Here is a 57,671-nt window from a genome sequence, read left to right as displayed (position 1 = left end):
CGGAGCTCCACGACCTCGTCGACGTGCTCGAGCAGTTCGCGGTCGTGGCTCCCCACGACGAGGGTGCCGCGCCATGAGTCCACGAGGTCGAGCAGGGCCGCCCGCGCGCGCCGGTCCAGGTTGTTCGTCGGCTCGTCGAGGAACGCGATCGGCCGACCCCGGAGCCGGATGCCCGCGACCGCCACGAGCAGCGCCTGACCGCCGGAGAGGGTCTGCACCGGCCGGTCGAGGTCCGCGGCGCCGAGCGCTGCTCCGGACCCGAGGTCGAGCGCCGCCAGCGCTGCTCCGGCCCGTTCCTCGACGTCCCAGGCGTCGTCGACGGCCTCGAACTGCGCGGGTGTCGCGTCCCCGCCGAGGACCGCGCGGAGCGCCCGGACCTGCGGGCCGACCCCGAGCAGGTCCGCGACCGTGTCCGGGGTGGTGGGGCGTGCCTCCCGGCCGGCAGGTGGGTACGCGCCGGACGGGAGGCGCGGCACGGCCCCCTGGACGCGCTGCGGCAGGTGGTCCACCGGTCCCGTCGTCGTGACGGTGCCGCTCGTCGGCGTGAGTTCTCCGGTGACGAGACGGACGAGCGTCGACTTGCCGGCGCCGTTCCGGCCGACGAGCGCGGTTCGGCCGCGACCGAACGCGGTGCTGAGGTGGTCGAGCGCGACGGTGCCGTCGGGCCAGGCGAGGGAGACGTCGTGCAGGACGACGGCGGGGGAGACGGGCATGCGGATGCCTTCCGGTGGTCGTGCGGGCGCACGACACCGTCAGCCGCGAGGGCGGCGGTCCCACCGGTCGGCGGGCGAGGTCACGGTGTCAGCGCAGGGACAGCGGCTGCTGTGGCGCAGTGCCGGTGGTCTCGCGCAATGCCGGATCCGTTCCCGTCGGGAGGCCCCGTGGCCGCCACCCGTGCCGCCGGTCGGTCGTCCCGCACCGGGGCCCCGCAGTGACGACGGGGTACGCCTCACCGTACGACTGCGCAGTCGTGCCGCGCAAGGCCAGGGCCGATCAGGTGCTATGCTGAACTTCACATATCACATGGGAGAACCACGATGTCGAAGCGCGCACTGATCACGGGGATCACCGGCCAGGACGGCATGTACCTCGCTCGTCTGCTCGTGTCCAAGGGGTACGAGGTGTTCGGTCTCGTCCGCGGGCAGAACAACCCGAAGGTCCCGTTCGTCCGAGCCTGGGTGCCGGAGATCACCCTCATCACCGGCGACCTCCAGGACCAGTCCTCGCTCCTCCGAGCACTCGACCGATCGCAGCCGGACGAGGTCTACAACCTCGGCGCGATCTCGTTCGTCGCCTACTCGTGGGAGAACGCCCACCTCACCAGCCAGGTCACCGGCATGGGCGTGCTGAACCTGCTCGAAGCGATCCGCCTCCACGCGGGAGCCGACCCGTCGCGGGTGCGCTTCTACCAGGCGTCCAGCTCGGAGATGTTCGGCCGGGTGCAACAGGTCCCACAGCGCGAGGACACACTCCTGTGGCCTCGCTCGCCCTACGGCGTCGCGAAGGCGTTCGGGCACCACATGACGGTCAACTACCGCGAGTCCTACGGCATGCACGCGTCGAGCGGGATCCTCTTCAACCACGAGTCGCCCCTGCGCGGCCCCGAGTTCGTCACCCGGAAGATCTCGACCAGTGTCGCCCGGATCGCGCTCGGCCTGCAGGACGACCTCACGCTCGGCAACCTCGACGCGAAGCGCGACTGGGGGTTCGCAGGCGACTCGGTCGACGCCATGTGGCGGATGCTCCAGCAGGACGCTCCCGACGACTACGTCGTCTCCACGAACGAGACGCACTCGGTCCGCGAGTTCCTGCAGGTCGCCTTCGAGCACGTCGGCATCACGGACTGGGAGCACCACGTCCGGCAGGACCCGGAGTTCTTCCGCCCGGCAGAGGTCGACCTCCTCATCGGTGACTCGAGCAAGGCCCGGGACGTCCTCGGGTGGCAGCCGGAGGTCCAGTTCGCCGACCTGGTGCGGATGATGGTCGACAGCGACCTCGAGCAGCAGCGAACGGCCGCATGACCGCGGCACGCACGGCACTGGTCACCGGGGTCGCCGGGCAGACCGGCAGCTTCCTGGCCGAGGTCCTCCAGGCCACCGGATGGCGGGTGCACGGCATCCAGCCCGCGGGTTCCGGGGCCGCTCCCGCCGGTGTCGCGGTCCACCGCATCGACCTGCGGTGTCACGACGACGTCGCCACGGTTCTCCACCAGGTCCAGCCGGACGCCGTGGTCAACCTCGCGGCACTGAGTTCGGTCGCACGGTCGTGGCAGGAACCGGTCCTCACACACCAGGTCAACAGCGCGGCGGTCGCGAACCTCCTCGACGTCGTGCAGGAACTCCGTCGGGCGGACCCCGCGGTCCGCTTCGTCCAGGCATCGTCCGCCGAGGTCTTCGGCCGCTCCGCCGACACGCCGCAGACCGAGCGGTCACCCATCGCGCCGGTGAACCCCTACGGCGTCGCGAAGGCGAGTGCGCACCTGCTCACCCAGGCGTACCGACTGACCGGCATGCACGCTTCGAACGCGATCCTCTACAACCACGAGTCCGAGCGGCGGCCCGAGCACTTCGTCAGTCGGAAGATCACCCGGGCGGCAGCGAGGATCGCGGCCGGGGTGCAGGACGAACTCGTGCTCGGAGACCTCGACGTCCAGCGGGACTGGGGGTGGGCCCGGGACTACGCCGCGGCGCTCGCGCTGATCCTCCAGGCCGACGAGGGTGACGACTACGTCATCGCGACGGGGGAGACCCACAGCATCCGAGAGTTCGTCGAGGTCGCCTTCGCCGCCGTGGGGATCCACGACTGGCAGCGGTACGTCCGGTCCGACGCCGCGTTCCACCGTCCGAACGAGACCCACCGGATGGTCGGCGATCCGGGCAAGATCCGCCGGGTCCTGCACTGGGACCCCACGGTGAGCTTCGAGCAGATGGTGGTCGCCATGGTGCGCCACGACCAGCGTGCCCTCGACTGACGAGCTGCCGACGGGGTACGCCTCACCGGACGACCGCGCAGTCGTGCCGCGCAAGATGTCGGACATGGCTGACGACGAGAAGCAGACCCGGGACGACTTCGCCGACGCGGTGAACATGACCGCCTCGCAGCTGGAGGACTGGTTGGACTCCGACGAGTCGAAGGAGGTCGGCCAGAAGTCGTCCGGCGCCTCCGAGTCGACCGGGCACGAGTCCGGCCGGCACATCGTGCGGATCCTCCGGAAGAAGCAGGGCGACTACACCGACGACGACCACGCACACATGCGGAAGGTCGTCGGGTACGTGGCGCGGCACATCGAGCAGCGGCCATCCGGCGACGTCGAGGACACCCGGTGGCGGTACTCGCTGATGAACTGGGGACACGACCCGCTGAAGTGAGCAGTGTGCTCAAGTAGCGTGGCGGGCATGCCGGACAACCTGCTCCCGAACCCCTCGACCAACCCCGAGACGCTGCTGGCCGCCGAGCCCGAGGTGGACGCGGCCCTCGCGGCGGACGCTCCCATCGCCTCCGTGGTGGTGTCGTACCCGGCGTCGAGCCTGGCGTGGGCGCTGCTCGCCGACGAGGCCTGGGGGCGCGGTGCGACCGTCGAGTCCTACGCGTACGCCCGGGTCGGGTACCACCGCGGCCTCGACGCCCTGCGGAAGGCCGGGTGGCGCGGTGTCGGGCCGGTGCCGTGGTCGCACGAGCCGAACCGCGGCGTGCTCCGCTCCCTGTTCGCCCTGCGTCGCGCGGCCGAGGCGATCGAGGAGCCGGGCGAGGCCGAGCGGCTGACGCAGTTCCTCGACGGCGCGGACCCCGCCGCCGCCGAGGCGATCGCGCGCGGCTGACGCGCGGGCGCGCGCCGCGCCCCCGCGCCGCGCCGCCGCGCGCGGCGCGCTTCGGATGCGCACAACGGAAACCCGTCCGAACCAGGGGATCCCCTGGTTCGGACGGGTTTCTGTTGTGCGCCGCCGGCTGGCGCCAGGCGGCGGCGCCAGCCGCCACCCGCCCCCGCTACGCCAGCAGGACGCTCCAGCTCCGGGCACTCGGCCACAGCTGGTGCTCCGGCAGGACGTCGAGCCCGCAGGCCCGGCTGCCGAGGCCGTGCTGCGCGTCGTCGAGGTACAGGTAGAGCGCGTCCGGCACGGGTAGCTCGTGCGGGTGCCCGGCACGCCCGACCTGCTGCGCGGTCCACGGCGTCAGGGTGAACCCGGCCCGGTGCCCGGAGCCCGGCGTGGGCACGGTCGTGACCGTGAAGGGTCCCACCGACAGCGACCGCAGCGAGGGCCGGTGTCCGCTCTCCTGCGGCATCGAGTAGCGGGTGGTCATCGCCGACACCGGGGCCTCGAAGCGTCCGACCCGGGCCGCGTGCGACGAGTCCGCGTACGACTCGTCCGGCCCGGTGCCGAACCACGAGGCCGTCTCGGACAGCAGCGCGGCGGGCAGGTCGATCCGCACGCCGATCCTCGGCCAGGTGACGTCCCAGCCGCCGAACGGCACGGCGTCGGTCCGCAGCAGCAGTCCGGCGTCGGTCAGGGTCCAGCGATGCGTGACCTCGACCCCGGCAGCGCTGTTCGCCGCCCCGACCCGGACCCGCTGCACGAGTCCGTCGTCGGTCCGGTCCACGGACACCAGCCGGTGGGTCAGGCGGTCGAGGCCACGGGCCTCCCACCGCGACGCCGACGAGGGCGCCGTCGGGTCGCCGACACCGAGCGTCAGCACCGGGTCCGCGGTCTCGTACCCGCCCTGCGAGGCGCCACGGTCGTTGTCCGTCGGTGCCCGCCACAGCTCCAGGCGCGGTCCAGCCACCGGGTGGCCCTTGAGCGTCGCCAGGTCGCCGCGCGCCGTGAACGTCGCCTCCCCGAGACGGTCGCCCTGCCACCCCGCGCTGGGCCCACGCGAGCCGGTTCCGGCGCGCTGCGGAGCCTGCGGAGCGGCGTGACGGCCGAGCTCGTGGGGAGAGGCTCGTGGCGCGTCCGCCACCCGGCTCGCCACGAGCGTCTGGGTGCGTGCGACCACGTGCCCGGTGTCCGCCCATGCGGTGGGCCCGGCGAGCTCCGCGACGACGTCGAGCCACAGCTCGTCGCCCGGTGCCAGGGTGTCCGTGTCCGCCCGCGCTGCCGCGAGCACCTCGTCGGGCACCGGTACCGTGGCGGACTGCCGTGCCGCGACGATGCCGGGCGCGAACCGTCCGGAGGCCTCGACGACGCCGTTCCGGCTGAGGGTCCAGCAGAACCGCAGCCCCGCGGTCGAGGCCGAGTGGTACCGGTTCTCGACCAGGACGGTCCCACCGCCGGCGATGCTCGAGCCGCCGAGCGGTGAGACGGACAGGCGGACCGGGGCGACGACGGCGGCGAACTCGGCGAGCCCCGGGGTCGGGGTGTCGTCGGGCAGGACCAGGCCGTCCATCACGAAGTTGCCGTCGTGGACGACCTCGTGGAAGTCGCCGCCGTACGCGTAGTAGGGGGTGCCGTCGGGCGTGTGGGCGAGGAGTCCGTGGTCACGCCACTCCCACACGAAGCCGCCGTGCAGCCGGGGGTAGCGGTCGACCAGGGCCTCGTACTCGGCGATCTGCCCGGGGCCGTTGCCCATCGCGTGCACGTACTCGCAGTGGAGGAACGGCTTCGAGCGCTGCCGTGCCGCCTCGGCCGGCCCGCAGCCGAGCAGGGGGGTGGCCGGACCGCCCCCGATCGACTCGGTCTCCTGCAGAGTCGGGTACATCCGCGAGTAGACGTCGGTGTACTCGCCCGTGTAGTCGCCCTCGTAGTGGACCGGACGCTCGGGGTCACGGGCGTGCACCCACTGGGACATCGCCGCGAGGTTCCGCCCGGTGCCGGACTCGTTGCCGAGCGACCACAGCACGATCGAGGGGTGGTTCTTGTCCCGCTCGACGGTGCGGGCGATGCGGTCGAGGTAGGCGTCCTCCCACGCCGGGTCGTCGGAGGGGTTGCCCTGCCAGCCCTGGAACTCGAAGCCGTGCGTCTCGAGGTCGCACTCCAGGACGACCCAGAAGCCGAGTTCGTCGGCCAGGTCGAGCACGCGGGGGTGCGGCGGGTAGTGCGAGGTGCGGATCGCGTTGACGTTCGACCGCTTCATCAGCGCCATGTCCGCGCGGGCGTGGGCCTCGTCGAACACCCGGCCGCGGACCGGGTGCGTCTCGTGCCGGTTGACGCCGTGGAACACGACGCGCTCGCCGTTGACGAGGAACCGGTCGCCGACGACCTGGACGGTGCGGAACCCCAGGCGGAGCGAGACCGTCTCACCGTCCGAGGAGACCGTGGCGTCGTACAGCCGGGGGAGTTCGGCACTCCACGGCTCGACGCCCTCGACCGTGATCGGGGCGACGTCCTCCGCGGAGTCCCAGACCACGGACACGCCGAGCTCCGGGACCGCGAAGCGCACCGGGAACACCGCGTCGAGCGTCGGCACCGTGATCGTGCCCGTCCCGGTCGAGGGCCGACCGGACGCGGCGGTGCCGGCGGAGGCCGCGTCCCCGAGCGTCGCGGTCCACCCGGCCCGGACGAACACGTCGTCGATCGGTGCGGTGGGACGCGCGAGCAGGGTGACGTCGCGGAAGATGCCGGGCAGCCACCACTGGTCCTGGTCCTCCAGGTACGAGGCCGCTGACCACTGGTGCACGCGGACCCGCAGCTCGTTCGACCCCGGCCGGAGCAGCGGCGTCACGTCGAACTCCGTCGCCAGCCGCGAGCCGGTCGACCACCCGACGAGCTCGCCGTTCACCCACACCCGGTAGTGCGACTCCACCCCGTCGAAGCGCAGCAGGACCCGGGCGGCCCCGTCGAACGACTCCGGCAGCGTGAAGGTCCGGCGGTGGTCACCGGTCGGGTTCTCGTCCGGCGGGTGCGGCGGGTCGACCGGGAACGGGTACTGCACGTTGGTGTAGCTCGGCGCACCGTGGCCGTGCAGGACCCAGTGCGACGGCACCGGGAGCGACCCCCACCCGTCCGGGTCCTCGAACCCCGGAGCGTCCGCCACCGGTGACCACCGGAAGTCCCAGTCGCCGTTCAGTGACAGCGAGGGAGCGTCGGTGTGCAGCCACGCACGCGGTGCCCGGCGTGACGCGGATCCCGGTGTGGTCGAGTGCAGGTCGTCGAGTGCGGCAGAGGTCAACCCTTGACCGATCCTTCCGTGAGGCCCCCGCGCCAGAAGCGCTGCAGGACGATGATGGCGATGACGAGCGGGATGACCGAGACGAGCACCCCACCCGTGGTGAGCTGGTAGAACTCGGGCAACCGGTCCACCTGGGCTCGCCAGTTGTTCAGTCCCAGTGTGATCGGGTACAGCTTCTGGTCTGCCAGCATGATGAGCGGCAGGAAGAAGTTGTTCCAGATCCCGACCAGCTGGAACAGGAACACGGTGACGAGCGCGGGGGTCAGCTGGCGCAGCGCGATGGTGTGGAAGATCCGCAGTTCACTCGCCCCGTCGAGTCGTGCGGACTCCATCAGCGCGGTGTCGATCGACGCCGACGCGTAGACCCGGCACAGGAACAGGCCGAACGGCGAGACCAGGCTCGGGATGAGCACGCTCCAGTACGTGTCGGTCAGGCCCATCGTCGAGAACAGCAGGAACAGCGGCAGTGCGGTCGCGGTCCCCGGCACGAGGACGCCGCCGAGGATCGTGCCGAACACGAGCTGCCGGCCGCGGAACTCGTACTTCGCCAGGGCGTACCCGCCAGCCGCGGCGAAGTACGTCGCCAGGACCGCGCCGACGCCGGAGTACAGGACGCTGTTCGCGATCCACCGGACGAAGATGCCGCCGTCGTAGGTGAACACCGCCTGGATGTTGCTGAACAGGGCGAAGTCGCCGCCGAACCAGAACCCGTTCGTGGCGAACAGGGCGCCGGTCGTCTTCGTCGCGGCGATCACGACCCAGTACAGCGGCACCAGGAAGTACAGCGCGACGACGACCAGGATCCCGGTCACCACGATCTGGGAGCGTGGTGAGCGGTCGAGCTTGCGGCGCTGGTGCGCGGTGATCGACGTGGTGTCGACCGGCACCGCGGACTTCGCGGTGGCTGGCGCTTCGACGGCTTCGCTGGTCATCGGTCGGTCCCTTCCGTCGTCGCGACGCGACCGGCCGGGAGGCTGCGGTCGGCTCGTGTGGTGACCGTGCTGCCCGCCGCAGCGCGCGTCTGGAGCGCGCGCCGGGCCTCTAGACCGCCCTTGCGGGCGCGCTTGCGCTGGTCGCGCTCGCTCTTGGGCGGACGGTTCGTCAGCGCCAGGAAGGTGAAGGACAGGATGAACGCGGCCAAGGCGATGATCACGGCCTGCGCGCTCGCGACCCCGTACTCGTTGAAGGCGAACGCGTTCGTGTAGGCGGCGTAGTTCGGCGTGTACTCGGTGTCGATGGCGGGGGCGACCGTCGACAGGATCTGCGGCTCGGCGAAGAGCTGCAGCGTGCCGATGATCGAGAACACCGTCGTCAGCACCAGGGCCGGCGCGATGAGCGGGATCTGGATGCGCCACGCGACCTGGAACGGGCCGGCGCCGTCCATCTTGGCGGCCTCGTAGACCTCGCCGGGGATCGACTTCAGCTGCGCCACGATGATGAGCATGTTGTAGCCGGTGTAGGTCCACGTGACGATGTTCGCGATCGACCACAGCACGCTGTTCGCGCCGAGGAAGTCCGGCTGCAGCCCCATCGACTGCAGCAGCGACACGATCGGCGACAGCCCGGGCACGTACAGGAACGACCAGAGGATCGTCGCGATGACGCCGGGGACGCCGTACGGCATGAAGTAGATCGCCCGGAAGAAGCCCGGCCAGCGGGCGCTCGCCGACTCGAGCAGCAGCGCCAGGATCGTGCACGCGATGATCATCACCGGCACCTGGACGATGCCGAACAGCAGCATCCGACCGATCGAGGCGACGAAGCCGTTGTCGTTCAGTGCCGTGACGTAGTTGTCGAAGCCGGCGAACCGACCGGTGACGCCGTCCTCGCCGAACAGGCCCTTCCGGTCGACGGTGGTGAAGCTCTGGAACAGGGCGCTGATGATCGGGATGATGAACGTCAGGACGAAGAGCGCCAGGAACGGTGCGAGCAGCATCCACGGGGCACGCTTCTGCGCGCGGGTGGCCTTCGTGCTCGTGCGGAAGGCGGGGGGTGTCTGCTGCGTGGTCATCGTGCTGTCCTGACGCTGAGGCCCTTTTCCTTGAAGGACTGCACGATCTCGGCCTGGGCGAGCTCGACGGCGTCCGAGAGCTTCAGCTTGCCGGTGATCTTGCGGCGGAACTGGTCCTGCAGCGACGTGAAGGCCGACTGCGTCACCGGCGACCACGACCAGTCGATGTTCTGCTCCTTCGCGGCGGGGGCGAAGACCTCTTCGTTGTAGTTCTGGCCGGAGAACCACTCCGACGGCTGCTCGCGCTGGGCGCCGATGTAGTCCTTCGCGGGGGACCAGCCGATGCCGCAGTACTTGATCATCGCGTCCACACCTTCCTTCGAGGTGGTCATCCAGGTGATGAACTCGAGCGCTTCCGCGGGGTGCTTCGCGTTTGCCAGGACCGCGGCGCTGGACCCGCCGATCGCACTGGAGCCGAAGCCGGACGCGTCCCACTTCTGCATCGGCGCGACCTTCCACTTGCCCTTGCTGCCCTGGATCGACTCGATCAGCGCATCACCCCAGCTGGCGCTCGTCACCGCGGCGATCCGCCCGTCGGCGCAAGCCGCGTACCACCCGGGCGTGTAGGCGCTGGCGCTCGTGTCGACCAGGCCGTCGTCGATGCAGCCGTCGAAGAAGTCGGCGACCCGCATCGTGGCGTCGTCGGTCAGGTCGACGACCCACTCGTCACCGTCGACCTTGAACCAGCGGGCGCCGGCCTGCTGGGCGTACGCGGCGAAGGGGGAGGCGTCGGCGACCGGGAACACCTCGAGGAAGTTCCGCTTGCCGGTCTTCCGGACCTTGTCGGCGAGCACCTTCCACTCGTCCCACGTGGTCGGGGGTTCGCCGCCGGCCTGCTCGAGGATCGCGGTCTGGTAGTAGAAGCCCATCGGGCCGGTGTCCTGGGGGATGCCGTAGACGCCGTCGACGAACTCGACCTGGGCCCAGGCTGCCTCGTCGTACTTCGCCTCGTGCTCCTTCGCGCCGTAGCGGGCCAGGTCGACCAGGCCGTTCGCGAGCATGAACTCGGGGATCTGCCGGAGCTCGACCTGCCCGATGTCCGGCCCGCCGCCGGCTGCGAGCGCGGAGTACATCTTCTGGTACCCGCCGGCGATGCCGCCGGGGATCCAGTTCGCGGTGACCTGGATGTGCGGGTGCGATGCGTTCCACACGTCGCACACCTTCTGCAGGTCCTTGAGCCAGCCCCAGTAGGTGATCTGGACCGTCTCCCCGCGTGCGGCGGCCGGAACGAGCGCCGCTCGGTTCACGTTGGTCGAGCCCGGCACCGCGCACCCGGCGAGCAGACCTGCTGCCGCCGTGCCGATGCCGAATCCCAGCAGGGACCGTCTGGACAGGGGTGTTGGTGATGGCGTCATTGCCGTGCACCTCCGGTTCGTCGTCGGATCGGGGTTGCACGACACCCAACCACAGAACCGAGCGGCGGTGGGGATTCGTGCCGGATTCGTGACCGGACGGGAGGCGCGTGGCGGCGCCGCCACGCGCCTCCCGTCCGTCAGCGGGGTGCGTGGGCGACTCAGTCCTGCGAGCGGTCCGCCCGCGGCACGAGCGGCAGCGCCAGCACCGGCAGGACGGCGACGAGCAGGAACGACCCCGCGAACCCGACCAGCCCGACCAGGGCGCCGATCCCCGGACCGACGGCGCTCGCCGCGATGAACTGCCCGGTGTTCTGCGCACCCAGGGCGCGCCCGGCCCACGAGGGTCCGGCAGCCTCGGCGACCGAGGTGTACGCCAGGCCGTTGTCCGCGACCGTGACGCTCGTCGCCACGACGAGCACGACCGCGGCCGCCGGCAGGTGCGCGACGTCGACCAGGGCCAGCACCGCCATGACCGCGGCGGCCGACACGGCGACGACCCGCAGCGGCCCGACCCGGGAGCCGACGTGGTCGCTCCACGAACCGACCAGGATCCGGCCGATCGCGCCGACGAACTGGGCGGCCCCGACCAGCAGCCCGGCGGCGGACGTCGACCAGCCGAGGGTGACGAGCCACACCAGCCCGTAGGTGGAGAGCGTGAACTGCGGCACCACGAGCAGGATCGAGACCGCGTGGATCCGCCAGAGGAAGCCGGTGGCGCGGTAGGGGTTCGCCCCGGTGCCGACGGGGTGCGGGGCGCCGGCGGGCTTCCGTGGTGGACGTGGCGGGTCCGCGATCCCGGCCGCGCAGAGGACCGCGAGCACCGCGCACAGCAGCACCGGCAGGACCAGTGCGCTGCGGATGCCCGATGCCTCGGCGAGCTGCGGTACCGTCACCGCCGCCAGGGTCACCCCGAGCGGCTGCGACATCTGCCGGATCCCCATCGCCAGGCCGCGCCGCTCCTTCGGGAACCAGCCGACGACCACCCGGCCGCTCGCCGCGTTCGTCGAGGCGCTCGTCATGCCCGCCGCCAGGAACGCGACCCCGAGCAGCAGCGTGTCGTCACCGGCCAACCAGGCCCCGGCGACCGCGAGGGTGGTGAGCGCCAGGCCGCCGGCGATCACGACCCGCTCACCGATCCGGTCGGTCACCGCGCCCCACGCGATGAGCGTCAGCACCATGCCCGCGGTCGGGGCCGACGCGAGCAGCCCGGCCTGCGCGAGGGACAGGCCCTGCGCGTGCAGGTGCGGGATGAGCAGGGCCGGTGCGGTGACGACGAGCGTGCCGGCGGTCTGCGCCAGGACGCCCAGCGCGAGCACGACCCAGGCGCGGACGGGTGTCGGGACCATGCGCTCCCCGTCTCGACTCGGCTGGTGTACCGGAACGGTATACCAACATGCGTCGGACGGCACTACGCTGGATGCCCGTGACCGAACCGACCGACGCAACACCCGTGTCGCAGACGGCCCAGCTCTACGACAACCTCCGTGCCGCGATCCTGACGCTCGACATCGCACCCGGGGAACGCATCTCGGAGCGCGGGCTCGAAGCGCGCTTCCACGCCTCGCGCACCCCCGTCCGTGCCGCCCTGTCGCGCCTCGAACGCGAGGGACTCATCCTGCACGAGGGACGCTCGTGGACGGTCACCCCGATCGACCTCGACGAGATCGCCTCGCTCGCCGAACTCCGCGGTGTCCTCGAACCCGCGGCCGCCCGCCTCGCCGTCGCCCGCGCGCAGCCCGACGCGCTCGCCGAGGTCCGCGCGCACCTCGACGCCCTCCAGCCGACCCCGGACCAGCAGGCCGGCATCACGATGGGCTCGACGTTCCACCTGGACCTGGCGGCCCTCGGCGGGAACCGGTTCGTCACCGACGCCGTGGCCGACGCGCTGACCCGGCTCGAGCGCACCCGGTGGATCGAGGTCCGCACACCCGAGGCCCGCGACGCCGCGTGGCAGGAGCACAGCGACATCCTCGACGCCGTCCAGCAGGGCGACGCGGACCGCGCAGCGGAGCTGGTCGCCGCCCACGTCGCGGGCACGAACGACCGGCTGCTGAGCTTCATCGCCCAGGAGCGGCGTCGGCTCCGCGGCGCGGGCATGGCGATCGTCGGGGCGCCGGAGCGGCTGGCCGCCGGCGCCTGACCGCCGGCTGGCGTGCGGTCGCTACTCGACCAGGGGGCGTTCCTCCGTCCCGTCGAGCTGGGCGGTCACCCACGACAGGTGCCCGTCGTGGTCGTGGTCCAGGAGCGCGTCGCGCACCTCGGCCTCATCGGTGGAGAGCCGGTACGCGTCCCTGCGTCCGGACGGAGTCGACTGTGACATCTGATCGTCCTTCCCCTGCTGGTCGGGCTGCCCCTGCTGCGAGGGCGTGCCCTGCTGATCCGACTGGCCCGATCGCGCGGCCAGGCCGGGTTGGTCGGGCCAGTGTCGTCCTGCGTGCGCCGGTCCGCAAGACCCCGCCGTGGACCTGTGGAGAACCGAGGCTGCCTAGGATGGTCGGCGTCGCCGGGCAGGCTGCCCGCGGCTCCGACCGGGACGGGAGGCACGGCGTGACCACGCAGGGCACCGCACCTCCCACGGTCTACGACGTCGCCTCGGCCGCTGGGGTCTCGATCGCGACGGTCTCGCGGGTCCTCCGCACACCCGACGCCGTCCGCGAGGGCACCCGTGACCGCGTGCAGGCGGCGATCCGGTCTCTCGGCTACGTCCCCTCGGGGAACGCCCGGGCGCTGGCCGGCCGCCGGACCGGCGTGGTGGGTCTGCTGCTGCCGGGGTTCGACGTCGTGCCGGACGAACGGCCGGACGTCGTCACCGACGGTGGCGTCCGCATCGTCGACGACCGCCGACACCTGACCCAGCCGACGTCCTCGAACCTGTACTTCGACGAGGTCCTGCGCGGCGCCGAGACCGAGGCCTGGCAGCGCGGCCTCGCGCTCATGGTCGCGGCCGGCCGTGGTCCGTCGCGGGACGTCATCGTGAACGACGTCGCCGGCCGGGTCGACGGTCTGGCGGTCCTGGCGCAGACCGTGCCGGACGAGCTCCTCGAACACGTCGCCCGCCGCATCCCGGTGGTGGTGCTCGCCGACGACCGGCGCTCGCGCGGCTTCGACTCGATCAGCGTCGACAACGCCGCGGGCATGCGGACCCTCGCCGCGCACGTCATCGGTCGGCTCGGCATCCGGTCGATCGCCTACGTCGCCGGGCCGGTCGACTCCCCGGACGACCAGGAGCGCACCGCCGGGTTCAAGCGGGCGCTCGAGGACCACGGGCTCGCGCCGGCGGCGGTCCGCACCGTTCATGGTGACTTCGGCCGGGTGCGGGCCCGCGAGCTCGCCCGCACCCTGCTCGACGAGCGGGTGCCGCGGGCGATCGTCTGCTCGAACGACCAGTCGGCGCTCGGCGTGCTCGACGCGGTCCTGGCTCGGGGGCTCCGGGTGCCGGACGACGTCGTGGTGACCGGGTTCGACGGCATCGACGCCGGGCGCTACTCGGTGCCGCGTCTGACCACGGTGCACCAGCCGATGGGGGACCTGGGGCGGGCGGCGGTCCGGGCGATCGTCGACCGGCTGGACCGTCGGGAGGGGCCGCCGCGTGCGGTCCGGCTGCCGGTCGAGGTGCTCCTGCGTGAGAGCTGCCCGCCGTCGCTCTAGCTGTGATGTCCAGGGACGTTGTGTCGTCAGCCGGTCGTTGACGCGTTGATCGAAGAAGGCCTCCCGGTGGTGGAGTGGAGCTGTCTAAGGAACCGCTTCACCGACCAGGAGGCCTTCGTGTCCCACGCTAACGCTGCGCTGACCCCGCGTGCCCGTCTTCGCCTCGCGAAGCTGATCGTCGAGGGCAGTTGGCCCGCGACCATGGCGGCGAAACTGTTCATGGTGTCTCCAGTCACAGCCCGGAAATGGGCTGCCCGGTATCGAGCCGAGGGTGCTGCGGGAATGACGGATCGATCCAGCCGCCCGCACCGGATACCAGCGAAGACGCCGCCGGAACTGGTCAAGCAGATCGTGAAGGCGAGGTGGCGGCGCCGCCTCGGGCCGGTGCAGATCGGCGGTGAGCTGGGCCTGCCGGCGTCGACGGTGCATGCGGTCCTGGTGCGGTGCCGCATCAACCGGCTGTCACACATCGATCGGATCACCGGTGAGCCGATCCGCCGCTACGAACATGACAAGCCCGGTGCGATGATCCACGTGGACGTGACGAAGTTCGGCAACATCCCTGACGGTGGTGGCTGGCGGTTCGTTGGGCGGCAGCAGGGCGACCGGAACCGGGCAGCGACACCGGACAAACCACGATCAGCAACCAGAGGACCGTTGATCGGTCGGGCGTTCGTGCACACCGTCATCGACGACCACTCCCGCGTCGCCTACGCGGAGATCCACACCGACGAGAAAGCGATCACCGCGATCGGTGTCCTGCAACGAGCTGTTGCCTGGTTCACCGATCGCGGCGTCACGGTCGAGCGGGTGCTCTCCGACAACGGATCCGCCTACACGTCCCACGCCTGGGCCGACGCATGCTCCGTGCTCGGGATCACACCGAAGAAAACTCGCCCGTACCGGCCGCAGACGAACGGGAAGATCGAGCGGTTCCACCGCACCCTCGGCGAGGGCTGGGCATACGCCCGCTTCTACAGCTCAGAGACCGAACGCCGAGCGGCACTCCCCGGCTGGCTCCACTTCTACAATCACCACAGAACCCACTCCGCCATCGGAGCGCCACCCATCAGCAGACTCAACAACCTGCCTGGACACCACATCTAGCGTCGCCGACAGCCACGCCACCATGACTTGCGCACGGCGATGTAAGCGCATACATTGACCCTCGTACCCACTCGACACGGAGGTCGACCGAGCAATGACGCTTCCCCCACGGCGCACTCGCCGCGCTCGCCTCGCCGCTGCCCTCGCCGGCATCGCGGTCGTGGCCATCACGGCGACCGGCTGCAGCATCCAGGTCCGGTCCCAGCCGGACCCGAGCATCGGCAAGGACACGATGCTCATCAACGCGGACCACGGCAACCCGCTGTTCGACCGCAACTTCAACCCGTACATCACGAACGCCCGCACGGCATCGAAGTGGATGTACGAGCCCCTCATCGAGGTGAACCCCCTCGACGGCAAGCGGAACCCCTGGCTCGCCAGCTCGTGGGAGCAGCCGGACGCCCGCACGATCGACATGACGATCCGCCGGGGTGTCGAGTGGTCGAACGGTGACGCGTTCACCGCGAAGGACGTCGTCTTCACGTTCGACCTGCTGAAGAAGTTCCCGGCGATGGACGTCAAGGGTGCCTGGCAGCACATCGACACCATCGAGCAGCAGGGCGACCACGTCGTCTTCCACCTGAAGTCCGAGGACGTCCCGAGCCTGACGATCATCGGCCAGACGTACATCCTCGGCGAGCAGCACTGGGGGAAGGTCAAGGACCCGACGACGTGGCGGGACCCGAACCCGGTCGGCACCGGCCCGTTCGTCCTCGGCAACTACACCGACCAGCAGTACTCGATGGACAAGAACCGTCGGTACTGGCAGGCGGACAAGATCGCGATCAAGCACCTCATCCTGCCGGCGACGAACACGCAGCTCGACACCGTCACCCGCGGCTACGACTGGTCGTACTCGTTCATCTCCGACGTCAAGGGCACGTGGGGCGCCGCGTCCCGCACCAACACCTGGTGGTTCCCGCCGGGGGGCGTCATCGGTCTCATCCCGAACCTGACGAAGGCACCGTACGACGACGTCAACGTCCGCCGGGGCATCTCGCTCGCCCTCGACCGCGACGACATCGCCGAGACCGCCACCGAGGGCAACCTCACCGCCGCGGCCCAGACCGGCCTGATCCTGCCGAACCAAGAGCGGTACGCGAACCCGGACATCCCCGACAAGGGCATGGTGACGCAGGACGTCGCCGCTGCGAAGGCCGCGTTCGCGAAGTCCGGCTGGGTCGAGCAGGGCGGCAAGATCGTCAAGGACGGCAAGCAGCTCGCGATCACGATCACCACGGCGAACGGCTACGCGGACTGGCTCCGTGCCGCGCAGGAGGTCCGCCGCGACCTGACCGCCATCGGCGTCGCCGTGACCATCAAGGCACCGCAGCCCGCCGGCTACCAGCAGGCGATCAACAACGGCGACTTCGACATGGCGATGGGCGGCATGGGCAACGGCGACGTCTACCAGGCGTTCAACTCGCTGATGTCGACCGAGTTCTACCAGCCGGTCGGCAAGCCCACCGTGAACAACTACGAGCGGTACCGGGACCCGGCGACGCAACGCCTGCTCGACGAGTACAAGGCGACGACCGACACCGCGCGCCAGCAGCAGCTCCTCGACCAGCTGCAGACCATCGTCTACGAACAGCTGCCCGTGATCGGTATGTACCACGGCGGGCTCTGGGGCCTGTTCAACACCAGCAAGTTCGTCGGGTGGCCGAGCGCGAAGGACCCGTACATGGCCCCGCAGAACTACGACTCCGCGCCGCTGCTCATCTTCACCAAGCTCCGGCTGCGCGACAGCGCCGCGGGCCAGGCGATCCTCACGGCCGAAAGCGAGCAGAGCAAGTGAAGTACATCCTGCAGAAACTCCTGCTCTTCGTCCTGACGCTGTGGGCCGCGGTCACGCTGAACTTCGTGCTGCCGCGTCTCATGCCGGGCAGCCCGAGCGACGCGGCCCTGGCGAAGCTCAGCCAGAACGGCCCGGTCACCGACGCCACCCGCAAGGCCATCGAGGCGCAGCTCGGCGTCCCGACCGGCAACCTCTGGGACCAGTACGTCAGCTACCTGCACCAGGTCATCACCCTCGACTTCGGGACGAGCTACACGTTCTACCCGCAGCCCGTCGGCGACCTCGTCGGCAAGGCCCTGCCGTACACGCTGATCCTGGTGGGCGTGGTGACCATCCTGGCGTTCGTCCTCGGCACCCTGATCGGCATCGCTGCGGCCTGGAAGCGGGGGACCTGGCTCGACTCCCTCCCGACCCTGTCGGGGAGCTTCATGTCGACGTTCCCGTACTTCTGGACGGCCCTGCTCCTGCTGTTCTTCCTCGGCTACGTCCTGCACTGGTTCCCGACCACCGGCGCGTACTCGGCGACGACCACGCCCGGGCTGAACCTGGCGTTCACGACCGACGCGCTGCAGCACGCGGTCCTGCCGGCGGTCACGATCCTGGTGACGAGCCTCGGCGGCTGGATCATCGGCATGCGCAACGCGATGATCAACACGCTCGGCGACGACTACGTCACGTTCGCCGAGGCGAACGGCCTCCGCGGTCGTACCGTCGCGATCCGCTACGCCGCCCGCAACGCGATCCTGCCGAACCTGACCGGCTTCGGCCTGGCCCTCGGTGGTGTGGTCGGCGGCTCGGTGCTCGTCGAGCAGGTGTTCGGCTACCCGGGCATCGGCTACCTGCTGTTCAACGCCGTCATCGGGCAGGACTACCCGCTGATGCAGGCACTCTTCCTGATGATCACCGTGTCGGTGCTCATCGCCAACTTCATCGTGGACGTGCTGTACGGCGTCCTGGACCCGAGGACGCGCCGATGACCACGATCGCAGTACGCACGCAAGAACCCGAACAGCAGGCCCCGTCCAGGCTCCGGTCCGCCGGTCGCCAGTTCGGCGTCGTCTGGTCGAACACGAAGGCCCGGATCGGCATCGTCATCCTCGCCGTGTTCGTCCTCGTGGCGATCCTGGCTCCGCTCCTCGCCCCGTACGGCGCCAGCCAGAACGGCTTCGCCCGGTCCGCCGACGCGACACCTGACCACTGGATGGGCACCACCGCGGCCGGCGAGGACGTCCTGTCCCAGATCATCTACGGCGCCCGCATCTCGGTGATGGTCGGCGCGGTCGCGGGCATCCTGTCCACGCTCGTCGCCGTCGCGATCGGCCTCAGCTGGGGCTACGTCCGCGGCTGGATCGCCGAGGTCATCGGCTTCATCGTGAACCTGTTCCTGGTGATCCCGGGCCTGCCGCTCATGATCGTCATCGCGGCCTACCTGCAGAACGGCGGCATCGCGGTCATCATCGCGGTGATCGTCGTCACCGGCTGGGCCTGGGGTGCCCGCGTCCTGCGCAGCCAGACGCAGTCCCTCCGTGGTCGCGACTTCGTGACGGCCGCGCAGTTCTCCGGCGAGGGTGCCACCCGCATCGTCTTCCGCGAGATCCTGCCGAACATGACCAGCCTGATCGTCGGCAGCTTCTTCGGGGCCGCCACGAGCGCGATCCTGGCGGAGGCCGGCCTGGAGTTCCTGGGCCTCGGCGACTCCTCGATCGTCAGCTGGGGCACGATCCTCTACTGGGCGCAGAACTCCAACGCGCTGCTCACCGGCCAGTGGATCCTGCTGTTCGCCCCGGGTCTCTGCATCGCCCTCCTGGCGATGAGCCTGACCCTCATCAACTTCGGCGTCGACGCCGTGTCCAACCCGCGGCTGCGCGAGGGCGCGCGCCCGAAGCGCAAGGAGGCGACCGCATGAGCGGCTCACGTTCCGCACCCCAGGACGGACTGGAGGCGCGCACCGGCGCCGCCACGGTCCTCCCGTCCGACGGTCCCACCGGATCCGCGACCGACGTCCTGCTCGACGTCCGCGACCTGTCCGTCGTCTACGAGTCGTCGGGGCAGACCGCCGTCCAGGCGGTCGACCACGTGTCGTTCTCCCTGCGGAAGGGCGAGTTCGTCGGCCTGGTCGGCGAGTCCGGGTCCGGCAAGTCGACGCTCGGCTACGCGCTGACCCGGCTGCAGAAGCCGCCGGCGCGGACGAACGGCGGCAGCATCGTGTTCGCGGGGAAGGACATCCGCGACCTCGGCGACGAGGAGCTCCGGCAGCAGCGCCAGGGCGGCTTCGCGATGGTGCTGCAGTCGGGCATGAACGCGCTCAACCCCGTCCGGACGATCCGCAACCACTTCATCGACGTCTTCAAGGCCCACGGCCACGTGCCGCGCGAGCGGTGGGACAGCCGGATGCGGGAGCTCGTCGGCAAGGTGAAGCTGCCCGACTCGATGCTGGCGCGGTTCCCGGGCGAGCTGTCCGGCGGCATGCGGCAGCGCGTGTCGATCGCCCTGGCGCTGTCCCTCGAACCGCAGCTCATGGTGTTCGACGAGCCGACCACGGCGCTCGACGTCCTCGTGCAGCACGCGGTGATGGACACGATCATCGAGCTGCAGCGTGCCGAGGGCTTCACCGCGGTGCTCATCAGCCACGACCTCGGCATCGTGCTCGAGGCCACCGAGCGCGTCCTCGTGATGCACGAGGGCCGGATCGTCGAGGACGGCGGATCGCGCGAGATCCTGCGCGACCCGCAGGACGAGTACACGCAGATGCTGCTCTCGCACTACGCCGACCCGCGTGCGTCGGTCGTGTCGCTCCCCGGCTTCCCGGACCGCTCGCTCCGCGCCGAGGCCGGCGAGAAGCGACAGCAGGCGACCTCGTCGTTCAGCACGGTCGGCTCGCGGGAGCGCAGTGCCGCCCGCAACCCGATCGTCGTCGACCACCTCGTGAAGACGTACCCGGCGCCGCGTCGTGGCGAGGATCCAGTGCGGGCCGTCCGCGACGTGTCGTTCACCCTCGAGCCGGGGCAGTCCCTGGCGCTCGTCGGCCAGTCGGGCTCCGGCAAGTCGACCATCGCGAAGCTGCTCACCGGCGTCGAGAAGCCGAGCTCGGGCAGCGTCCGGTTCGGTGACCTCGACGTGGCGAAGCTCGGGCGCCGGGGCATGCGTGACCTGCGCTCCGAGGTGCAGATGGTGTTCCAGGACCCGTACTCGGCGCTCAACCCGTTGCACACGGTCGAGTACACGCTCACCCGTCCGGTCGTGAACTACACCGGGCTCCGCGGACGCGATGCCCGACGCCGTGTGCTCGAGCTCCTCGAGACCGTGGGCCTGACGCCCGTGGAGCAGTTCGCGCAGAAGCTCCCGCACCAGCTCTCCGGCGGGCAGCGGCAGCGCGTGGTGATCGCCCGGGCGCTCGCGAGCGATCCGCAGGTGATCATCGCCGACGAGCCGGTCTCGATGCTCGACGTGACGCTCCGTGCCGGGGTGCTCGCGCTCCTCGAGGACCTGCGCGAGCAGTGGGGCGTCTCGCTCCTCTACATCACGCACGACCTGTTGAGCGCCCGGCTCATCACCGACGACATCATGGTGCTCCACGACGGCGCCGTGGTGGAGCGCGGCCGGACCGCCGACGTGCTGCAGCACCCGCAGGACGACTACACGGTCGCGCTGCTGGACGCCGTGCCGAACCCCCGCAGGAGACTGTCGGCATGACGAACCTGCACGCGTTCCCCACCGTCCCGCCGTTCGGCCACCTGCCCACCCCCGAGGGCGTCGACGTCGTCGGCATCGACCTGCCCGTCGGCCGGCTCACGGCGTACCGCGTCGTCCCGTCGGGGCCGTCGAAGGGCACGGTCCTCGTCGTCCCCGGGTACACCGGCTCGAAGGAGGACTGGCGCACGTTCATGCCGCTCCTCCGGGACGCCGGCTGGACCGCGGTCGCGATCAGCCGTCGCGGCCAGGCCGACTCGGCGGCGCCGACCGAACCCCGGGACTACGCCTTGGAGGAAGAGGCCGCCGACGTCGTCCGGGTCGCCCGACTGCTCGACGACGGCGCTCCCGTGCACCTGGTCGGGCACTCGCTCGGTGGCGTGATCGTCCGCGCCGCCGCGATCCAGGACCCGACCGCGTTCCGTGACGTCGTGCAGTTCTGCTCCGGCCCGTACGGCTGGCCGTACCGCAAGGTCGCGGAGCTGACGATCATGCACGACACGGCGGGCAACAACCGCACGCTGTTCGACGCCACGAACCCGCTGTGGGCGTACCGCCCCGACGAGGAGCTCCCCGACGACGTCCGCATGGTCCGCGAGCGCTTCGACGCCACGAGCCCCCTGAGCATCGTCGCCGGCGGCCACATCCTCGAGGACCACACCGACAGCTCCGCCGAACTCCGCGCCACCGGGCTGCCCGTCCTCGTCACGCACGGGGAGTGGGACGGCGCCTGGCCGATCCCGTGGCAGCGGACCATGGCCGAGGACACCGGCGCCGAGTACGTCGTGATCCCGGAGAGCTGGCACGGCCCCCAGATCGAGAACCCGCAGGGGACCGTCGAGGTCTTCGACCGGTTCTTGAGCAAGCACTGACGCCAGCAAGCACTGACGCCAGCAAGCACTGACTCGTCCGCACACTGAAAGGCACCATCATCACTTCGCTGCACTTCCCCGACGGCTTCCTCTGGGGCGCCGCCACGGCCGCCCACCAGATCGAGGGCAACAACGTCAACAGCAACTGGTGGGTGCACGAGCACGAACCGGACACCACGATCGTCGAACCCTCCGGCGACGCGGCCGACAGCTACCACCGCTACCGCGAGGACATCCGGATCGCGGCCGACCTCGGGCTGAACTCCTACCGGTTCAGCATCGAGTGGTCCCGCATCGAGCCCGAGCGCGGGTTCGTCAGCCGCGCCGAGGTCGACCACTACCGCCGCATGGTCGAGGCCTGCCACGAGTTCGGCATCGAGCCGATCGTCACCCTCATGCACTTCACGGTGCCGCGCTGGTTCGAACGCGACGGCTTCTGGCGGGCACCCGACGCCGCCGACCTGTTCGCCCGCTACACCGAGGCCGCGCTCCCCGTCGTCCAGGACGGCGTCCGGTACGTGTGCACGATCAACGAGCCGAACATCGCGGCCATGCTCGCCGGTGGTGAGGACGCGGCGAACCTCGTCGCCTACGGCCTGCCGAACCCGGACCTGCAGGTCGCCGACGCCCTGCTGGCCAGCCACACGCGGTCGCGCGAGGTCCTGGGACAGGTGTCGGGCCTCCAGTCCGGGTGGACCATCGCGACCCAGGCGTTCAAGCCGACCGACCAGCCGGGCTCCGCCGAGATGCTCCGCGAGTACGGCTACCCGCGCGACGACTGGTACCTCGAGCAGTCCGCGGGCGACGACTTCGTCGGGGTCCAGGCCTACACGCGCACCTTCATCGGCACCGACGGCCCGCTGCCCGTCGCGGACGACGTCGAGACGACGCTCACCGGCTGGGAGTTCTACCCGGAGGCGGCGGCCGACGGCATCCGCAGCGCGTGGGAGCTGTCCGGCCACGTGCCGGTCATGGTCACCGAGAACGGCATCGCCACCGCCGATGACACCCGCCGGATCGCCTACACGCAGGGCGCGCTCGAGGGCATCCACCGCTGCATCGAGGACGGCATCGACGTCCTCGGCTACCAGCACTGGTCGCTGCTCGACAACTACGAGTGGGCCTCCGGTTTCCGGCCCACCTTCGGTCTCGTCGCGTGGGACCGCGAGACGTTCGAGCGCACGCCGAAGCCGTCGGCGCACTGGTACGGCTCGGTCGCGCGGGCGAACGCGCTCTGAGTCGCGGCGCTCCGGACGGGAGGCGCGCCCCACCACCGACACCCCGGTCACGTCGACGACGTGGCCGGGGTGTCGGCGTCTCAGCTGTCGGTGTCCCAGCTGTCAGCGTCTGGGCTGTCGTTGCCCGGGCTGTCCGAGTCCGGGCTGGCGGTGACCGGCGTGGCGGTGGCGGTGGTGGTGTCGCGTCGGTCGGGCTCGGGCGCGACGTCCCCCGGTACGTGGCGGACGCGTTCCGTCAGGAGGGTCGCCACGCGGACGGATCCGCGTTCGTGCGCCAGGTCGAGGGGTGTCCGTCCCTCGGCGTCCGGCAGGTCGGCCCACGCTCCGCGACTGAGGAGCAACTCGGCTGCGGCCGGCCGGTCGAACCACGCGGCGGCGTGCAGCGGTGCGAAGCCCCAGCGGGCGTCGATCTCGTCGACCCCGGCAGGCTCGCCGACGAAGCCGTCGAGCGCCATCGCCAGGCCGCCCACGTCGCCGTGCGCGGCGGCCCGCACCGCGGCGGATGCCCAGTCCGCCCAGCCGTCCGCCATCGGGCCGTGCCAGCCGTGGGCGGGTCGGGCCTCCAGGTCGCCCCAGGCGGACTCGTCGACGCTGCGGACCTCGACGGCAACGTCCTGGAAGACGACCGCGACCTCGCCGGTGGGGGAGACCAGCAGGCGCAGTTCCCACCCGTCCGGGCCGACGTGAGCGAGTTCGCCACGGAGCACGTGGACGTCGCCGGCCAGGAGGTCGAGTGCCGCGGTGTCCGGCGGATCGAGCGTCACGGCGTGGAAGCGCAGCGTGACGCGGGCGTGGTTCCACCGGCGCCACAGGCCCTCCGGGGTGTCGAGCACCTCGTCGTTGCGGACGACCACGACCACGCGCAGGGTCTCGCCGTCGAGCTCCCAGGACTCGAACCGTGCCTCGCCCCACTGCACTGCGGCGAGGGCGGCCACGGTCGGCGGCGCGTCGAGGACCAGCCGGCTGAGGTGGTCGCGGTACCCGTCGACGTCCTCGAGGGACACGAAGCCCACACTCGGCCAGCCCAGGTGACTCCATCGCACGGGCCGACCTTACCGGGCGGAGGCGCGGAGGGCGGACCTCCGCGGACGCATGACCCACCGGCGGAACCGGTCGGTCGGGATCTCGACGAGCACGCCCCCGACGCACCCGACCACGATGGCGACGGCCAATGCGATCGCCCGTCCGAGCACTCCGTCGATGCGGTGTTCGACCAGTGCGAGCACGACGAGGTGGGAGAGGTAGAGCGAGTACGACGCCCGCGCGCCGAACCAGGCGAGCGGTCGCACCGCCAGCAACCGTGCGGGCAGGGTGTCCGACGTGCCGAGGCCGGCGATGCAGGCGGCCGCGACGGCGCCTGCGAGCGGTATCGTCAGCAGGAGTGACAGCGGGTCGGACTTCCAGTCCGCGGGGAACAGCGCGGCGAGTACCGTCAACGCGGCCAGGCTGCACCAGGTCGTCAGACGACCGGCCTTGCCGCTCCACCGTCCGCTCCGCCGGAGCCGGTCGAGGACCAGTGCTGCCAGGCACCCCGAGGCCAGGGACGACATGCTGAGCGGCGGTGCGTAGTAGATGCTCGCCGGGCCGCTGTCCGGACTGGGCGTGAAGAACGGTGCGCAGCACAGCGGGCCGAGCACGACGATCGCGACGAGGATCCCGAGCAGCAGCCGACGACCGCGTCCGACGGGCAGGAGCAGTGCCGCGAGGACGGGCCAGAACACGTAGAACTGCTCCTCCGCGGACAGGCTCCACAGCGGGTCCAGGACTCCCTGGTGGACACCGAGGAATGCGCGGCCGATGTTCGTCGTCCACGTCAGCGCCAAGCCGGCCGCGAGCCAGAGGTCGCTCGTCGACCCGCCGTACCCGCCGACCCACGGCCAGAGGAGCGCGACGGCGACGACGAGCACGACGACGGGCGGTGCGATCCGGAGGGACCGGTTGAGGACGAACCGGCCCAGTCGCACCCGACCGCGGCGGTGGAGCTCGGCGAGCAGGAGGCTCGTGATCAGCGTGCCGGACAGCGCGTAGAACACCGGGAGCGCGAGGACCGCGCTCTGCAGCCCGGGAGCGCCCAGGTGGTACGCGGAGATCGAGATCGCGAGCACTGCTCGGAGTCCGTCGAGCGCCGCGATCCGCGCGGGGGCCCGACCGGTCGCGATGGGGATGTCCATCTCCCGAGCATCCCGCCCAGCGTCGTCGGGATCGCAGTTCTCCACATGTCGGATGCTACGTACGGGCGTAGTTGATCATCTGGTTGTTGTTGATACTCCGTATGTTAATATTCCACAATGCCCAGGTCTGACCGAGCGCACATGCGCATCACCGTCGTCACCCAGTACTACCCGCCGGAGATGCAGGGCTGGATCCCGGCGTCGGTCGCACGGGGCCTCGCCGCACGGGGTCACGACGTCCGAGTCGTGACGGCGTTCCCGAACTACCCCTTCGGTGCGGTGTTTCCCGGATGGAGCCAGCGGTTCGGACACGTCGAACACGACGGTGCGGTGACCGTCCACCGCGTCCCCATCGTCCCGGACCACTCCGACCGGGCGGGCCGTCGGATCGTGAACTGCCTGAGCTTCGCCGCCTCGTCGCTGGCCACGACCCGTGCCGTCCGCCGCTCGGACGTCGTGTACGTGCACAGCGCGCAGCCGACCGCGGCGATCGGGCCGATGCTCTGGAAGGCACTGTTCCGCACCCCGTACGTCCTGCACGTGCAGGACGTGTGGCCGGAGTCGGTCATCGGCTCCGGCTTCATCGCGAGCGAGCGCGGAGCCCGTCTGGCGCGGATCGTCCTCCTCGCTTGGCTCCGACGCCTGCACCGCGGCGCGGCACACGTGCTCGCCATCGCCCCGGGGGCCGCACGCCTCCTCGTCGAGCGCGGCAGCCACCCGGACCGAACCTCGACCGTCGTCAACTGGGCCGTGCACACGCCGTCCGCGGCAGAGCGTCCTGGCCGGGGCGACGACGGCACCACGACGATCGTGTACGCGGGGAACCTCGGACCGAACCAAGGCCTCGACGCGATCATCCGCGCCGCCGCACGGTGCTCGGACCTGCCCGGGCTCCGCTTCGAGTTCGTCGGGGACGGACTCGCCTGCGAGCGTCTGCGGGACCTCGCCGATGCGCTCGGGGCGACGAACACCACGTTCCGACCGCCGGTCAGCCGGGAGCGCATGCCGGCGGTGCACGCCGGCGCAGACTTCGAGATCGTCGCGTTGGCGGACGCCCCGATGTCCCCGATCACCATCCCGTCGAAGCTCCAGGACGCCCTCGCGAACGGCGTCCCGGTCATCGCGGTCGTCCCGGGCGACGCGGCGGACATCGTCCGCGGGGGTGACGCCGGCATGGTCGTGCCGCCCGGGGACGTCGACGCCATCGAAGCGGCGTTCCGCGCAGCGCACGCTGTGGACTCCGACGGCCGTGCACGCCTGTCCGCCAACGCACGCGCCGTCGTCGATCGCCACATGAACCCCCGTCTGGCGATCGACCGCATCGAGCAGGTCCTCCGGAAGGCCGCCGCATGATCGACAACGACGTCCCGAACCGCTGGGCGAGGCCGAAGCGCGTGTGCGACGTCGTCACGGCGGTCGTGCTCCTCGTCGTCTCGGCGCCCCTGATGCTCCTCGTCGCCGTCCTGATCCGGTGTGAGGGCTCCGGTCCGGTCCTCTACCGGCAGCTCCGACCCGGTCTGCACGGCGAGCCGTTCCAGATCGTCAAGTTCCGCTCGATGCGGCCCGACCCGGAGCTCGAGCGTCTCGGCACCGACGGCGACCACGTGCGGATCACCCGACTCGGACGCATCCTCCGTGCCAGCAGCGTCGACGAGCTCCCGAACCTCGTCAACGTCCTCCGGGGCGAGATGAGCATCATCGGCCCGCGACCGCTCCTGATGTCGTACCTCGACCTCTACTCCGCCCACCAGGCACGCCGCCACGAGGTCCGACCGGGCATGACCGGCCTCGCACAGGTCAACGGGCGGAACGACACCGACTGGACGACCCGGTTCGACCTCGACGTCGAGTACGTCGAACGGTGCTCCCTCCGGCTCGACGTCCAGATCCTCGTCGCCACCGTCTGGACCGTCGTGTCCCGGCGCGGGGTCTCCGCCCGCGGGCACGCCACGATGGTCACGTTCCGGGGCGACGACACCGAGTCCTTCGCGACGCGCTGACCCGGCGCGTCACCTCGGGACCCGCCGGCGCCGCCGGCGGGTCACCGCGGCAGCCGCCGGAGCGCCAGCTCGAAGACGTGCGGTTCCGGCGGTGCGGACCGCCACGCGTCGTAGCTGCTCGCTGCCCGGGCCGCGCGTCCGGCCAGCTCCTCGTCCGAGTACGACGCCCATCGGTCGATCGTCGCGGCCCAGGCGTCGTCGGCGACGACTTCGCCCCCACCGGCCTCGACGCGGGCCGACCACGGTGTCGTGTCGGACAGCAGTACCGGGCGACCGACGGCGAGCGCCTCGGCGATCGTGTGTCCGAAGTTCTCGCCGGCGGTCGCCGTCACCATGGCGTGCGCCGCCCTGACCGCGTCCACCGCGGCTGCGTGCGGTCGCACCCCCGTGAACTCGACCTGGACACGGGCGGGGAGCACGGCAGCGGCTGCCGCGCAGCGGCGACCGTACGCGACGTCGTCGACCGGGCCGAGGACCACGAGACGGACCGGACGTGAGACGTGGGCGAGCGCCTCGATCACCAGGTGCGTCCGCTTCTTCGGGCAGATCCGGCCGACGGTGACGAGTTCGAGGCGCTCGTGCGTCGGTGGCGGGGTCCGTTCCGCCCGGGCGGGCAGGGAGGTCTCGTTCTCTCGGACGACGATGTCCGCGCCGACTCCGACGGCCCGACGGACGTGCGACGCCTCGAGTTCGGTCGAGGCGTGCCACGTCACACCGTGGAACAGCCCCAGACGGCGCGCGAGCTCGAGGTACCGTCGCTTCTTCGCCGACTTCAGGGCGAGGGCCCCCGGGTCGAACTCGCCACGCGGTGCCACGAGCACCGGTCCGGCGGGGACGAGCTGGCACCGTCGCAGGAGCAGCGGCAGGACACCGAAGCGGGCATCGAACACGGTGTTGAGGTACGTGAGGTCGGGAGCCGGACGCGTCCGGATCGCGGACGCGAGGCGGAGGACACCGAGCGGGCCACGGGTGTCGAGGAACCGGACCTGCCGACCAGCCGTGGTGACGACGGCGTCGGGTACGTCCAACCGCGTGGTCGCACCGAGGTCCCGGTCCCGCGTCACGATCTCGAGCGTGATCCCCTCCGGTGCCGACCTGGCGAGGGCGTCCAGTGTCCGGATCGGGCCGCCGCCGGCCACCGCCGGCGGGAAGTACGGGGCGAGGATGCGGACCCGTGTCATCGGGTTCCCCCGGTCCGCGCGCCGGAGTCGATCGCTTCGGCGACGAGGTCACGCCAGGCCTGCTCGGCGACCTCGTCAGCGTAGGTCGCCTCCACGTGGAGCCGGGCTCGGCGACCACGTGCGTCGGCACGCGCCGCGTCGTGGACGCCCTCGGCCAGGGCCGCCGCGAATTGCCGGACCAGGTCCACCCCGAACGGCACCAGGGTGCCGACGTCCGAGGGGACCGCCTCGGTCGCTCCGCGGGTCGCGGTCGTGACCACCGGGAGACCGGAGGCCATCGCCTCCAGGAACACGAAGCCGAGCCCTTCCTCCTGCGAGGCGAGGGCGAAGAGCGAACTCGTCCGCAGCATCGCGGCGAGCGCGTCGTCCGACGGTGACTCGACGACCTGTACGACGTCGTGCAGACCGAGCTCCGTGATGAGGGCGACGTCCGGCTCGGGGAGGGTGTGCCGGCCGGCGAGGACGAGGCGATGGCGGACACCGTGGTCACGGCGGGCCGTGGCGTAGGCGCGGAGGAGGGTCTGGACGTCCTTCCGCGGGTCGTTCAGGCGGCTCACCATGATGATCGGCCCCTCCGCGGCACGACGGGTCGACGGTCGGAACCGGTGGGTGTCCACGCCGGCCGGGACCACGCCCACGGGGCCTCCCGCGAGCGGACGGAGCCGGTCCGCCATCGTGCCGTTGAGCGTCACGACGGTCGGTGCCGCGGCGAGCGCGCGGCGGTCCGTCCGTGCCGTCGCGATGGTCGCCTGGCGCAGGAGCGCCCCACGCCACCCGGAGGACGCCGAGAGACGTGCCGCTCGTTCCTCTTCCACGAGGCTCGCGACGCTCAGTACCCACGGCGTCCGCACGTCCCGCATCACGGCGCCGATGGCCGGCGTGCCCGCGATGACGACGGCCGCGTCGCAGTCGTCCACGAGCGCGGTCAGGGCGCGGCGCGGGCGGTAGCGGTTCGTCTCCACCTCGGGCAGGACGGTCCCGACGTCCCAGGTCTCCCGCTCGGCTCCGGCCCGCCGTCGCACGACGGCGCCGCGGAACAGGGAGGACGGCCGGAGCGGGGTCGCGTGCTCGGCAGCGCGGTGGTACATCCGGGGGACGACGAAGCGGACGTGCCACCGGTCGGCCGCAGCCAGGTGTGGACCGTCGAACGCGCGGGCGACGAAGTCCGCCTCCGCCGACAGGCCTCCGCCTCGAGCTTCGGGTGTGCGGTACTCGGGGACGATGATCGCGAGGGTGCGCATCGGTTCCTCCATCATCAGGTCGCCACATCGGGGAGCACCCGGTGGCTGGGGGTCGGACGGGACATGGTCGCGAGGCTCACCCACCACGCAGTCGCACTGAGCATCGTGACGACCGCCGCCGCGGCCACGACGGCGTCGAGGCCGGACAGCGCTGCGAGGACCACGACCGGGATCCGGACCACTGCGGACCCGGACCGGACGGCGACGATCCGACCACCGCGGCCCAGCGCTCGGTGCGCGGACTCCGGCACCGCAGCGACGAGCTGGAACAACAACTCCAGCGCGGTCAGCGGGAGGATCGGTGCGACGAGTCGCCAGGTGTCACCGAGCAGAGCGCGGCCGATCGGGTCGGGGATGAACGAGAGGGCGGTGAGCGCCGGCAGCGCGAGCGCGGTCATCAGCGCGGTGTCCACCACGAGGCCGCGGACGCCGCCGGTCGATTCGAGGTGCCGGAGCGTGCGGGGGATGAGCACGGCCCGCGCGGCGGACAACCCCACGGTCACCGGGCCGGCGAGCGTGCCAGCGCCACGCAGCGCTGCTGCGATCGAGAGCCCACCGATGGCGGTCGCGATCCACGTCACGAGTTGGACGACACCGCTCCCGATCAGTGTGTCCGACGCGAACGCCACGGAACGCTCCCCGGGCACCGGGGTCCGTGACCACACGGGCACGAGGTCGGAACCGGTCCGCGCCGCGGCGACGTAGCCGAGCACGGCGCCGCTGCCGGCCCAGAGCGCGAAGGCGACGCTCCCGCCCCAGGCGCCCGCGAGCGTGCCGAGGAACGCCACGGCGCTCGCCGCGGCCCAGGTCGCCTCGAGGACGACGGCCGTGCGGGCGGACCCGATGGCGACGAGCACGGCGCGGACACACTCACGGACCGTGAGGCCGTGGGCAGCGACGGCGGCGATGAGCAGGTCCTCGGACACCGTCGTGGTGCCGACGCCCAGGAGCACGACGGCACCGGACACACCGATCAGTGACGCACGTCCCAGGGACCTCGTGCCGGAGGGGGTCCTCCCCGCATCGGCGACGAGCGGATCGGTGACGGCCGACCGGGCCAGTGCCGTGACGAGGAGCAGCGCCGAGGTCGCGATCCCGTACTTCCCCGTGTCGACCGTGCTCGACGTCCGCGCGACGGCGACGGCGACGAGGAGACCGGAGAGGCTCGCGAGCGCGCTGACGGCGAGTGCAGCCGCTGCTCGTCCACCCGCCGACCGACGGACGGTCACGACGCCGCCGCCACGACGTCGGTGCGCTCTGAGGACGGTCGTCCGACGTCTCGCGGGACCGGCGGTTCCGACCGCCGCGCCCAGAGGTGCAGGACCAGGAACACCGGGAGGGTGGTGACCAGGGTCTGCAACAGCGCGATGGTCGTGTCCGGGGGTGTGCTGAACCACGCGAGGGGTCCCCCGAGCATGAGCGTCAGGAGGACCACGGCGTACGGCCGTCTCGCGATCGCACGCCACGGTCGCAGCGCCATCACGGCCGCGGCGCAAGCGGCGTAGAGCAGGACCACCGTGAAGGTGCCCCAGAAGAACCAGGCGGTCGCGACCGGGAGGAACGTGTACGCGGAGAAGTCCACTCCGCCGAGGTACTCGTTGATCAGGTTGCCGGACGAGACGCCGGCGCGGCCGGGGTCGAGGACCCGCGGTACCAGTCCGTACCGCAGGCTGTCCCACAGGCCGGGCTGGCCGAGGTCGTGACCGGGGCCGTACTGCGCGGCTCGGACGATCTGCTCGTCGAACCGGAGGCGGTCGGACGCCGAGACGTCTGCGTCCACGTCGATGCCGTGCGCGGTCCGCAGCTGGTTCCGCACGGCGTACACGGTCGGCCAGAGCACCGCGAGGACCCCGATCCCGCCCGCGATCCAGGCCCGGGGCACCAGGTTCGTGAGGAACGCGAGCACGACCAGCAGGACGAGGAAGCTCACGGCCCGTGCCGTGATGGTCAGGATCGACGCCACGGCGATCTGCGCGAGGAGGAGGACTCCGATCCACCGGAGGACCGCCACCTGGCTGAGTCCTCCGAGGAACCGCGCCGCGACGAGCAGCGCGAGGGCGACCTGGGCCCAGGAGGCGAACGGCGTGAGGATGCTCGCGGCGCCGGACGGCAGGACCGCGTCGACCTGGGAGCGGAGCGTGCTGGCACCGAGCAGGGCACTCGTCAGGTTCGCCACCACGGAGATGATCGTCACCGTGCGCGCGACGGTCGCCACTCGTTGCGGCTCCCAGCGCGTGGACGGATCCGGTGTCGACGCCGTCGGGGCGACCCGGCCGGATCGACGCTCGGCGGCGATGACGAGGGCGACCGAGGCCTCGACGACGAGGGTGCCGGCAACGGCGATCCCCCACATCTGGACGATGAAGTCCGTGCCGGGGTTGTCGTTCCAGATCGCCAGGGGCAGGAACACGAGGACGTGCGGCACGGAGATGACGAGCGTCGTCGGGAAGCGCAGCGCGACACGGAGACCGAGGGATCGCGTCGCGTTCACTGCCGTCGCCGGATCCCGGCGTTCGCGTGGTGCGCGTGCGCCGTTCCGAGGATGAAGGCGACCACGCGCCGGGCGGTGTCCGGTACCGAGTACTCGACCGGGCCTCCCGATCGAGGGGTGCTGACGCCCGCGCGTACGAACCGCACCGCCTCCGTCACGGAGGAGGGCGTCACGCCGGCGGTGACCATCGCGCCCGAGTCGAGGGCCTCGGGGCGCTCGATGCGGTCTCGGAGGGTGACCGCCGGGAACCCGAGCATGACGGACTCCTCACTGATCGTGCCGGAGTCGGAGAGCACCACGAACGCCGAGCGCTGCAGCGCGTTGTAGTCGTGGAAGCCGAACGGCTCGTGGAACACGAGACGGGGGTGGCGGGCGACCTCGACCTCCGCGAGCGCGCGACGGGTCCGCGGATGCGTGGAGACGAGCACCGGAAGGTCGTGCTCGTCGCCCACGGCCTGGACCGCCGCGAGCAGCGCGGTGAGACGCTCGGGGTCGTCGACGTTCTCCTCGCGGTGGGCGCTGACCAGGACGTAGCCGTCCGGTCGCAACGACAACCGGTCGAGGACGTCGCTCGCGTCGATCCGGGCACGGTGCGCAGCGAGGACCTCGCACAGCGGCGAGCCGGTGAGGACGATGCGCGACGGGTGGATGCCCTCCGACAGCAGGTTCCGGCGTGCGTGCTCGGTGTACACGAGGGCGTAGTCGGCGACGTGGTCGACCATCCGGCGGTTGGTCTCCTCCGGCACGTTCTCGTCGAACGACCGGTTGCCGGCCTCCATGTGGAAGACGGGGATGCGCATGCGCTTCGCCATCAGCGCCGCGATGGCGCTGTTCGTGTCGCCGAGGACCAGCACGGCGTCGGGACGCTCGAGGCGCAGGACCCGCTCGGTCTCGCGGAGGACGTCCCCGAGCACCGCGCCGAGCGACGACGTGTCGATGGACAGGCGGTGGTCCGGCAGACGGAGGCCGAGCTCGTCGAAGAAGACGTCGCTCAGCTGCCGGTCGTGGTTCTGCCCGGTGTGCACGAGGACGTGGTCGCACGTGGCTTCGAGCAGGTGGATGACCTGGGACAGTCGGATGATCTCGGGGCGGGTCCCGACGACGGTGAGCACCTTCGTGCGGTGCGGCTTCGGCTGCGTGGTCATGCTGGTTCCTGGTGGGTGTCGGGTCGGGCGGGGTCGAAGAGCTCGTCGGCCCAGAACACGGTGACGAGGGGGACGTCACCGGTGTTCCTGACGGAGTGGGCCCAGAGGGTCGGCATGTCGACGGCGACCGGTTCGTCGCCGGTCACGCGGATCACCTGGCGCTCGTCCGTGAGCACGCGGCGGAGGACGATCTGCGCCTCGCCCTGGACGACGACGAAGCGCTCGACCTTGCGGCGGTGGAAGTGGTCGCCGCGGGTGGCTCCGGGCACGGTTGTGGACATCGAGGTCTGTCCTGCGCTGCCGTGTGCGCGGACGAGTTCGGTGAAGGAGCCGCGTCCGTCGACGGCCGGACCGAGCCGGTGGACCGGGTCGAGGGCGAAGGCGTACGAGCGGTACGTGTTGAAGAGGTCACGCTCGAAGGCGTTGTGGAGGACCGGGAACTCACCACGTCGGTACGGGGTCGCGAGCGCGCCGATCCGGTCGGCGAGCTCGGGGATCGCCAGCGTGGTGCCGCGGCGTCGGAGCTCGGCCTGGTCGATCATGCCCGCGAGCGCCTCGCCCACGTCCTGCGCGTGGACGAAGGTCCGGACGTCGGTCGAGTCCACCTGCGGCTGCTCGCCCCGGGCGATGCGGTGGCAGAAGGTCAGCGCGACACCGTTGTGGTACGGCGTCCCGTGCTCACCGAAGACGTTGTCGATGACGACGTCGACGTAGTCGGCACCCCACCGTGTCGCCGCCGCGGCCAGGACCTCTCCGGCTCGGGCCTTGCCCTCCGTGTACGGGGTCGTCCCGCTCATGCCGGTGTTCGCGTAGACGACACGGCGGGGTCGCGCCCCGGCGCGTTCGAGCGCAGCGACGAACCGTCGGGCGAGCTCGGTGTTGCCGTCACGGACGTCCTGCTCGGGACCGCGGGAGATGCCGGCGACGTGGATCGCGGTCTCGATCGGGGTCCCGTCCGCTCCCGCGCCGTCGACCACCGGGACCGTCGCGCGGAGGTCGACGTCGCGCCAGGACCGCCCGTGCGCGTGCAGCACCGTTCGGAGGTGCCACCCGACCAGGCCGCCCCGACCGCTGATCGCGATCACGCGGCCACCCCGACCACGTGCCGTCCGGCGGAGGCCAGTTCGGCACGGATCTCCGGCAGTGAGAGCATGAGCTGCTCGACACCGCACACGTCGAGGCGTTCGACCGAGTGCGAGTCGTACGCGAGACGCTCCGTCTGCATGAGGTCGCCCTCGTCGACGTAGGCGGAGTAGTTGAGGTCCCGGACGTCCGCGGGGATGCGGAAGTAGTCGCCCATGTCCTCGGCGCGGGAGAGCTCTTCACGACTCGCGAGTGCCTCGGAGAGCTTCTCGGCGTGCCGCGTCCCGATCACCCGGAACGGGTCTCCGTCGACCCCGAACAGGTTGGCCAGGGCGCGTGCGAGATCGCCGATCGTGCACGATGCGGCCTTCTTCACGAACAGGTCGCCCTGGTTCGCGTGGACGAAGGCGTGCTCGACCAGGTCGACGCTGTCGTCGAGCGACATCATGAACCGGGTCATCTCCGGGTTCGTGATGGTGAGCTGCTGTCCCCGCCGGATCTGGTCCACGAAGAGCGGGATGACCGAGCCCCGCGAGTACATGACGTTGCCGTACCGCACGCACGAGACGGTCGTCTCGGCGTCGTGGTTGTTGAGCCCGTACGACAGCGCCACCTTCTCCATGAGCGCCTTGCTGATGCCCATCGCGTTGACCGGGTACACGGCCTTGTCCGTGCTCAGGCAGACGACCGAACGGACACCGGCGTTGACCGCCTCGGCGACCACGTTCTGGCTGCCCAGTACGTTCGTCCGGACCGCCTCGAGCGGGAAGAACTCGCACGACGGCACCTGCTTCAGCGCGGCCGCGTGGAAGACGTGGTCCACACCGCGCATCGCGCGACCGACGCTCTCCGGCTCGCGGACGTCGCCCAGGTAGAAACGGGCGCGGGGGTCGTTCAGCTCGTTCCGGAGCTGGTCCTGCTTCGCCTCGTCTCGGCTGAGGATCCTGACCTCGCCGACGCCGCGGGCGAGCAGGCGTCTGGTGACGGTCTTGCCGAAGGAGCCCGTGCCGCCGGTCACGAGGACGCGGGAGCCGATGAGGGAATCGGTGCTGATGGTCATGGTGGTGGTCCTGTCTCGACTGGGTGGTGGTGTCGGCGCTGGGCGGGTCGCTGGTCGCGTGTTCCGCCGGGAGGCGCCGGGCGGGCCGTGCCTGCTGGTACTGCCCGTGGGTGGCTAGGACTGGCGTCAGTCCGCGACGCGGACGCCCCGGACGGGGTGCAGGTCGTCCTTCGTGAGCTCGGGAGCGTCGCCGTGGTACGAGTAGCCGTACTGCTGGGACGGCGTCTTCACCATGCTGATGGCGATACCGAGCGTGTGGGCGTTCGCGCGCTCGAGGATCGCCAGGGCGTCGCGGAGCTCGTTGGTCCGGGACTTGGCCGCCGCGGTGACCACGATCGCGCCGGCGGTCGACGTCGCGAGGATCGCAGCGTCGGTCACGGGGAGCAAGGGCGGGGTGTCGACGATCACGTAGTCGTTGTCCGCAGCGAGCTCGGCGAGGATCTCCGCCATCCCGGTCGACGCGAGGAGGTCCGCCGGGTTCGGCGGGATCGGACCCGACAGCAGGACCCGGCCGGTGTCTCCCCAGGGCTGGAGGACGTCGTCGAGCTCGGCCCGGCCGATCAGCACGTCGGTCAGCCCCGCGTGGTCGTCGAGGTCGAGCCGTGCCCCGACCGCTGGGCGTCGGAGGTCACAGTCGACGATCGCGACGCGGGCGCCACCCTCCATGAGTGCTGCTGCCAGGTTGACCGCAGTGGTCGTCTTGCCCTCGTTCGCGTTGGCCGAGGTGATGACGAACACGCGGCCCGTCCCCGTGCTGCCCAGGAATCGCAGGTTCGTCCGGAGTGCCCGGAACGACTCGGCGAAGGCGCTGCGCAGGTTGCCCTGGATGAACACCGGAGCGCGTTCCAGGTCCTTCGACCTCGGCACGGTCCCGAGCACCGGTCGGTCGGTGACGGACTCGACCTCGGCACGACCGCGGATCCGGGTGTCGAGGAGATCGCGGAGCAGGGCACCGAGGACGCCCACGGCAGCACCACCGGCGATCCCGAGCAGCAGGGTCCGTGAGATCTGGGGGGACGCTCGGTCTTCGGGCGGGAGGGCCGGCTGGACCGTGCTGATGGACACCGGGTTCGTCCCGCCGGCTCCGGCCTGTTCGAGGTCGTCGGCCACGAGCGTGGTGAAGCTCGCGCTGATCGCGTTCGCGGTGGCCGCGGCTCGCTTCGCCGAGGTGTCGTTCACCGTGAGGGTGAGCAACACGGTGTCGTTGGGGGAAGCAGCGCGGACACGGCGGGCGAGGTCCTGCGCCGAGGTGTCGAGATCGAGCTCGTCGATGGCCGGCTGGAGGACGCGGGGCGTGGTGATGATGTCGACGTAGGAGCGCACACGCTGCTCGGCCGCGTTGCCCCCCTGCACGAGGTCTGTCGCCGAGCCGGTCTCGGACGACGCCACGGTCACGTACAAGCGAGCGGTCGCATCGTACGTCGGGGTCGAGAGCACGAGTGCGGCGCATCCGGCGGTCGTGCCGAGGACGAGCCCGGCGACGGCGATCGGCCAGCGGCGCCGGAGCGAGTGGAGGAGGTCGGGGAGGTCCATGTGCATCCTGTCTGCATCGGTTCGTCCTGCATAGCATGTGACATGCAAAACTGAAATTCTGGCAGAGAAAGAGCCGGCCGAGCATGCTCGGCCGGCTCGTGGTCGTCGTCGTGGGTCAGTCGACGGTGTTGCCGTCACCCTGGTCGTCGACGGACGGCGCGTCACCGGTCACGTGGACCGCGTTGTTCGAGCCGAGCAGCGTGAGGGACTCGAGCGACGCCACGGTGATGTCGTTGTCGCTGCCCTCGACGACCATCGTGCGGGCCGTGCCGACGGTGATCCTGCCGCCGTCGGACGCCACCGCGACGGCGTCGCACTTCTTGATCTCGTGCTTGCCCGCGGTCCCGCTGATGACGGCCTGCTCGCCGTCGCACGCGTTCTCGTACGGCGCAGGTGTGTAGTCGCCCGCCGGCGCCGAGGCGGATGCCGAGGCCGTCGGCTTCTCCGCAGCGTGGTCGGTCGACTGCCCACTGCAGCCGGTGAGGAGGAGTGCGGTGGCGCTGAGGAGGAGGAGGAGCGCAGGTGCGATGCCTCGGGTCTGCATGATCGGTCCTTCGGTGTTCGAACACCCCTGGCGCGGGGCGGGAGGGAAACGTGGGCAGGCGGCCGGGGCCGGCTGACGGTGGTCGTCAGCCAGCCCCGACCGAGGGCGTCACGGGGTGATGGTGAGCGGCACCCGGACGGTGTCGACCTTGCCGTCGGCGTGGTCCTGGACGACGCGCACGTTGTACGGCGTCGCGTAGGAACCCATCGGACGGTCGATCCGCCAGTTGCCGCGCGCGTCGGCGACACCCGTCGTGGGGCTGGCCGGGTTGTCACCCCACACGTAGACCGTGACCGTCGTCCCGGGCCGGGCGGTCCCGGTGAACGTCTGGACACCCGCTGCGGCAGTGCTGCCCGCAGTGGGGCTGGTCACCGTGAGGTCAGCAGGTGCGCCGAGCCACCCGTACGGAGCGACCCGGATGTCGTCCACCTGGTTCACGTGGCCGTCGACGGCGGGTTCCTGACGGACGGCGATCCGGTCGTAGTTCGTGTTCGCGAGGGCACGGCGGATGGTCCAGACACCGGTCTTGGCATCCGCCGTGGTCACGATGTCGTAGGCAGCCACGGCCGGGTTGTCGAGCCCGAACGGGTTGAACCGGATCGTCGCGCCGGGAGTGGCCTTGCCGGAGAACGTCTGGTCGCCGGGGTTGAAGAAGTCCCCGTCCTTGAAGTTCGTCAGCTGCAGGTCGCCCGGCTCGCCGATCTCCTTGTAGGGGCGGAGGTTCCAGTTGGTCAGCTCGTTCACGACGCCGGCCTGCGCGGTCTGCTTGACGGAGAACAGCGGGTAGGTCGTGTCACCGAGAGCGCGCTGGATCTCCCACTCACCGAACTGGTCGACGGTGGTGGTCAGGTTGTACCCCGCGTTCGCGGCGGAGAACCCGTGCACGTTCAGGGTGATCGTCGCGCCGACGGTTCCGCGACCGGTGAACAGCTGCGGGCCGGGCACGAACGTGCCGTCCTTGACGTGCGAGCCGATCTGGACGGACTCGGCCGGGATCGGCGCCGTCGCGGAGAGCGTGTCGGTGGTGGTCAGACCGCCCTTGGACTTCGCGGTCGCGGTGAGCTGGATCGCACCGGCGCCGAGGCCCTTGAGCGTGCGGTCGAAGGTGCCGTCCTCATTCGTGACCTCGAAGGTGTCGATGGTCTTGCCGCCGGTCGTGATCGACACCTGCGCACCCTTCGACGAGGTACCGGTGACGTCCATGGTGCCGTCGGCGAACGTCGCGGGGCCGTTCAGCGACACCGCTGCGCCGAAGTCGGCCTCCGCGGTGGCGGTCTGCGTCCCCTCGATGCCGGTCTGCTCGACCGTCAGGGCGTGCTTGCCGGGGCCGATCGGGTCGATCGGCAGGGACCAGTCGCCGGTCCCACTCGTGCCGGACACCTTCGTGGTGCCGAGGGTCGTGCCGTCCTCGTCCTTCACCGTGATCGTGGCGCCGGCAGCACCGGTACCCGACACGGTGGCCTTCGCGGACAGGTCGTCCTCGTCGAACGCCACCGTCGCGGTCGGGGCGGTCACGGTCGACTTGCCCGGGTTCACCGTCACCTCGGCGGTGGTGACGTTGTTGCCCTTCGAGAGCGCGCTGACCACCAGGTCGTACTCGCGGTCTTCCAGGCCGTTCAGCGTGATCCGGTACCCGTTCGTCGCGGTCATCTGCCCCAGGACGACCTTCGGCTTGTCGCGCTCGTAGACCTGCACGATCGATCCGGCCTGGGCCTTGCCCGAGACGACGAGTCGGCTGCCGGGGTCGAGTTCGGAGCCGTCCGCGGGGCTGGCGATGGAGACACCCTCGCCGTACCCGATCGTGACGGCCTGCTCGGTGGCCTGCTCCTTGCGGATCTCCTGCGTCACGCGGAGGTCCCAGTCGCCGGCGCGGTTCGGCGCGTCGACCTGCATCTGGAACGAGCCGTCGTCCTTGCTCATGCCCGTGGCGACCTTCCGGTCACCGTCCCACGCGTTGACCGTGGTCTCGCGGGTCGCGGTGCCGACGAGCTCGGCGTCCATCGCGACGTTCGTGGTCGACAGCTGTGCGTCCACCTTGAGCGGGGTGACGGGCAGGTCGACCTCGATGTCGTTCTCGGCGACGACCTCTGCACCGTTGTAGGCGGTGAGGTGCACCGTCGTCTTGCCGAGCGCGAGGTCGGTCAGCTGCTGCGTCCACTTGCCGTCAGCCGCGTCGGCGGTGAAGATGCGGTCGCGCTTGTTCTTGTCGGTGTAGGAGATGTCGACGCTGGTCGTTTCGCTCGTTGCGACGCCGTCGAGGCGCGCTGTCCCGGCCTCGACGTTGACATCCTGCACGTCGGCGGTCAGGCCTTCAAGGGTTGTCGGCATCCCGACGAACGTGTTGTCTTTCGGAGCAGAGCTCGTGTTCGAAAAGTACGTACCCCACCTGGTCCAGTTGAGGTCGGACGTCACATAAACTCCGTACGAGACTCCTCGTCGTGCCCGGATCGTGCCCTTTTCTGCAGTGAAGTCGAACCACGGGTTGGTGCTGCACGGGCCGAGGCCCGTCGTGGGCGTTCCGTCGGTGAGCCCGACAAGGAGGCACTTCGGACCTGCTTCTGGAGAAGTGGTGCGAAGCTGCCAGTAGTCCCGACCGTCCACTGTCTTGCTGAAGTGCGCCGTGAGGACGGCTGCGTTCTGCTTGGCTTCTTCGAGTGTGTCGGCCGACCTGTTACCCCCGACCTCATCGGCGGGAGTCGCCTTGGGCAGGTAGCTGTAGCCGCTGTTGGTCTTCGCGATGAGCTGGAGTGTTGCACCCTTGTCGCCCACCTCGTACTCATGCATCGACGACGCCTGTGTCTCAGTCGCGGCGCCGGCCGGCACGACGCCGAAACTCAACCCGCTCATGACGGTCGCCGCGGCCAGGACGCCAGCGCCCAGCTTCGCGACGGTGTTCTTCTTGGACATCCGTGTGTGTCTCTCTGTTCGTGATGGGACGTCCCGGGCTGCGCGAGAACGCGGTCCGGGAGCGGAACGAGCCGCGGCAATGCGGCGAAGCACAAATATACCACATACACATACGGCATGACAGGTGCGAAGCGTCGGCACGAGCACGAGGAGCGGGTGGGGGAGATCCACCGGTCCCCCCTGGGAGCTCCCGGAGCGCCCGCTGAGGACCGAGGAGTTGGATGGGGACCATGACTACCGTTCCGAACATCACGCTCAACGACGGAAGCACGATCCCCCAGCTCGGCTTCGGCGTCTTCCAGATCGACCCCGCCGAGACGAAGGCCGCGACGCTGACCGCGCTCGAGGTCGGCTACCGCCACATCGACACCGCCGAGATGTACGGCAACGAGAAGGAGGTCGGCGAGGCCATCGCAGAGTCCGGCATCCCGCGCGAGGAGATCTTCGTCACGTCGAAGCTCAACAACGGCTTCCACGACCCCGAGCTCGCTGCCGAGAACGGCAAGAAGTCGGCCGACCTGCTCGGCGGGTACACCGACCTGTTCCTCATCCACTGGCCGCTCGCCACCGTCTCGGACTTCGTCCCGACGTGGAAGGCGATGGAGGAGCTGTACCGCGGCGGCACCGCCCGCTCGATCGGCGTCAGCAACTTCGAGGTGCACCACCTCAACCGCCTCGCAGCCGAGACCACGATCACCCCCGCCGTGAACCAGATCGAGGTGCACCCGTACCTGGTGCAGGACGAGCTCCGCGCCTACGGCCGTAAGCACGGCATCGCGATCGAAGCCTGGTCCCCGATCGCGCAGGGCCTCGTGCTCGACGACGAGACCATCACCCGCATCGCGGGCAACATCGGCAAGACCCCGGCGCAGGTCGTCCTCCGCTGGCACATCCAGCGCGGTGACGTCGTCTTCCCGAAGTCGGTCACCCGCTCGCGCGTCGAGGAGAACTTCGCGATCTTCGACTTCGAGCTCTCCGACGAGGACATGACCGACATCACGGTGCTCGACAAGGGCCACCGCACCGGCCCGGACCCCGACACGTTCGACTACGTCCCGGCGTAGTCCGATCCGGCACGACGACGCCCCCGCACCGATCCGGTGCGGGGGCGTCGTCGTGTGGTCGTCCCGTGCTCAGCCGCGAGCGACCGAGGCGGTCACCGTGAACTTCGCGGTGCGCACGACCTGTCGGGTCGGGCCCACCAGGCGTTCGAGCACCGGCCGGTAGCGCAGGTGCGAGTTCCAGACGCACCACAGTTCGCCACCGGCCTGGAGGATCGTGGCCGCGTTCCGGAACATCGCCTCGGCCGCGTCGGTGCTCACCGTGGTGCCCTCGTGGAAGGGCGGGTTGCAGAGCGCGAGCTGGGCGCTGCCGGAGTCGATCTCGTCGCCGGCGTCACTGCGGAGGACCCGGACCCGGTCGGCGACGCCGTTCGCCTCGGCGGTCGCGGTGGTCGAGTCGACCGCCGTCGAGGTGACGTCGGTCGCGATCACCCGGATCGCCGGTCGTCGACGTGCGAGCTCGACCGCGATGACGCCGTTGCCGCTGCCGAGGTCCACGGCGGTCCGGGCCGACGGCACCGCGTCGTCCATCGCCTCGAGCAGCACCCGCGTGCCGAGGTCGAGCGAGGCGCCGGCGAACACCCCGCCGTGCGCGACGATCGTCATGCCGAGTTCGTCGAGGTGTACCCGTCGGGGCCACGGGGCGGTGACGGCGGCGCGGGCGGCGGCTGCGGCGAGGGGGTCCTGCGCCACGAGCAGTCGGCTCTTGCCCCGGCCGCGGGACGCCGTGACGTCACCGAAGTACCGGCGCAGGACGTCGTTCTGGGACAGCGTCATGTGCTTGTTCACGCCACCGCAGAGCAGCACCACGTCGGGGGCGGCCCAGCGTGCGACGGCCCGCGCGATCTCGTCGAGCCGGTCGTTCGACTTCGGCAGGCGGAGCAGGACGAGCCGGACGTTCCGGAAGGCGTCCTCGAGGCTCCGGGGATGCGTGAACCCGCGGCGTCCGAACGTGCCGGCGGCAGCACCGAGTGCCCGTTCGCTCGTCAGGGAGTCCTGCACGACGCGGATGCCGTCGGCTCCGTGCAGGGACAGCAGCCCGAGGGTCAGCACCCCGTACCGGTCGTCGACGACGGCGACCTCGCCGGGCTGCCGGAGTGCGTCGCCGTGGACGTGCGGCGCCTCGTCGAGCAGGAACCGGTCGGTGCCGTCGATGGTCATCAGGTCGGGCCCACGGTCGGCAGGGGAGCGGCGGAAGTGGTCCGCGAAGTCGAATGACGGCACCTGCTGAGGGTAGCCGGGCAGGGCCGGTGCGCAGGCGCACTGCCGGGTCCGGTGGTATGTCACACGCGACACAGACCGTTCTGCACCCTACGCTCGGAGATCCCGGACGGTCCGGGCCCGACTGAGCAGCGAGAGGGCCGATGTTCCCGCCACGACACGACACCAGGCCGCTGCTGCGCGACATCGCACGTGACCGCCTCCGCACCGAGATCATGGGCGGATCGCTCGAGCCCGGGGAGCGCCTCGACGACCAGGAGCTCGCCACGCGTCTCGGGTGTTCGCGCACGCCGGTCCGCGAGGCCTTGGCAGACCTGGCGCACCTCGGGCTGGTCGAGCTCCGACCGAACCGCTACACGCGGGTGGCGGTGCCGGCGCAGGAGGACGTCGTCCCGGCCCTGCAGGCCCTCGGGCTGCTGTTCGGCGGTGTCGTCCGCATCACGGTGCCACGGCTCGGTGAGCGGAGTCGCAGTGCGGTCTTCCGGCGGCTCGGCGTGCTGCTCGACTGTCTCGAGGCGCCGTCGTGGCAGCCCGCTGCGGACGCCGCGACGCCGATCTACCGCACCTTCATCGACGAGTGTCGGAACCCCATGGTGACGGCGGCGCTCCGCGGCTCGCTCGACGGGCTGGTGTTCCGGCTCCGGCACCGTGACCTGCAGTCGGCCCTGCCGTGGCCGGACATCCGGAACAGCCTCATCGCCCTGCGCGTGGCGGTCGATGTCCGCGACGGCCGACTGGCCGAGCGGGCGACCTGGTCAGCGCACCTGCTGCCGGACCCGGCAGGTCCTGATCCGGACCGGGACGACGACGCCGGGTGCGGGCGTGTGTGAGGCGTGCCTCCAGGGCGTCGTCGTCCGGCTGCGACGACAGGTGCGGTGCGGTCGCGTCGCGGGTGCAGCGTCCGGCCCGGCCGAGGGCGTGCGTCCGGTGCCGCCGTGCAGCTCGGTCAGCGGCGACTTCGACGCGCTCTTCGACGACGACACGGCCCCCTGAGCCGCGATGCGGTCAGCGGGAACGGTCAGCGCTGCGGGCGGTAGAGCACCACGGCGTTGTTGCGCTGCGGTCGGGCACCGGCGCGGAGGGAGACGGCGGCGCCGGTCGCGGTCGCCGCGAACACCCGGGCGCCCGGCCGGCTGATGAGCTGGTCGGCGAGGGCGCGTTCGAGGTCGCGGACACGTGCCCGCAGCAGTGAGTTCTCGTTCTCGAGCTCGAGCACCCGGCGGATGCCCTCCAGGGACACCCCCTCCGAGCCGAGCCGGGCGATCTCCCGGAGCTGGGTGATGTCCCGCATCGAGTACCGGCGGGATCCACCGCGGGTCCGGCCGGGGACGACCAGCCCGAGGCGGTCGTACTGCCGGAGCGTCTGCGGGTGCATCTCCGCGAGCTCCGCGGCGACCGCGATCGCGAAGACGGGCGAGTGCTCGTCCAGATCGGCCATCGAGCGCTCCTTCCGTCGGGTCTCGCAGGTGTCGGTGTGGGGGGCCGGCCGGGAGGCTCGGTGCCGGTTCCTGACGGAGCCGCACCGTGCCTCCCGGCCGGGAGGGACGCGACGCTAGCCGCGTGCCTTGGCGAGGATGTCCTCGCGGGGGTCCTCGTCGGGCAGGGCGGCCGCGAGGGCGTCGAGCGCCTCGCGTGCCTTGTCCGACAGGTGGGACGGGACCGCGACCTGGACGGTGGCGAGCAGGTCGCCGGTGCCGTTCTTGGTCGTGACCCCGCGGCCCTTGACGCGCAGGACGCGCCCGGACGGTGTGCCCGGGGCGACGCGCAGCTTGACGGTCGGACCGCCGAGCGTCGGGACCTCGATCGTCGCGCCGAGTGCCGCCTCGACGAACGTCACGGGGACGTCGATCCGCAGGTTCAGCCCGTCGCGCTCGAACACCGGGTGCTTCCGGACGGTGACGGCGACCACGAGGTCACCGGCTTCACCGCCGTCGGGGCTCGGCTCGCCGCGCCCACGCAGCCGGATCTTCTGGCCGTCGGCGACGCCCGCGGGGATGCGGACGTTCACCTGCCGGCCGTTCCCCTGCGCGAGCTTGACGGTGTCGCCGGCGATCGCGGTGGCGAAGTCCAGGGTCGTCGTCGCGGTGACGTCGCGCCCCTTCGTCGGACCACCGAAGCCGCGGAAGCCGCCGGTGTTCTGGCCGAAGCCGCCGCCGCCGAACATGCCGCCGAGGATGTCCTCGAAGCCGCCGGCACCGCCGCCGCCCTGACCGAAGCGGACGCGCTGTCCGCCGCCGCCCTGGCCGCCGCCGAACATGCCGCCGAAGACGTCCTCGAAGCCGCCCTGGCCACCCGGACCACCCGCGGTGAAGCGGGCGCCGGAGCCCATGGCGCGGACCTGGTCGTACTCGGCACGCTGCTCCTTGTCGGAGAGCACGGAGTACGCCTCGCTGAGTTCCTTGAACTTCGCCTCGGCGGCTGCGTCACCCGGGTTGGAGTCCGGGTGGTACTGCCGCGCGAGCTTCCGGTAGGTCTTCTTGAGCTCAGCTTCGGATGCGTCCTTCGACACCCCGAGCACGGCGTAGAAGTCCTTGTCGAACCAGTCCTGACTGGCCACGGCTCACCTCCCTTCTTCCGTCGCCGGCGCTCAGGCCGGGACCGCCACCGCGACCTTGGCGGCACGGATGACGCGGTCGCCGAGCTTGTAGCCCGGCTCCACGACGTCCGCCACGGTCTGGCTGGTGGCGCCCGGCGTGGGCAGCTGGACGATGGCCTCGTGCACGTTCGGGTCGAAGGACTCGCCCTTCTCGCCGATCTGCACGAGCTTGAACCGGTCGAACCCGCCGCGGATCTTCTGCGCGATCACGTGCATCGGACCGTCCGTCAGGTCACCGTGTGCCTCGGCACGGTTCAGGTCGTCGAGGGCGGGGAGCAGTGCCCGGACGACCTCGGCGATGACGACCTCGCGGTTGGCGTCCCGGTCACGCTCGACGCGCTTCCGGAAGTTCACCAGTTCGGCCTGCGCACGGAGCATGTCCGTCCGCATCTCCGCGACCAGGTCGCGGTCGGACGGCGAGAGCCGGTCCTCGGCGATGCCGGAGGCGGCATCGGCGAGGAGGGCTTCGTCCTCCGGGCTGAGGTCGTCGGCGGGGCCGCCGGCGGGGGGAGCGTCGACCGGGACCTCGACGTCGGGACCCTCGGCCTCGATCAGGTCCTCGGGCTCGGTCGCGTTGGTGGCGTCGCCCTCGACCTGCGGGTCCTGGGCGTCGTCGACGTTGCCGGTGTCGTTGTTCGGGTCAGCCATCGGTTACTTCTTGTCCTTGTCGTCCTCGTCGTCCACGACCTCGGCGTCGACGATGTCCTCGTCGTCACCGGCGGGCTGGCCGTCGGCGCCGGCGTCCGGACCGGCTGCGCCAGCGGACTGGTCCTGGGCGTAGATGGCCTGGCCGAGCTTTCCCTGCGACTCGTTCAGCTTGTCGAAGGCGGTCTTCACGGCGTCGTCGTCCTCACCCGCGAGGGCGGACTTCAGCGCGTCGACGTCGGCCTGCACCTCGGACTTGACGTCCGCGGGGAGCTTCTCGTCGTTCTCCTTGATGAGCTTCTCGATCGAGTACGCGAGCTGCTCAGCCTGGTTGCGACGCTCGCTGGCTTCGCGGCGGGCCTTGTCCTCGGCCGCGTGCTCCTCGGCTTCGCGGACCATGCGCTCGATGTCCTCCTTCGGCAGCGAGGAGCCGCCGGAGATGACCATCGACTGCTCCTTGCCGGTGCCCTTGTCCTTCGCGGACACGTGCACGATGCCGTTGGCGTCGATGTCGAACGTGACCTCGATCTGCGGGATGCCCGCGGGCGCCGGGGCGATGCCGGTGAGCTCGAAGGTCCCGAGCGGCTTGTTGTCACGGGTGAACTCACGCTCGCCCTGGAAGACCTGGATCGCGACCGACGGCTGGTTCGAGTCGGCGGTGGTGAAGGTCTCGCTGCGCTTGGTCGGGATCGCGGTGTTGCGGTCGATGAGCTTCGTCATCAGGCCGCCCTTGGTCTCGATGCCGAGCGAGAGCGGGGTGACGTCGATGAGCAGGACGTCCTTGCGCTCACCCTTCAGCACGCCGGCCTGCAGCGCGGCACCGACGGCGACGACCTCGTCCGGGTTGACGCCCTGGTTCGGGGACTTGCCGCCGCTCAGCGACTTGACGACCTCGGCCACGGCGGGCATGCGGGTCGAGCCACCGACGAGGACGACGTGCGCGATGTCGTTGACCGACACACCCGCTTCCTTGATGACGTCGTTGAAGGGCTTCTTGGTGCGGTCGAGCAGGTCGGAGGTCATCTGCTCGAACTGTGCGCGCGAGATGGTCTCGTCGAGGTTCAGCGGGCCCTCGCTGGTGAGCGTGAGGTAGGGCAGCTGGATGTTGGCGCTGAGCTGGCTCGACAGCTCCTTCTTCGCCTGCTCGGCGGCTTCCTTGAGGCGCTGCTTCGCGATCTTGTCCGTGGACAGGTCGACGCCGTGGTCAGCCTTGAACTTCTTGACCAGGTGGTCGACGATGCGCTGGTCCCAGTCGTCGCCGCCGAGGCGGTTGTCGCCGGAGGTCGCACGGACCTGGATGGTCGAGAAGTCGTCGTCCTTGCCCACCTCGAGCAGGGAGACGTCGAACGTGCCGCCACCGAGGTCGAAGACCAGGATGAGCTCGTCTTCCTTGCCCTTGTCGAGGCCGTACGCGAGCGCTGCAGCGGTCGGCTCGTTGATGATGCGGAGGACGTTCAGGCCGGCGATCTCACCGGCGTCCTTCGTGGCCTGGCGCTCGGCGTCGTTGAAGTACGCCGGGACGGTGATGACCGCGTCGGTGACGTCTTCGCCGAGGTACTGCTCGGCGTCGCGCTTGAGCTTGCCGAGGGTACGGGCCGAGATCTCCTGCGGCGTGTACTTCTTGCCGTCGATGTCGGTCGTCCAGTCGGTGCCGATGTGGCGCTTGACGGAGGCGATGGTGCGGTCGACGTTCGTGACGGCCTGGCGCTTGGCGGTCTCGCCGACCAGGACCTCGCCGTCCTTCGTGAAGGCGACGATCGACGGCGTGGTGCGGAGGCCCTCGGCGTTCGCGATGACGGTGGGCTCACCGCCCTCGAGCACGCTGACGACCGAGTTGGTGGTTCCGAGGTCGATTCCTACTGCGCGTCCCATGGGACTCCCTTTCGGTAGTGGTGCAAAGTCTGCTCGGACTTGCGTCCGATGGACTCAACTCTACTCCGCCATGGCTGGGCGTCAAGGTGCGTGGGCAGAAGTTGCGCCAGGGCGGCTCAAGTCACCGGTGCTGGCCGGTCGGCGGCTCAGTCGAGCGCGGCCGTGATGTACGCCGCCAGCGCCTCGCCGTACGCGATCGCCGGGTCCGCCGCCGTGAAGACCCGCTCCGCTTCGGCGATCCGCGCCGTCACCGTGTGCACGACGCCGCCGCCGATCGTCACCGTCCGGGTCAGTCCGACGAACGCGGGACCCAGGAGCTCGCGCAGCTGGTCCTCGCGCGGCAGCCAGAGCGACTCCTCCGCCGTCACCGAGTCGAGCGCCCACTCGGTCGTCCCGTTGAACCCCAGGATCGTGCCGGTCGGGTGGTCGTGCCGTTCGACGGTCATCTCGGACACGGTGTAGACGTCCTCGTCGACGCCCGGCTTGTCGATGACGAAGCGGTCGCCGGTGTCCGGGTGCCAGCGGAGGCCGGCGTCACGCAGGGAACGGGCGAGTTCGGCGCTGATCATGCGCTCCACCCTGGCACTCGCGGGCCCGGCCCGGCCGGGAGGCCCGTGGCACGTGACCGCGCACGTCGGCCCCGGTGGACCGCGCGTTCCCCACCTCGGACCGCGATGCCGGGCAGCCGTACTAGCATCACCGAGCATCCCCACGCGCGACCGCCCGCCGGTCCGCGTGCGCGACGCGACGACGCCCGGGCGACCGGTGCCGTGCCTCCCGGCCGTGGCCGACGAGGCGGCGGAGTGTCGGACGACGTCCCGGACCGCGCTCGACGCGGACCGATCCGCCAGCAGAGAAGGACCCGCATGACCCTCGAACGCGAGGAACTCCGCGACGACTGGACCGTTTCGGCGGCCGAGGAGGGCGCGCGTGACGACCTCCCGCAGGCGGTGCGTGGCCGGGTCCTCCCGGCGACCGTGCCCGGTCAGGTGCACATCGACCTCGAACGCGAGGGACTGCTGCCGGACCCGGCGTTCGACCGCAACGAGTCGTCGACCGCGTGGGTCGGACAGACCGACTGGGTCTACCGCCGGACCGTCGACGTCGACCCCCGCGGGTTCGAACGCGTCGACCTGGTCTGCGACGGCCTGGACACGGTCGCGACCCTGACCCTCGACGGCGTGCAGGTGGGCACGACCCGCAACATGCACCGGCGTTACCGCTTCGACCTGCTCGACATGACCGACGGGACGAACGCGAGCACCGACCGCGAGCTCGAGGTCCTGTTCGAGTCGCCGTACCGCGAGGCCGAGCGGGTCGCCGCCCGCGCGGGCACGATGCCCGGGCCGTACGACGAACCGTTCCCCTACGTGCGCAAGCAGGCGTCGAACTTCGGGTGGGACTGGGGGCTGACCGCCGTCACGAGCGGGCCGTGGCGTCCGGTCGCGATCGAGCGGTGGTCGACGGCTCGGCTGCGGGACGTCCGGCCGCTGGTCGACGTCGAGGCGGGGGAGGGCGTCCTCGACGCCCACATCGCGTTCGAGCGTTCCGGCCTGAACGACCTGGACCAGGACGGCGAGGACGACGACCTGGTGCTCGTCGTCACGGTGTCCGGCCACGGCACGAAGCAGCGCTCCCGGGTGAACGTGACGCCGAAGGAGGACGAGGCCGTCGTGACGGTCCGGATCCCGGACGCCGAACTGTGGTGGCCGCGCGGCTACGGTCCGCAGCCGCTGTACGACGTCGAGGTGCACCTGCAGACGGTCGACGGCGACGTCCTCGACCGCACGTCCTTCCGCACGGGCTTCCGCTCGGTGCACGTGGACACGGCGGAGGACTCGGTCGGTCGCCCGTTCGCGATCCGGGTGAACAGCACCCTGATCGACGTCCGCGGGGTGAACTGGATCCCGGACGACGTGATCGTCTCGCGCGTGACGAAGGAGCGGTACGCCGAGCGGCTCGACGCGGCGGTCACGCTCAACACGAACCTGGTGCGGGTGTGGGGCGGCGGCGTCTACGAGTCGCACGACTTCTACCAGCGCTGCGACGAGCTGGGCCTGCTGGTGTGGCAGGACTTCCTGTTCGCCTGCGCCGCCTACCCGGAGGTCGAACCGATCCGCAGCGAGGTCATCGCCGAGGCGCGGGACAACGTCGGCCGCCTGGCCCGGCACCCCTCCCTGGTGGTGTGGAACGGCAACAACGAGAACATCTGGCTGCACGACGCCGACGGCTGGGGCGAGGAGCTCGGGGACCGCGGTTGGGGCCTCGACTACTACCTCGACCTGCTGCCGACGATCGTCGACGCGGTCGACCCGTCCCGCTTCTACACGGTGGCCTCGCCCTGGTCGGGCGCCGAGTCGCTGGCCGCCAACGACGTCGACCACGAGACGCATCACTCGTGGGACGTGTGGAACCGGGTGTCGGACGAGCACTACCGCGACTCGGCACCGCGCTTCGTGTCCGAGTTCGGCTGGCAGGCGCCGCCGGCCTGGCGGACCCTCCGCGACGCCGTCACCGACGAGCCGATGACCCCGACCTCGCCGGGGGTCGTGCACCACCAGAAGGCCGACGACGGCATGGGCAAGCTCGCCCGCGGCCTGGAACCCCGGTTCGGCGACGGGTGGGACACCGACTTCGACCGCTGGCACTGGTTGACGCAGCTGCAGCAGGCGCGCGCGATCGCGACCGGCGTCGAGCACTGGCGGACGCACTGGCCGCGCACCACCGGTGTCGTCGTGTGGCAGCTCAACGACCTGTGGCCGGTGTCGTCGTGGTCGGCGATCGACTCGGCCGGTCGCCGCAAGCCGCTCGCGCACGAATTGCGGCGTCTGTACGACGACGTCCTGCTGACGGTGCGTCCGGTCTCGACCGTGGTCACCACGGTCACGCCGCTCGCGCCGGGCGCGGAGCGCGAGGACCGGACGGGAGGCGCGCACCCGCCGACCGCGCAGCTGCCGGTTCCGCAGGCGTCGGACCTCGACACCGCTGGCTCCCCGGTCGAGGTCGCCGTCCGGTCGGCACGGAACGGCATCGACTCGGTGGTCCGGGTCCGGCGGATCGACCTGGCCGGGCAGATCCTGGCCGAGGAGTACCTGCCGGTGGTCCTCGACGGCCCCGGGGTCGCCGTGGTCCGGCTGCCGGTCTCGGTCGGCGTCGTCGCGGACCCGCGTGGTGAGCTGATCGTGGCGGACATGGACTGGCGGCGCGCGGTGTGGACGCCGGCGCCCGACCAGGACATGCGCTGGCAGCCGGCGCACTACCGCGTGACGGTGTCGGACGAGCCGGACCGCTCCGGGGTCCGGATGGTCGTCGAGGCGGAGTCGCTCGTCCGCGACCTGCTCGTGCAGCCGGACCGGGTGTCGCCGACCGGCACGGTGGACCGTGGCTTCATGACGCTGCTGCCCGGCGAGCGTGTCGAGTACCGCGTCGCGGGCGTCACCGAGGCGGATGCGGCGGCACTCACCGCGGCACCGGTGCTCTGGACGCTCGACCGGGTGCTCGCCGACTGACCCGACAGCCCGCGCGGTGTCCGGCCGTCGACCCTGAACGAACCGTGTCCGTTCGGTCGCCCGCCTGGGCTTCTGGGGTCTCGCGAGTTAGCATGGACGCACAGCGGGACACCGCCGCACCGGTCGACGACGACCGGTCCACACGATCAGCAGACTGGTCGTGACGATCACCTGGTCATGACGGCCACCTGGTCGGGCGGCGACCAGCCCCAGTACCGAAGGAGTCATCATGTTGCAAGGCCTCACCGGACTCCACCTGGTGATCATCCTGGGCATCGTGCTGCTGTTGTTCGGTGCGACCAAGCTGCCGGCACTGGCCAAGGGCGTCGGCCAGTCGATCAACATCTTCAAGAAGGAGATGGAGACCGACGACCGCAAGAAGCCGACGACGCCGGGTGCCGACGCGACCCCCAGCGACGCGACCGCCTACGGTGCGACGGCCCAGCAGGCCGCGCCGGTCCAGCAGCCGGTCGTGAACCCTGCCCCCTCGGTGCAGCCGAACAACGACTCGCGCCCCCAGTAGGGCGCCGCAAGACCGCCGACCCATCGGCATCCCGGCCCCGGGACCGACAGCCTCCGTGCACCTGCCTCCGCGCAGTCCGCACGGGGGCTGTCGTCGTCACGGCCTCCGCCACAGACGCCTCCGCCGCCACGCCGTCGCCGCGCAGCGCATGATGGCTGCATGACGTCTGCCCCCGCCGCCGACCGGCCGGGAGGCACCACACCCCTGCACGACGACCGTCGGCTCGTGCTCGTGGTCGCGATCCTGTCCTCGTTCGTCGTCGGCCTGGACTCGAGCGTCGTCAACGTCGCGCTCCCCGCGATCCGCTCCGAGCTCGGCGGCGGCCTGGTCGTGCAGCAGTGGACCGTCGACGCCTACCTGGTGACGCTCGGGTCGCTGATCCTCGTCGCCGGCTCGCTCTCGGACCTGTTCGGCCGGGTGCGCATCATCACGGCCGGTCTCGTCGTGTTCGGGATCGCGTCCGTCGTGTGTGCGATCGCCCCGACCGGCGAGGTGCTCATCGTCGCCCGCGCGTTCCAGGGCGTCGGCGGTGCACTCGTCACCCCGAGTGCGCTGGCCCTCATCGTGGCGGCGTTCCGCGGTGCCGTGCAGGCGAAGGCGATCGGCACGTGGACGGCCTGGTCGAGTGCGGCGTCGATCCTCGGTCCGGTGGTGGGCGGGCTCATCGTGGACGGCATCGGCTGGCGGTGGATCTTCGTCGTGACAGCGGTGCCGATCGCGGTGACGATCCCGCTGGTCCGGCGGATCTCGGGCGACGTCGTCGCGGGGGACCGACCGCGGGTGGACGTCGTCGGGGCGGTCCTCGCCGTCGTCGGGGTCGGCGGGGTGGTGCTCGGGCTCATCGAGCAGGAGCGCCTGGGGTGGGGCGCGCCGGTCGTCGTCGCCGCACTGGTCGTCGGCGCGCTGGCACTCGTCGCCTTCGTGCCGTGGGAGCGCCGGGTGACGCGGACCTCCGGGTCGCCGCTCGTCCCGCTCGAGCTGTTCCGGGCGCGGAACTTCGCGGTCGGCAACATCGCGACGCTGTCGATCTACGGTGCCCTCGGGATGGTCTTCTTCGTCGTCACGCTGTTCCTGCAGGAGGTCTGGTCCTTCCCGGCCTGGGTGGCGGGACTCGCGACGCTGCCGCCGACCGTGGTGCTCCTGCTGCTGTCGACGACGGTCGGGGGCCTGGCCGGTCGGTTCGGCCCGCGCTGGTTCATGGCGGCGGGCCCCGCGGTGGCCGCCGTCGGCGCGCTCCTCGTGCTCACGGTGGGCGAGGACCCGAGCGGCTACTGGACCGGTGTGCTGCCCGGGCTGGTGCTGGTCGGGTTCGGGATCACCCTGATGGTCTCCCCGCTGACGAGCGCGGTGCTCGGCTCGGTGCCGCAGGGGGAGGCCGGGGTCGGGTCCGCGGTGAACAACGCGGTGGCGCGGATCGCCGGTCTGGTGACCGTCGCACTCGCGGGTGTCGTGCTCGGGGGTGAGGTGAGCGTCGCCGGCATCCACCGCGCGATGGTGGTGATGGCGGTGCTCCTCGTGGCCGGCTCGGTGGTGAGTGCCATCGGCATCGTGAACGTACGATCACCGGAAGCGGAAGAAACCAGCCCGTTGTAAAGTTGAGCCAAATGGACTCAATGTGAGTCCGACGACTTCGTGACCACACGACCGACGCAACGGAAAGGACAACGCATGGCGAACCTCCAGGGCGCCCCTGACTCGCAGGAGAAGCAGAAGACCGCCCTCGAGCAGTACGGCGTCGACCTCACCGCGGTCGCCCGCAGCGGCAAGCTCGACCCGGTGATCGGCCGTGACGCCGAGATCCGACGGGTGTCGCAGGTCCTCACCCGTCGCACCAAGAACAACCCCGTGCTCATCGGCGAGCCGGGTGTCGGCAAGACCGCCGTCGTCGAGGGACTCGCGCAGCGCATCGTCGCCGGGGACGTGGCGGACTCCCTCAAGGACAAGCGGCTCGTGTCGCTCGACATGTCCGCCCTCATCGCCGGTGCGAAGTACCGCGGCGAGTTCGAGGAGCGGCTGAAGGCCGTCCTCAAGGAGATCGACGACTCCGACGGCCAGGTCATCACCTTCATCGACGAGCTGCACACCCTGATGGGCGCCGGCGGTGGCGAAGGGTCCGTTGCCGCGTCGAACATGCTCAAGCCGATGCTCGCCCGCGGTGAACTCCGACTGATCGGCGCGACGACGCTCGACGAGTACCGCGAGTACATCGAGAAGGACGCCGCCCTCGAACGCCGCTTCCAGCAGGTGTACGTCGGGGAGCCGAGCGTCGAGGACACCATCGCGATCCTCCGTGGCCTCAAGGAGCGCTACGAGGCGCACCACAAGGTGACGATCAACGACTCCGCCCTGGTCGCGGCCTCGGCACTGTCCGACCGCTACATCTCGGGTCGACAGCTGCCCGACAAGGCCATCGACCTGATCGACGAGGCCGCCAGCCGTCTGCGCATGGAGATCGACTCCAGTCCGGTCGAGATCGACGAGCTGAAGCGCAGCGTCGACCGGCTGCGGGTCGAGGAGTTCGCGCTGAAGCAGGAGAAGGACGACGCGTCGAAGGCCCGCCTGTCGACCCTGCGGACGGAGCTGCAGTCCCGCGAGGAACGGCTCCGCGAGCTCGAGACCCGCTGGCAGGCCGAGCGCGCGTCCCTGAACCGGATCGGTGAGCTCAAGCAGCAGCTCGACGAGCTCAACATGCGCTCCCAGCGGGCCCAGCGCGAGGCCGACTACGAGACCGTGTCCCGCCTGGAGTACGGCGAGAAGCCCCGCATCGAGGCCGAGCTCGCCGCCGCCGAGCAGGCCGGGTCCACCGACCGCATGGTCAACGACAGCGTCACCGACGAGGACATCGCGGCCGTCATCGCGCAGTGGACCGGCATCCCCGTCGGTCGACTGCTGCAGGGCGAGACCGAGAAGCTCCTGCACCTGGAGAGCGAACTCGGCCGCCGGATCATCGGGCAGCGCACCGCCGTCACCGCCGTCTCGGAAGCGGTCCGTCGCACCCGCGCCGGCATCTCCGACCCGGACCGCCCGACCGGCTCGTTCCTGTTCCTCGGCCCCACCGGTGTCGGCAAGACCGAGCTGGCGAAGGCCCTCGCCGAGTTCCTGTTCGACGACGAGAAGGCCCTCGTCCGCATCGACATGAGCGAGTACGGCGAGAAGCACTCCGTCGCGCGCCTGATCGGTGCCCCGCCCGGGTACGTCGGGTACGAGGCCGGTGGGCAGCTCACCGAGTCCGTCCGCCGTCGTCCGTACTCGGTGATCCTGCTCGACGAGATCGAGAAGGCCCACCCCGAGGTGTTCGACGTCCTGCTGCAGGTGCTCGACGACGGGCGGCTCACCGACGGGCAGGGACGGACGGTCGACTTCCGGAACACGATCCTGGTGCTCACGTCGAACCTCGGGTCGCAGTTCCTCACCGACCCCGCCCTGACCCCCGAGCAGCGCGAGCAGGGCGTCCGCGAGCTCGTCCAGCAGGCGTTCCGACCGGAGTTCCTCAACCGGCTCGACGACATGGTCGTGTTCCAGGCGCTCAGCCCGGACGACCTCGGGCAGATCGTCTCGCTGTACGTCGACCGGCTGGCGCGGCGGCTGTCCGGCCGCCGGCTCGACCTGGCGGTCACGCCGGACGCGCGTGCCTGGCTCGCCGAGCGCGGCTACGACCCGGCCTACGGTGCGCGGCCGCTCCGTCGGCTGATGCAGCGGCAGATCGACGACCAGCTGGCCCGGGCGATCCTGGCCGGCGACGTGCGCGACGGCGACACGGTGCGCGTCGACGTCGCGGCCGACGGGCAGGCGCTGACGGTCGAGCCGTTCACGGTCGTCGAGGGCGAACTGATCGAGGAGTAGACGGCCGGTCGTCCGACGGGAGGCCCGTGGCCGGTTCCTGGGGGCCGGCCACGGGCCTCCCGTCTACCGTCGGCGACATGCCGGAGATCAGGGCCCTGCGCCGCGTGACCGAAGCCGTCGAGCACGCCAGCGTGCTCGACGCAGCCGTCGACTTCGACCGGAAGGTCGTCACCGCGTTCGCCCGTCCCCGGGCACTGCGGCAGCTGCTGCACGGGGTGCCGTTCGGGCACCCGGTCCACCCGCTCATGGTGCAGGTGCCCCTCGGTGCCTGGATCTCGGCAGCCGTCCTGGACCTGATCGGCGGGAAGGGCAACCGCAAGGCGGCGAAGACGCTGATCGGCGTCGGGCTCGTCTCGGCCGGCAGCGCGAGCGTCGCCGGCTACGTCGACTGGTCCGAGTTGGACCGCGAACAGCTCCGGACCGGGTGGGTGCACCAGGCCGTCAACTGGGTCGGCATCAGCCTGTACGGGCTGTCCTGGCTGCAGCGGAAGCGCGGGAACCAGGCATCCGGCAGGCTCCTCGCCTTCGCCGGACTCGGCGTCGTCAGCGTCGGCGGGTACCTCGGGGGCCACCTGGCGTACCGGCAGCGCGCCGGTGTCAGCCAGGCCGGCGAGGTGCCGTTCGACGCGTGAGCCGCATCCGCTGACGTTCTCAGCCGATCCACTGGTACATCACATGCAATGGGTGCATGCGTGTACTCGTGGTGGATGACGAAGCCCCGCTCGCCGACCTCGTGGTCCGCGGCCTCCGTCGACAGGACATGGCGGTCGACGTCGCCTACCGCGGCGACTGCGCCGACGAGCTGCTGAGCGTCAACGAGTACGACGTCGTCGTGCTCGACCGCGACCTGCCCGGCCTGCACGGGGACGAGGTCGCCCGGCGACTGTCGGCACGCGGGTCGCTGACCCGGATCCTGTTGCTGACCGCGGCCACATCGCTCACCGACCGGGTGAACGGACTCGAACTCGGTGCCGACGACTACCTCACGAAGCCGTTCGAGTACCCGGAACTCGTCGCCCGGGTGCGGGCGCTCGGTCGGCGTACGGTCGCGCCGGTCGCCCCGGTGCTCGGTCGTGACGGCCTGGTCGTGGACACGAACCGGCGGATGGCGACGCGGGACGGCCGACCGCTCGACCTCACCGCGAAGGAGCTCGGGGTGCTCGAGGTGCTGCTCCGCGCCGACGGCCGGGTCGTCTCCGCCGAGGAACTGCTCGAGAAGGTCTGGGACATGAACGTCGACCCGTTCACGACCGCCGTGCGGGTGACGGTGTCGAAGCTCCGGCGGAAGCTCGGCACCCCGGACCCGATCCGGACCGTCCCCGGGCAGGGGTACGCGCTGTGAGACGGGCCTGGAGTCTCCGGACCCGCACGGCGCTGGCGTTCGCGGTGACGTCGATGGCGTTGACCGCGGCGGCGATCGTGTTCGTCACGCTGGGGTCGCAGCACGCGATCACGGAGCTCGTCGTCGGCGACGGGGACGGGCGGGTGGCGGTGACCCCGGCGGCCGGACCGACCGGGGCGCCCGACGACGAGGAGACGTCGGAGGTCGGGCGCGTGGCCGTGGTGTCGGCCGTCGCCGCGCTGCAGTGGCAGTGGTCGGCGCTCGGCATCGCCGGGGCCGGCGTCGTCGCCGGCGGCACCGGGTGGCTACTGAGCCGACGCATGCTCGCACCGCTCGACCGCATCGCCGCGACGGCCGAACGGATCTCCGCCTCGACCCTGCACGAGCGGATCGCGCTCGACGGGCCCGACGACGAGCTCCGCCGGCTGTCCCGGACGATCGACGGTCTGCTCGACCGGCTCGACACGGCGTTCGCCAGTCAGCGGCGGTTCGTCGCACAGGCGTCCCACGAACTCCGGACCCCGCTGGCCGTCCAGCGGGCGACGATCCAGATCGGCCTGCACGACGACGTCGATGCGCGGGAGCTGGCCGGCGCCCGGGCCGAACTCCTCGAGCAGAACCGGCGGACCGAGCACCTCGTGGAGTCGTTGCTCGTCCTCGCCGAGGCCGAACGCGGGCTCGACGGGAGCACGAGCGACGTGGACCTGGCCGCGCTCGTCGACGAGGTCGTGACCGGTGCCGCACCGGCCGCGCGCGACGCCGACGTCCGCGTGCGCAGCGCGACCGTCGCCGGCCCGGTGCCGCTCCGGTGCGAGCCCGTCCTCACCCGCCAGCTGCTCGGGAACCTGCTCGACAACGCGATCGAGTACAACGTGCCGGGCGG

The 57,671-nt window shown here is 71.0% G+C and carries 49 protein-coding genes (2 of these 49 running past the window's edge); 24 read left to right on the top strand and 25 right to left on the bottom strand.

Annotation, left to right across the window (positions count from 1 at the left end; genetic code table 11):
* Window positions 1-713, bottom strand: the start of a protein-coding gene (locus JOD51_RS14575; protein WP_204609729.1) for an ATP-binding cassette domain-containing protein. Its footprint begins 934 nt before the window's first position; only the first 713 of its 1,647 coding nucleotides appear in the window; the start codon lies at window positions 711-713; its stop codon lies off the left edge, out of view.
* Window positions 714-1,037: 324 nt separating this feature from the next.
* Between JOD51_RS14575 and JOD51_RS14570 the strand changes: the two genes are divergently transcribed.
* The 4 genes from JOD51_RS14570 (at window position 1,038) to JOD51_RS14555 (ending at window position 3,818) form a co-directional block, all read left to right on the top strand.
* Window positions 1,038-2,021, top strand: coding sequence for a GDP-mannose 4,6-dehydratase (locus tag JOD51_RS14570; RefSeq protein WP_204609727.1), 984 nt, complete (start codon window positions 1,038-1,040; stop codon window positions 2,019-2,021).
* Window positions 2,018-2,971: a GDP-mannose 4,6-dehydratase gene (locus tag JOD51_RS14565; RefSeq protein ID WP_204609725.1), complete on the top strand. Its 954-nt coding sequence runs from the start codon at window positions 2,018-2,020 to the stop codon at window positions 2,969-2,971. Before JOD51_RS14570 ends, JOD51_RS14565 begins: the two co-directional genes overlap by 4 nt.
* Window positions 2,972-3,035: 64 nt before the next feature.
* On the top strand, window positions 3,036-3,368 hold the full coding sequence (locus JOD51_RS14560; RefSeq protein ID WP_239539890.1) for a DUF3140 domain-containing protein: 333 nt from the start codon (window positions 3,036-3,038) through the stop codon (window positions 3,366-3,368).
* Between the two features lie 27 nt (window positions 3,369-3,395).
* Complete coding sequence (locus tag JOD51_RS14555) at window positions 3,396-3,818, top strand: DUF3151 domain-containing protein (RefSeq protein ID WP_204609723.1); 423 nt, start codon at window positions 3,396-3,398, stop codon at window positions 3,816-3,818.
* A 166-nt stretch (window positions 3,819-3,984) separates the two neighbouring features.
* Here the strand turns inward: JOD51_RS14555 and JOD51_RS14550 are convergent, their stop codons facing one another.
* The 5 genes from JOD51_RS14550 to JOD51_RS14530 all read right to left on the bottom strand — a co-directional run bounded on the left by JOD51_RS14550 (window position 3,985) and on the right by JOD51_RS14530 (window position 11,813).
* The gene (locus JOD51_RS14550; RefSeq protein ID WP_204609721.1) at window positions 3,985-7,101 is read right to left on the bottom strand and encodes a glycoside hydrolase family 2 TIM barrel-domain containing protein; all 3,117 of its coding nucleotides are present in this window, start codon (window positions 7,099-7,101) and stop codon (window positions 3,985-3,987) included.
* Window positions 7,098-8,033 carry a carbohydrate ABC transporter permease gene (locus tag JOD51_RS14545; RefSeq protein ID WP_239539889.1) on the bottom strand — a complete coding sequence of 312 codons (936 nt, stop codon included), beginning with the start codon at window positions 8,031-8,033 and terminating at the stop codon, window positions 7,098-7,100. Before JOD51_RS14545 ends, JOD51_RS14550 begins: the two co-directional genes overlap by 4 nt.
* Window positions 8,030-9,112 carry a carbohydrate ABC transporter permease gene (locus JOD51_RS14540; RefSeq protein WP_204609719.1) on the bottom strand — a complete coding sequence of 361 codons (1,083 nt, stop codon included), beginning with the start codon at window positions 9,110-9,112 and terminating at the stop codon, window positions 8,030-8,032. The genes JOD51_RS14545 and JOD51_RS14540 overlap by 4 nt, the downstream gene beginning before the upstream one ends.
* A complete protein-coding gene (locus JOD51_RS14535) occupies window positions 9,109-10,467 on the bottom strand; it encodes an extracellular solute-binding protein (protein WP_204609717.1) in 1,359 nt (452 codons plus the stop codon). The genes JOD51_RS14540 and JOD51_RS14535 overlap by 4 nt, the downstream gene beginning before the upstream one ends.
* 158 nt (window positions 10,468-10,625) lie before the next feature.
* Window positions 10,626-11,813, bottom strand: a complete 1,188-nt coding sequence (locus tag JOD51_RS14530) for an MFS transporter (protein WP_204609715.1) — start codon at window positions 11,811-11,813, stop codon at window positions 10,626-10,628.
* A gap of 77 nt (window positions 11,814-11,890) precedes the next feature.
* Here JOD51_RS14530 and JOD51_RS14525 point away from each other — a divergent pair, with 77 nt between their 5' ends.
* A complete protein-coding gene (locus JOD51_RS14525; protein WP_259559677.1) occupies window positions 11,891-12,607 on the top strand; it encodes a GntR family transcriptional regulator in 717 nt (238 codons plus the stop codon).
* A 21-nt stretch (window positions 12,608-12,628) separates the two neighbouring features.
* On the opposite strand, the gene JOD51_RS14520 is transcribed toward JOD51_RS14525, so the two are convergent.
* Window positions 12,629-12,787 (bottom strand): hypothetical protein, encoded by a 159-nt coding sequence (locus JOD51_RS14520; protein ID WP_204609711.1) that lies wholly within the window; start codon window positions 12,785-12,787, stop codon window positions 12,629-12,631.
* A gap of 170 nt (window positions 12,788-12,957) precedes the next feature.
* Between JOD51_RS14520 and JOD51_RS14515 the strand changes: the two genes are divergently transcribed.
* The 8 genes from JOD51_RS14515 to JOD51_RS14480 all read left to right on the top strand — a co-directional run bounded on the left by JOD51_RS14515 (window position 12,958) and on the right by JOD51_RS14480 (window position 22,820).
* Entirely contained in the window at window positions 12,958-14,115 is a 1,158-nt protein-coding gene (locus JOD51_RS14515) for a LacI family DNA-binding transcriptional regulator (protein WP_204609709.1), read from the top strand.
* 117 nt (window positions 14,116-14,232) lie between these two features.
* A complete protein-coding gene (locus tag JOD51_RS14510; protein ID WP_204611265.1) occupies window positions 14,233-15,222 on the top strand; it encodes an IS481 family transposase in 990 nt (329 codons plus the stop codon).
* A 94-nt stretch (window positions 15,223-15,316) separates the two neighbouring features.
* Complete coding sequence (locus JOD51_RS14505) at window positions 15,317-17,020, top strand: ABC transporter substrate-binding protein (protein WP_239539888.1); 1,704 nt, start codon at window positions 15,317-15,319, stop codon at window positions 17,018-17,020.
* Window positions 17,017-17,997 (top strand): ABC transporter permease, encoded by a 981-nt coding sequence (locus JOD51_RS14500; RefSeq protein ID WP_204609707.1) that lies wholly within the window; start codon window positions 17,017-17,019, stop codon window positions 17,995-17,997. Before JOD51_RS14505 ends, JOD51_RS14500 begins: the two co-directional genes overlap by 4 nt.
* Window positions 17,994-18,926, top strand: a complete 933-nt coding sequence (locus tag JOD51_RS14495; RefSeq protein ID WP_204609705.1) for an ABC transporter permease — start codon at window positions 17,994-17,996, stop codon at window positions 18,924-18,926. The genes JOD51_RS14500 and JOD51_RS14495 overlap by 4 nt, the downstream gene beginning before the upstream one ends.
* Window positions 18,923-20,713, top strand: coding sequence for an ABC transporter ATP-binding protein (locus JOD51_RS14490; RefSeq protein ID WP_239539887.1), 1,791 nt, complete (start codon window positions 18,923-18,925; stop codon window positions 20,711-20,713). The genes JOD51_RS14495 and JOD51_RS14490 overlap by 4 nt, the downstream gene beginning before the upstream one ends.
* On the top strand, window positions 20,710-21,582 hold the full coding sequence (locus JOD51_RS14485; protein WP_204609703.1) for an alpha/beta fold hydrolase: 873 nt from the start codon (window positions 20,710-20,712) through the stop codon (window positions 21,580-21,582). Before JOD51_RS14490 ends, JOD51_RS14485 begins: the two co-directional genes overlap by 4 nt.
* A 68-nt stretch (window positions 21,583-21,650) precedes the next feature.
* Entirely contained in the window at window positions 21,651-22,820 is a 1,170-nt protein-coding gene (locus tag JOD51_RS14480) for a glycoside hydrolase family 1 protein (RefSeq protein WP_204611259.1), read from the top strand.
* Window positions 22,821-22,900: 80 nt separating this feature from the next.
* Here the strand turns inward: JOD51_RS14480 and JOD51_RS14475 are convergent, their stop codons facing one another.
* Both JOD51_RS14475 and JOD51_RS14470 read right to left on the bottom strand, forming a co-directional pair.
* The gene (locus tag JOD51_RS14475) at window positions 22,901-23,863 is read right to left on the bottom strand and encodes an ankyrin repeat domain-containing protein (protein ID WP_204609701.1); all 963 of its coding nucleotides are present in this window, start codon (window positions 23,861-23,863) and stop codon (window positions 22,901-22,903) included.
* A 9-nt stretch (window positions 23,864-23,872) separates the two neighbouring features.
* Window positions 23,873-24,991, bottom strand: coding sequence for an acyltransferase family protein (locus tag JOD51_RS14470; protein WP_204609699.1), 1,119 nt, complete (start codon window positions 24,989-24,991; stop codon window positions 23,873-23,875).
* 117 nt (window positions 24,992-25,108) lie between these two features.
* On the opposite strand from JOD51_RS14470, the gene JOD51_RS14465 reads away from it, so the two are divergent.
* Window positions 25,109-26,344, top strand: coding sequence for a glycosyltransferase family 4 protein (locus JOD51_RS14465; protein ID WP_204609697.1), 1,236 nt, complete (start codon window positions 25,109-25,111; stop codon window positions 26,342-26,344).
* Complete coding sequence (locus JOD51_RS14460) at window positions 26,341-26,991, top strand: sugar transferase (RefSeq protein ID WP_204609695.1); 651 nt, start codon at window positions 26,341-26,343, stop codon at window positions 26,989-26,991. The genes JOD51_RS14465 and JOD51_RS14460 overlap by 4 nt, the downstream gene beginning before the upstream one ends.
* Before the next feature lie 41 nt (window positions 26,992-27,032).
* Here JOD51_RS14460 and JOD51_RS14455 read toward each other — a convergent pair whose 3' ends face one another.
* From JOD51_RS14455 to JOD51_RS14410, 10 genes are all read right to left on the bottom strand, one after another.
* Window positions 27,033-28,172: a glycosyltransferase gene (locus JOD51_RS14455; protein ID WP_204609693.1), complete on the bottom strand. Its 1,140-nt coding sequence runs from the start codon at window positions 28,170-28,172 to the stop codon at window positions 27,033-27,035.
* The gene (locus tag JOD51_RS14450; RefSeq protein WP_204609691.1) at window positions 28,169-29,413 is read right to left on the bottom strand and encodes a glycosyltransferase family 4 protein; all 1,245 of its coding nucleotides are present in this window, start codon (window positions 29,411-29,413) and stop codon (window positions 28,169-28,171) included. Before JOD51_RS14450 ends, JOD51_RS14455 begins: the two co-directional genes overlap by 4 nt.
* A gap of 14 nt (window positions 29,414-29,427) precedes the next feature.
* Window positions 29,428-30,642 carry an MATE family efflux transporter gene (locus JOD51_RS14445; protein ID WP_204609689.1) on the bottom strand — a complete coding sequence of 405 codons (1,215 nt, stop codon included), beginning with the start codon at window positions 30,640-30,642 and terminating at the stop codon, window positions 29,428-29,430.
* The gene (locus JOD51_RS14440; RefSeq protein WP_204609687.1) at window positions 30,639-31,904 is read right to left on the bottom strand and encodes a hypothetical protein; all 1,266 of its coding nucleotides are present in this window, start codon (window positions 31,902-31,904) and stop codon (window positions 30,639-30,641) included. Before JOD51_RS14440 ends, JOD51_RS14445 begins: the two co-directional genes overlap by 4 nt.
* Window positions 31,901-33,049, bottom strand: coding sequence for a non-hydrolyzing UDP-N-acetylglucosamine 2-epimerase (wecB, locus tag JOD51_RS14435; RefSeq protein WP_204609685.1), 1,149 nt, complete (start codon window positions 33,047-33,049; stop codon window positions 31,901-31,903). Before wecB ends, JOD51_RS14440 begins: the two co-directional genes overlap by 4 nt.
* A complete protein-coding gene (locus JOD51_RS14430) occupies window positions 33,046-34,134 on the bottom strand; it encodes a polysaccharide biosynthesis C-terminal domain-containing protein (RefSeq protein ID WP_204609682.1) in 1,089 nt (362 codons plus the stop codon). The genes wecB and JOD51_RS14430 overlap by 4 nt, the downstream gene beginning before the upstream one ends.
* Complete coding sequence (locus tag JOD51_RS14425) at window positions 34,131-35,192, bottom strand: polysaccharide biosynthesis protein (protein WP_204609680.1); 1,062 nt, start codon at window positions 35,190-35,192, stop codon at window positions 34,131-34,133. The genes JOD51_RS14430 and JOD51_RS14425 overlap by 4 nt, the downstream gene beginning before the upstream one ends.
* Before the next feature lie 126 nt (window positions 35,193-35,318).
* Entirely contained in the window at window positions 35,319-36,725 is a 1,407-nt protein-coding gene (locus tag JOD51_RS14420) for a tyrosine-protein kinase domain-containing protein (RefSeq protein WP_204609678.1), read from the bottom strand.
* Window positions 36,726-36,840: 115 nt separating this feature from the next.
* The gene (locus tag JOD51_RS14415; protein ID WP_204609676.1) at window positions 36,841-37,269 is read right to left on the bottom strand and encodes a DUF3060 domain-containing protein; all 429 of its coding nucleotides are present in this window, start codon (window positions 37,267-37,269) and stop codon (window positions 36,841-36,843) included.
* A 108-nt stretch (window positions 37,270-37,377) separates the two neighbouring features.
* Entirely contained in the window at window positions 37,378-40,176 is a 2,799-nt protein-coding gene (locus JOD51_RS14410; protein WP_204609674.1) for an Ig-like domain-containing protein, read from the bottom strand.
* Window positions 40,177-40,406: 230 nt separating this feature from the next.
* Here JOD51_RS14410 and JOD51_RS14405 point away from each other — a divergent pair, with 230 nt between their 5' ends.
* Window positions 40,407-41,240 (top strand): aldo/keto reductase, encoded by an 834-nt coding sequence (locus JOD51_RS14405; protein WP_204609673.1) that lies wholly within the window; start codon window positions 40,407-40,409, stop codon window positions 41,238-41,240.
* 69 nt (window positions 41,241-41,309) lie between these two features.
* On the opposite strand, the gene JOD51_RS14400 is transcribed toward JOD51_RS14405, so the two are convergent.
* Complete coding sequence (locus tag JOD51_RS14400) at window positions 41,310-42,461, bottom strand: class I SAM-dependent methyltransferase (RefSeq protein ID WP_259557351.1); 1,152 nt, start codon at window positions 42,459-42,461, stop codon at window positions 41,310-41,312.
* Between the two features lie 140 nt (window positions 42,462-42,601).
* Between JOD51_RS14400 and JOD51_RS14395 the strand changes: the two genes are divergently transcribed.
* On the top strand, window positions 42,602-43,288 hold the full coding sequence (locus tag JOD51_RS14395; protein ID WP_204609671.1) for a GntR family transcriptional regulator: 687 nt from the start codon (window positions 42,602-42,604) through the stop codon (window positions 43,286-43,288).
* 188 nt (window positions 43,289-43,476) lie between these two features.
* Here the strand turns inward: JOD51_RS14395 and JOD51_RS14390 are convergent, their stop codons facing one another.
* From JOD51_RS14390 to JOD51_RS14370, 5 genes are all read right to left on the bottom strand, one after another.
* Window positions 43,477-43,896: a heat shock protein transcriptional repressor HspR gene (locus JOD51_RS14390; protein WP_204609669.1), complete on the bottom strand. Its 420-nt coding sequence runs from the start codon at window positions 43,894-43,896 to the stop codon at window positions 43,477-43,479.
* Between the two features lie 114 nt (window positions 43,897-44,010).
* Window positions 44,011-45,015 (bottom strand): DnaJ C-terminal domain-containing protein, encoded by a 1,005-nt coding sequence (locus JOD51_RS17410; RefSeq protein WP_204609667.1) that lies wholly within the window; start codon window positions 45,013-45,015, stop codon window positions 44,011-44,013.
* A gap of 30 nt (window positions 45,016-45,045) precedes the next feature.
* Window positions 45,046-45,702: a nucleotide exchange factor GrpE gene (locus tag JOD51_RS14380; RefSeq protein WP_204609665.1), complete on the bottom strand. Its 657-nt coding sequence runs from the start codon at window positions 45,700-45,702 to the stop codon at window positions 45,046-45,048.
* Window positions 45,703-45,705: 3 nt separating this feature from the next.
* A complete protein-coding gene (gene dnaK, locus JOD51_RS14375; protein ID WP_204609663.1) occupies window positions 45,706-47,571 on the bottom strand; it encodes a molecular chaperone DnaK in 1,866 nt (621 codons plus the stop codon).
* Window positions 47,572-47,717: 146 nt separating this feature from the next.
* The gene (locus JOD51_RS14370; RefSeq protein ID WP_204609661.1) at window positions 47,718-48,140 is read right to left on the bottom strand and encodes a pilus assembly protein CpaE; all 423 of its coding nucleotides are present in this window, start codon (window positions 48,138-48,140) and stop codon (window positions 47,718-47,720) included.
* Between the two features lie 297 nt (window positions 48,141-48,437).
* Here JOD51_RS14370 and JOD51_RS14365 point away from each other — a divergent pair, with 297 nt between their 5' ends.
* The 7 genes from JOD51_RS14365 to JOD51_RS14335 form a co-directional block, all read left to right on the top strand.
* Window positions 48,438-51,080 carry a glycoside hydrolase family 2 protein gene (locus tag JOD51_RS14365; RefSeq protein ID WP_204609659.1) on the top strand — a complete coding sequence of 881 codons (2,643 nt, stop codon included), beginning with the start codon at window positions 48,438-48,440 and terminating at the stop codon, window positions 51,078-51,080.
* 229 nt (window positions 51,081-51,309) lie between these two features.
* Window positions 51,310-51,603, top strand: a complete 294-nt coding sequence (tatA, locus tag JOD51_RS14360) for a twin-arginine translocase TatA/TatE family subunit (protein WP_204609657.1) — start codon at window positions 51,310-51,312, stop codon at window positions 51,601-51,603.
* A 159-nt stretch (window positions 51,604-51,762) separates the two neighbouring features.
* On the top strand, window positions 51,763-53,196 hold the full coding sequence (locus JOD51_RS14355; protein WP_204609655.1) for an MFS transporter: 1,434 nt from the start codon (window positions 51,763-51,765) through the stop codon (window positions 53,194-53,196).
* A 75-nt stretch (window positions 53,197-53,271) separates the two neighbouring features.
* On the top strand, window positions 53,272-55,446 hold the full coding sequence (locus JOD51_RS14350) for an ATP-dependent Clp protease ATP-binding subunit (protein ID WP_204609653.1): 2,175 nt from the start codon (window positions 53,272-53,274) through the stop codon (window positions 55,444-55,446).
* A 77-nt stretch (window positions 55,447-55,523) separates the two neighbouring features.
* The gene (locus tag JOD51_RS14345; RefSeq protein WP_204609651.1) at window positions 55,524-56,078 is read left to right on the top strand and encodes a DUF2231 domain-containing protein; all 555 of its coding nucleotides are present in this window, start codon (window positions 55,524-55,526) and stop codon (window positions 56,076-56,078) included.
* Window positions 56,079-56,134: 56 nt separating this feature from the next.
* On the top strand, window positions 56,135-56,788 hold the full coding sequence (locus tag JOD51_RS14340; protein ID WP_204609649.1) for a response regulator transcription factor: 654 nt from the start codon (window positions 56,135-56,137) through the stop codon (window positions 56,786-56,788).
* Between the two features lie 53 nt (window positions 56,789-56,841).
* Window positions 56,842-57,671, top strand: the 5' portion of a protein-coding gene (locus tag JOD51_RS14335; protein WP_204609647.1) for a sensor histidine kinase. The gene runs 367 nt beyond the window's last position; the window shows 830 of its 1,197 coding nt (coding positions 1-830); it begins with the start codon at window positions 56,842-56,844; the stop codon falls past the right edge of the window.

The organism is Curtobacterium herbarum (assembly GCF_016907335.1).
In the GTDB taxonomy this organism is placed as follows: domain Bacteria; phylum Actinomycetota; class Actinomycetes; order Actinomycetales; family Microbacteriaceae; genus Curtobacterium; species Curtobacterium herbarum.
This window is presented reverse-complemented; position numbering and strand designations above follow the sequence as displayed.

Excerpts from the sequence above, each read along its gene's own strand:
- JOD51_RS14520 (WP_204609711.1), bottom strand. The coding sequence starts at position 12,787 with ATGTCACAGTCGACTCCGTCCGGACGCAGGGACGCGTACCGGCTCTCC.
- JOD51_RS14545 (WP_239539889.1), bottom strand. The coding sequence starts at position 8,033 with ATGACCAGCGAAGCCGTCGAAGCGCCAGCCACCGCGAAGTCCGCGGTG.
- JOD51_RS14530 (WP_204609715.1), bottom strand. The coding sequence starts at position 11,813 with ATGGTCCCGACACCCGTCCGCGCCTGGGTCGTGCTCGCGCTGGGCGTC.
- JOD51_RS14345 (WP_204609651.1), top strand. The coding sequence starts at position 55,524 with ATGCCGGAGATCAGGGCCCTGCGCCGCGTGACCGAAGCCGTCGAGCAC.
- JOD51_RS14370 (WP_204609661.1), bottom strand. The coding sequence starts at position 48,140 with ATGATCAGCGCCGAACTCGCCCGTTCCCTGCGTGACGCCGGCCTCCGC.
- JOD51_RS14340 (WP_204609649.1), top strand. The coding sequence starts at position 56,135 with ATGCGTGTACTCGTGGTGGATGACGAAGCCCCGCTCGCCGACCTCGTG.
- JOD51_RS14505 (WP_239539888.1), top strand. The coding sequence starts at position 15,317 with ATGACGCTTCCCCCACGGCGCACTCGCCGCGCTCGCCTCGCCGCTGCC.
- JOD51_RS14465 (WP_204609697.1), top strand. The coding sequence starts at position 25,109 with ATGCCCAGGTCTGACCGAGCGCACATGCGCATCACCGTCGTCACCCAG.
- JOD51_RS14565 (WP_204609725.1), top strand. The coding sequence starts at position 2,018 with ATGACCGCGGCACGCACGGCACTGGTCACCGGGGTCGCCGGGCAGACC.
- JOD51_RS14540 (WP_204609719.1), bottom strand. The coding sequence starts at position 9,112 with ATGACCACGCAGCAGACACCCCCCGCCTTCCGCACGAGCACGAAGGCC.
- JOD51_RS14485 (WP_204609703.1), top strand. The coding sequence starts at position 20,710 with ATGACGAACCTGCACGCGTTCCCCACCGTCCCGCCGTTCGGCCACCTG.
- JOD51_RS14450 (WP_204609691.1), bottom strand. The coding sequence starts at position 29,413 with ATGCGCACCCTCGCGATCATCGTCCCCGAGTACCGCACACCCGAAGCT.
- JOD51_RS14405 (WP_204609673.1), top strand. The coding sequence starts at position 40,407 with ATGACTACCGTTCCGAACATCACGCTCAACGACGGAAGCACGATCCCC.
- JOD51_RS14395 (WP_204609671.1), top strand. The coding sequence starts at position 42,602 with ATGTTCCCGCCACGACACGACACCAGGCCGCTGCTGCGCGACATCGCA.
- JOD51_RS14535 (WP_204609717.1), bottom strand. The coding sequence starts at position 10,467 with ATGACGCCATCACCAACACCCCTGTCCAGACGGTCCCTGCTGGGATTC.
- wecB (WP_204609685.1), bottom strand. The coding sequence starts at position 33,049 with ATGACCACGCAGCCGAAGCCGCACCGCACGAAGGTGCTCACCGTCGTC.
- JOD51_RS14390 (WP_204609669.1), bottom strand. The coding sequence starts at position 43,896 with ATGGCCGATCTGGACGAGCACTCGCCCGTCTTCGCGATCGCGGTCGCC.
- JOD51_RS14410 (WP_204609674.1), bottom strand. The coding sequence starts at position 40,176 with ATGTCCAAGAAGAACACCGTCGCGAAGCTGGGCGCTGGCGTCCTGGCC.
- JOD51_RS14380 (WP_204609665.1), bottom strand. The coding sequence starts at position 45,702 with ATGGCTGACCCGAACAACGACACCGGCAACGTCGACGACGCCCAGGAC.
- JOD51_RS14425 (WP_204609680.1), bottom strand. The coding sequence starts at position 35,192 with ATGACCATCAGCACCGATTCCCTCATCGGCTCCCGCGTCCTCGTGACC.
- JOD51_RS14460 (WP_204609695.1), top strand. The coding sequence starts at position 26,341 with ATGATCGACAACGACGTCCCGAACCGCTGGGCGAGGCCGAAGCGCGTG.
- JOD51_RS14350 (WP_204609653.1), top strand. The coding sequence starts at position 53,272 with ATGGCGAACCTCCAGGGCGCCCCTGACTCGCAGGAGAAGCAGAAGACC.
- JOD51_RS14415 (WP_204609676.1), bottom strand. The coding sequence starts at position 37,269 with ATGCAGACCCGAGGCATCGCACCTGCGCTCCTCCTCCTCCTCAGCGCC.
- JOD51_RS14555 (WP_204609723.1), top strand. The coding sequence starts at position 3,396 with ATGCCGGACAACCTGCTCCCGAACCCCTCGACCAACCCCGAGACGCTG.
- JOD51_RS14495 (WP_204609705.1), top strand. The coding sequence starts at position 17,994 with ATGACCACGATCGCAGTACGCACGCAAGAACCCGAACAGCAGGCCCCG.
- JOD51_RS14355 (WP_204609655.1), top strand. The coding sequence starts at position 51,763 with ATGACGTCTGCCCCCGCCGCCGACCGGCCGGGAGGCACCACACCCCTG.
- JOD51_RS14455 (WP_204609693.1), bottom strand. The coding sequence starts at position 28,172 with ATGACACGGGTCCGCATCCTCGCCCCGTACTTCCCGCCGGCGGTGGCC.
- JOD51_RS14570 (WP_204609727.1), top strand. The coding sequence starts at position 1,038 with ATGTCGAAGCGCGCACTGATCACGGGGATCACCGGCCAGGACGGCATG.
- JOD51_RS14470 (WP_204609699.1), bottom strand. The coding sequence starts at position 24,991 with ATGGACATCCCCATCGCGACCGGTCGGGCCCCCGCGCGGATCGCGGCG.
- JOD51_RS14365 (WP_204609659.1), top strand. The coding sequence starts at position 48,438 with ATGACCCTCGAACGCGAGGAACTCCGCGACGACTGGACCGTTTCGGCG.
- dnaK (WP_204609663.1), bottom strand. The coding sequence starts at position 47,571 with ATGGGACGCGCAGTAGGAATCGACCTCGGAACCACCAACTCGGTCGTC.
- JOD51_RS14490 (WP_239539887.1), top strand. The coding sequence starts at position 18,923 with ATGAGCGGCTCACGTTCCGCACCCCAGGACGGACTGGAGGCGCGCACC.
- JOD51_RS14560 (WP_239539890.1), top strand. The coding sequence starts at position 3,036 with ATGGCTGACGACGAGAAGCAGACCCGGGACGACTTCGCCGACGCGGTG.
- tatA (WP_204609657.1), top strand. The coding sequence starts at position 51,310 with ATGTTGCAAGGCCTCACCGGACTCCACCTGGTGATCATCCTGGGCATC.
- JOD51_RS14515 (WP_204609709.1), top strand. The coding sequence starts at position 12,958 with ATGGTCGGCGTCGCCGGGCAGGCTGCCCGCGGCTCCGACCGGGACGGG.
- JOD51_RS14420 (WP_204609678.1), bottom strand. The coding sequence starts at position 36,725 with ATGGACCTCCCCGACCTCCTCCACTCGCTCCGGCGCCGCTGGCCGATC.